General features: G+C 67.5%; 55 protein-coding genes and 1 pseudogene. 32 read left to right on the forward strand and 24 right to left on the reverse strand.

What is annotated here, in order from left to right:
• Nucleotides 1-488: pseudogene (locus RU01_RS23075) on the forward strand (DUF222 domain-containing protein); the annotation flags it as partial.
• Nucleotides 489-494: 6 nt separating this feature from the next.
• Here the strand turns inward: RU01_RS23075 and RU01_RS05805 are convergent.
• Complete coding sequence (locus tag RU01_RS05805) at nt 495-881, reverse strand: VOC family protein (protein ID WP_042573674.1); 387 nt, start codon at nt 879-881, stop codon at nt 495-497.
• 55 nt (nt 882-936) lie between these two features.
• On the opposite strand from RU01_RS05805, the gene RU01_RS05810 reads away from it, so the two are divergent.
• Complete coding sequence (locus RU01_RS05810) at nt 937-1,956, forward strand: LLM class flavin-dependent oxidoreductase (protein ID WP_042573588.1); 1,020 nt, start codon at nt 937-939, stop codon at nt 1,954-1,956.
• A gap of 90 nt (nt 1,957-2,046) precedes the next feature.
• Here RU01_RS05810 and RU01_RS05815 read toward each other — a convergent pair whose 3' ends face one another.
• The 3 genes from RU01_RS05815 to RU01_RS05825 all read right to left on the reverse strand — a co-directional run bounded on the left by RU01_RS05815 (nt 2,047) and on the right by RU01_RS05825 (nt 4,810).
• Nucleotides 2,047-3,063, reverse strand: coding sequence for a hypothetical protein (locus tag RU01_RS05815; protein ID WP_042573589.1), 1,017 nt, complete (start codon nt 3,061-3,063; stop codon nt 2,047-2,049).
• 174 nt (nt 3,064-3,237) lie between these two features.
• Nucleotides 3,238-4,317: a redox-regulated ATPase YchF gene (gene ychF / locus RU01_RS05820; protein WP_042573590.1), complete on the reverse strand. Its 1,080-nt coding sequence runs from the start codon at nt 4,315-4,317 to the stop codon at nt 3,238-3,240.
• A 55-nt stretch (nt 4,318-4,372) separates the two neighbouring features.
• Complete coding sequence (locus tag RU01_RS05825; RefSeq protein ID WP_231568607.1) at nt 4,373-4,810, reverse strand: CD225/dispanin family protein; 438 nt, start codon at nt 4,808-4,810, stop codon at nt 4,373-4,375.
• 200 nt (nt 4,811-5,010) lie between these two features.
• Here RU01_RS05825 and RU01_RS05830 point away from each other — a divergent pair, with 200 nt between their 5' ends.
• From RU01_RS05830 to RU01_RS05845, 4 genes are all read left to right on the forward strand, one after another.
• Nucleotides 5,011-7,284 carry a carbon starvation CstA family protein gene (locus tag RU01_RS05830; protein ID WP_042573676.1) on the forward strand — a complete coding sequence of 758 codons (2,274 nt, stop codon included), beginning with the start codon at nt 5,011-5,013 and terminating at the stop codon, nt 7,282-7,284.
• 1 nt (nt 7,285) lies between these two features.
• Nucleotides 7,286-7,477, forward strand: a complete 192-nt coding sequence (locus RU01_RS05835) for a YbdD/YjiX family protein (protein WP_082042926.1) — start codon at nt 7,286-7,288, stop codon at nt 7,475-7,477.
• A gap of 12 nt (nt 7,478-7,489) precedes the next feature.
• Nucleotides 7,490-8,386 (forward strand): DNA-3-methyladenine glycosylase family protein, encoded by an 897-nt coding sequence (locus tag RU01_RS05840; protein WP_156148809.1) that lies wholly within the window; start codon nt 7,490-7,492, stop codon nt 8,384-8,386.
• 165 nt (nt 8,387-8,551) lie between these two features.
• Nucleotides 8,552-9,733, forward strand: coding sequence for an AI-2E family transporter (locus RU01_RS05845; protein ID WP_082042938.1), 1,182 nt, complete (start codon nt 8,552-8,554; stop codon nt 9,731-9,733).
• A gap of 3 nt (nt 9,734-9,736) precedes the next feature.
• Here RU01_RS05845 and RU01_RS05850 read toward each other — a convergent pair whose 3' ends face one another.
• Together RU01_RS05850 and RU01_RS05855 are read right to left on the reverse strand one after the other, a co-directional pair.
• On the reverse strand, nt 9,737-12,718 hold the full coding sequence (locus RU01_RS05850; RefSeq protein ID WP_042573680.1) for an AAA family ATPase: 2,982 nt from the start codon (nt 12,716-12,718) through the stop codon (nt 9,737-9,739).
• Nucleotides 12,715-13,896, reverse strand: a complete 1,182-nt coding sequence (locus RU01_RS05855; protein WP_042573591.1) for an exonuclease SbcCD subunit D — start codon at nt 13,894-13,896, stop codon at nt 12,715-12,717. The genes RU01_RS05850 and RU01_RS05855 overlap by 4 nt, the downstream gene beginning before the upstream one ends.
• A gap of 79 nt (nt 13,897-13,975) precedes the next feature.
• Between RU01_RS05855 and RU01_RS05860 the strand changes: the two genes are divergently transcribed.
• Entirely contained in the window at nt 13,976-15,118 is a 1,143-nt protein-coding gene (locus RU01_RS05860; protein ID WP_042573592.1) for a DNA recombination protein RmuC, read from the forward strand.
• Between the two features lie 56 nt (nt 15,119-15,174).
• A complete protein-coding gene (locus RU01_RS05865; RefSeq protein ID WP_082042927.1) occupies nt 15,175-15,933 on the forward strand; it encodes a DUF6542 domain-containing protein in 759 nt (252 codons plus the stop codon).
• Nucleotides 15,934-15,936: 3 nt separating this feature from the next.
• Here RU01_RS05865 and RU01_RS05870 read toward each other — a convergent pair whose 3' ends face one another.
• Nucleotides 15,937-16,980, reverse strand: a complete 1,044-nt coding sequence (locus RU01_RS05870) for a 4-hydroxy-3-methylbut-2-enyl diphosphate reductase (RefSeq protein ID WP_042573594.1) — start codon at nt 16,978-16,980, stop codon at nt 15,937-15,939.
• Nucleotides 16,981-17,066: 86 nt separating this feature from the next.
• Here RU01_RS05870 and RU01_RS05875 point away from each other — a divergent pair, with 86 nt between their 5' ends.
• From RU01_RS05875 to RU01_RS05885, 3 genes are read left to right on the forward strand one after another with little or no spacing between them, the layout of a single operon-like run.
• Entirely contained in the window at nt 17,067-17,705 is a 639-nt protein-coding gene (locus RU01_RS05875) for a lipid droplet-associated protein (protein WP_042573595.1), read from the forward strand.
• Nucleotides 17,702-18,955, forward strand: a complete 1,254-nt coding sequence (gene xseA, locus RU01_RS05880; protein ID WP_042573596.1) for an exodeoxyribonuclease VII large subunit — start codon at nt 17,702-17,704, stop codon at nt 18,953-18,955. The genes RU01_RS05875 and xseA overlap by 4 nt, the downstream gene beginning before the upstream one ends.
• A 35-nt stretch (nt 18,956-18,990) precedes the next feature.
• Nucleotides 18,991-19,203: an exodeoxyribonuclease VII small subunit gene (locus RU01_RS05885; protein ID WP_042573681.1), complete on the forward strand. Its 213-nt coding sequence runs from the start codon at nt 18,991-18,993 to the stop codon at nt 19,201-19,203.
• Nucleotides 19,204-19,209: 6 nt separating this feature from the next.
• Here RU01_RS05885 and RU01_RS05890 read toward each other — a convergent pair whose 3' ends face one another.
• A complete protein-coding gene (locus tag RU01_RS05890) occupies nt 19,210-19,782 on the reverse strand; it encodes a DUF4245 domain-containing protein (RefSeq protein WP_042573597.1) in 573 nt (190 codons plus the stop codon).
• 192 nt (nt 19,783-19,974) lie between these two features.
• Here RU01_RS05890 and glpX point away from each other — a divergent pair, with 192 nt between their 5' ends.
• From glpX to RU01_RS05905, 3 genes are all read left to right on the forward strand, one after another.
• On the forward strand, nt 19,975-21,015 hold the full coding sequence (gene glpX / locus RU01_RS05895; protein ID WP_042573598.1) for a class II fructose-bisphosphatase: 1,041 nt from the start codon (nt 19,975-19,977) through the stop codon (nt 21,013-21,015).
• 47 nt (nt 21,016-21,062) lie between these two features.
• Nucleotides 21,063-22,463 carry a class II fumarate hydratase gene (locus tag RU01_RS05900; RefSeq protein ID WP_042573599.1) on the forward strand — a complete coding sequence of 467 codons (1,401 nt, stop codon included), beginning with the start codon at nt 21,063-21,065 and terminating at the stop codon, nt 22,461-22,463.
• 76 nt (nt 22,464-22,539) lie between these two features.
• The gene (locus RU01_RS05905) at nt 22,540-22,950 is read left to right on the forward strand and encodes a hypothetical protein (protein WP_042573600.1); all 411 of its coding nucleotides are present in this window, start codon (nt 22,540-22,542) and stop codon (nt 22,948-22,950) included.
• Here the strand turns inward: RU01_RS05905 and RU01_RS05910 are convergent, their stop codons facing one another.
• Nucleotides 22,951-23,814, reverse strand: coding sequence for an acyl-ACP desaturase (locus RU01_RS05910; protein WP_042573601.1), 864 nt, complete (start codon nt 23,812-23,814; stop codon nt 22,951-22,953).
• Nucleotides 23,815-23,961: 147 nt separating this feature from the next.
• A complete protein-coding gene (locus RU01_RS05915) occupies nt 23,962-25,278 on the reverse strand; it encodes a PhoH family protein (protein WP_042573602.1) in 1,317 nt (438 codons plus the stop codon).
• A gap of 254 nt (nt 25,279-25,532) precedes the next feature.
• Here RU01_RS05915 and RU01_RS05920 point away from each other — a divergent pair, with 254 nt between their 5' ends.
• Nucleotides 25,533-26,354, forward strand: coding sequence for an alpha/beta hydrolase (locus RU01_RS05920; RefSeq protein WP_042573603.1), 822 nt, complete (start codon nt 25,533-25,535; stop codon nt 26,352-26,354).
• On the opposite strand, the gene RU01_RS05925 is transcribed toward RU01_RS05920, so the two are convergent.
• The 3 genes from RU01_RS05925 to RU01_RS05935 are packed head-to-tail and all read right to left on the reverse strand — an operon-like array spanning nt 26,341 to nt 29,662.
• On the reverse strand, nt 26,341-27,144 hold the full coding sequence (locus RU01_RS05925) for a carbon-nitrogen hydrolase family protein (protein ID WP_231568608.1): 804 nt from the start codon (nt 27,142-27,144) through the stop codon (nt 26,341-26,343). The two genes, RU01_RS05920 and RU01_RS05925, sit on opposite strands and share 14 nt — an antisense overlap.
• Nucleotides 27,141-28,445 (reverse strand): serine hydroxymethyltransferase, encoded by a 1,305-nt coding sequence (gene glyA, locus RU01_RS05930; RefSeq protein ID WP_042573605.1) that lies wholly within the window; start codon nt 28,443-28,445, stop codon nt 27,141-27,143. The genes RU01_RS05925 and glyA overlap by 4 nt, the downstream gene beginning before the upstream one ends.
• A gap of 23 nt (nt 28,446-28,468) precedes the next feature.
• Nucleotides 28,469-29,662 (reverse strand): hypothetical protein, encoded by a 1,194-nt coding sequence (locus RU01_RS05935; RefSeq protein ID WP_042573606.1) that lies wholly within the window; start codon nt 29,660-29,662, stop codon nt 28,469-28,471.
• Nucleotides 29,663-29,740: 78 nt separating this feature from the next.
• Between RU01_RS05935 and coaA the strand changes: the two genes are divergently transcribed.
• Nucleotides 29,741-30,673, forward strand: coding sequence for a type I pantothenate kinase (coaA, locus tag RU01_RS05940; RefSeq protein ID WP_042573607.1), 933 nt, complete (start codon nt 29,741-29,743; stop codon nt 30,671-30,673).
• Between the two features lie 7 nt (nt 30,674-30,680).
• Here the strand turns inward: coaA and RU01_RS05945 are convergent, their stop codons facing one another.
• Nucleotides 30,681-31,448 (reverse strand): isoprenyl transferase, encoded by a 768-nt coding sequence (locus tag RU01_RS05945; protein ID WP_042573608.1) that lies wholly within the window; start codon nt 31,446-31,448, stop codon nt 30,681-30,683.
• Nucleotides 31,449-31,596: 148 nt separating this feature from the next.
• Here RU01_RS05945 and RU01_RS05950 point away from each other — a divergent pair, with 148 nt between their 5' ends.
• The 3 genes from RU01_RS05950 to trhA are packed head-to-tail and all read left to right on the forward strand — an operon-like array spanning nt 31,597 to nt 34,327.
• Complete coding sequence (locus RU01_RS05950) at nt 31,597-32,037, forward strand: SRPBCC family protein (RefSeq protein WP_042573609.1); 441 nt, start codon at nt 31,597-31,599, stop codon at nt 32,035-32,037.
• Nucleotides 32,034-33,635, forward strand: coding sequence for a phytoene desaturase family protein (locus RU01_RS05955; RefSeq protein ID WP_042573610.1), 1,602 nt, complete (start codon nt 32,034-32,036; stop codon nt 33,633-33,635). The genes RU01_RS05950 and RU01_RS05955 overlap by 4 nt, the downstream gene beginning before the upstream one ends.
• A gap of 23 nt (nt 33,636-33,658) precedes the next feature.
• Entirely contained in the window at nt 33,659-34,327 is a 669-nt protein-coding gene (gene trhA / locus RU01_RS05960; RefSeq protein WP_042573611.1) for a PAQR family membrane homeostasis protein TrhA, read from the forward strand.
• On the opposite strand, the gene RU01_RS05965 is transcribed toward trhA, so the two are convergent.
• The 3 genes from RU01_RS05965 to mca are packed head-to-tail and all read right to left on the reverse strand — an operon-like array spanning nt 34,314 to nt 37,468.
• Nucleotides 34,314-36,329, reverse strand: a complete 2,016-nt coding sequence (locus tag RU01_RS05965) for a thioredoxin domain-containing protein (protein WP_042573612.1) — start codon at nt 36,327-36,329, stop codon at nt 34,314-34,316. The two genes, trhA and RU01_RS05965, sit on opposite strands and share 14 nt — an antisense overlap.
• Before the next feature lie 32 nt (nt 36,330-36,361).
• On the reverse strand, nt 36,362-36,601 hold the full coding sequence (locus RU01_RS05970) for a hypothetical protein (RefSeq protein ID WP_042573613.1): 240 nt from the start codon (nt 36,599-36,601) through the stop codon (nt 36,362-36,364).
• Nucleotides 36,602-37,468: a mycothiol conjugate amidase Mca gene (gene mca, locus RU01_RS05975; protein ID WP_231568609.1), complete on the reverse strand. Its 867-nt coding sequence runs from the start codon at nt 37,466-37,468 to the stop codon at nt 36,602-36,604. It lies immediately after the preceding gene.
• 127 nt (nt 37,469-37,595) lie between these two features.
• On the opposite strand from mca, the gene RU01_RS05980 reads away from it, so the two are divergent.
• The 3 genes from RU01_RS05980 (at nt 37,596) to RU01_RS05990 (ending at nt 39,420) form a co-directional block, all read left to right on the forward strand.
• Nucleotides 37,596-38,027: a DUF4307 domain-containing protein gene (locus tag RU01_RS05980; RefSeq protein WP_042573614.1), complete on the forward strand. Its 432-nt coding sequence runs from the start codon at nt 37,596-37,598 to the stop codon at nt 38,025-38,027.
• Between the two features lie 302 nt (nt 38,028-38,329).
• Nucleotides 38,330-38,824, forward strand: coding sequence for a transcription elongation factor GreA (greA, locus tag RU01_RS05985; protein WP_042573683.1), 495 nt, complete (start codon nt 38,330-38,332; stop codon nt 38,822-38,824).
• 92 nt (nt 38,825-38,916) lie between these two features.
• Nucleotides 38,917-39,420 carry an FAD:protein FMN transferase gene (locus RU01_RS05990; RefSeq protein ID WP_156148810.1) on the forward strand — a complete coding sequence of 168 codons (504 nt, stop codon included), beginning with the start codon at nt 38,917-38,919 and terminating at the stop codon, nt 39,418-39,420.
• Here RU01_RS05990 and ilvA read toward each other — a convergent pair.
• From ilvA to RU01_RS06005, 3 genes are all read right to left on the reverse strand, one after another.
• Nucleotides 39,396-40,613 carry a threonine ammonia-lyase gene (gene ilvA / locus RU01_RS05995; RefSeq protein WP_042573616.1) on the reverse strand — a complete coding sequence of 406 codons (1,218 nt, stop codon included), beginning with the start codon at nt 40,611-40,613 and terminating at the stop codon, nt 39,396-39,398. The two genes, RU01_RS05990 and ilvA, sit on opposite strands and share 25 nt — an antisense overlap.
• A gap of 26 nt (nt 40,614-40,639) precedes the next feature.
• Entirely contained in the window at nt 40,640-41,812 is a 1,173-nt protein-coding gene (locus tag RU01_RS06000) for a cystathionine gamma-synthase (RefSeq protein WP_042573617.1), read from the reverse strand.
• A 63-nt stretch (nt 41,813-41,875) separates the two neighbouring features.
• Nucleotides 41,876-43,261: a cystathionine beta-synthase gene (locus RU01_RS06005; protein WP_042573618.1), complete on the reverse strand. Its 1,386-nt coding sequence runs from the start codon at nt 43,259-43,261 to the stop codon at nt 41,876-41,878.
• A gap of 95 nt (nt 43,262-43,356) precedes the next feature.
• On the opposite strand from RU01_RS06005, the gene RU01_RS06010 reads away from it, so the two are divergent.
• Together RU01_RS06010 and RU01_RS06015 are read left to right on the forward strand one after the other, a co-directional pair.
• A complete protein-coding gene (locus RU01_RS06010) occupies nt 43,357-44,325 on the forward strand; it encodes an SGNH/GDSL hydrolase family protein (RefSeq protein WP_042573684.1) in 969 nt (322 codons plus the stop codon).
• A 76-nt stretch (nt 44,326-44,401) separates the two neighbouring features.
• The gene (locus tag RU01_RS06015) at nt 44,402-45,619 is read left to right on the forward strand and encodes an acetyl-CoA C-acetyltransferase (protein WP_042573619.1); all 1,218 of its coding nucleotides are present in this window, start codon (nt 44,402-44,404) and stop codon (nt 45,617-45,619) included.
• A 246-nt stretch (nt 45,620-45,865) separates the two neighbouring features.
• On the opposite strand, the gene RU01_RS06020 is transcribed toward RU01_RS06015, so the two are convergent.
• On the reverse strand, nt 45,866-46,351 hold the full coding sequence (locus RU01_RS06020) for a hypothetical protein (protein WP_042573620.1): 486 nt from the start codon (nt 46,349-46,351) through the stop codon (nt 45,866-45,868).
• Nucleotides 46,352-46,357: 6 nt separating this feature from the next.
• On the reverse strand, nt 46,358-47,896 hold the full coding sequence (locus tag RU01_RS06025; protein WP_042573621.1) for an AlbA family DNA-binding domain-containing protein: 1,539 nt from the start codon (nt 47,894-47,896) through the stop codon (nt 46,358-46,360).
• 69 nt (nt 47,897-47,965) lie between these two features.
• Here RU01_RS06025 and RU01_RS22775 point away from each other — a divergent pair, with 69 nt between their 5' ends.
• On the forward strand, nt 47,966-48,208 hold the full coding sequence (locus tag RU01_RS22775) for a hypothetical protein (RefSeq protein ID WP_156148811.1): 243 nt from the start codon (nt 47,966-47,968) through the stop codon (nt 48,206-48,208).
• Between the two features lie 80 nt (nt 48,209-48,288).
• Here RU01_RS22775 and RU01_RS06030 read toward each other — a convergent pair whose 3' ends face one another.
• The gene (locus tag RU01_RS06030) at nt 48,289-49,137 is read right to left on the reverse strand and encodes a Bax inhibitor-1/YccA family protein (RefSeq protein WP_042573622.1); all 849 of its coding nucleotides are present in this window, start codon (nt 49,135-49,137) and stop codon (nt 48,289-48,291) included.
• 221 nt (nt 49,138-49,358) lie between these two features.
• Here RU01_RS06030 and RU01_RS06035 point away from each other — a divergent pair, with 221 nt between their 5' ends.
• Nucleotides 49,359-49,814: a hypothetical protein gene (locus tag RU01_RS06035; protein ID WP_042573685.1), complete on the forward strand. Its 456-nt coding sequence runs from the start codon at nt 49,359-49,361 to the stop codon at nt 49,812-49,814.
• 31 nt (nt 49,815-49,845) lie between these two features.
• Here the strand turns inward: RU01_RS06035 and RU01_RS06040 are convergent, their stop codons facing one another.
• A complete protein-coding gene (locus tag RU01_RS06040; RefSeq protein WP_042573623.1) occupies nt 49,846-50,967 on the reverse strand; it encodes a class I SAM-dependent methyltransferase in 1,122 nt (373 codons plus the stop codon).
• A gap of 82 nt (nt 50,968-51,049) precedes the next feature.
• Here RU01_RS06040 and RU01_RS06045 point away from each other — a divergent pair, with 82 nt between their 5' ends.
• From RU01_RS06045 to RU01_RS06070, 6 genes are all read left to right on the forward strand, one after another.
• Nucleotides 51,050-52,045 (forward strand): NAD-dependent epimerase/dehydratase family protein, encoded by a 996-nt coding sequence (locus tag RU01_RS06045; RefSeq protein ID WP_042573624.1) that lies wholly within the window; start codon nt 51,050-51,052, stop codon nt 52,043-52,045.
• Between the two features lie 97 nt (nt 52,046-52,142).
• Nucleotides 52,143-52,736 (forward strand): biotin transporter BioY, encoded by a 594-nt coding sequence (locus RU01_RS06050; RefSeq protein WP_042573625.1) that lies wholly within the window; start codon nt 52,143-52,145, stop codon nt 52,734-52,736.
• Nucleotides 52,736-53,854 (forward strand): thiolase family protein, encoded by a 1,119-nt coding sequence (locus RU01_RS06055; RefSeq protein WP_042573626.1) that lies wholly within the window; start codon nt 52,736-52,738, stop codon nt 53,852-53,854. The genes RU01_RS06050 and RU01_RS06055 overlap by 1 nt, the downstream gene beginning before the upstream one ends.
• Nucleotides 53,851-54,531 (forward strand): energy-coupling factor ABC transporter ATP-binding protein, encoded by a 681-nt coding sequence (locus RU01_RS06060; RefSeq protein ID WP_042573627.1) that lies wholly within the window; start codon nt 53,851-53,853, stop codon nt 54,529-54,531. The genes RU01_RS06055 and RU01_RS06060 overlap by 4 nt, the downstream gene beginning before the upstream one ends.
• On the forward strand, nt 54,528-55,151 hold the full coding sequence (locus RU01_RS06065; protein WP_042573628.1) for an energy-coupling factor transporter transmembrane component T family protein: 624 nt from the start codon (nt 54,528-54,530) through the stop codon (nt 55,149-55,151). Before RU01_RS06060 ends, RU01_RS06065 begins: the two co-directional genes overlap by 4 nt.
• Nucleotides 55,148-56,542, forward strand: a complete 1,395-nt coding sequence (locus RU01_RS06070) for a class I adenylate-forming enzyme family protein (RefSeq protein WP_042573629.1) — start codon at nt 55,148-55,150, stop codon at nt 56,540-56,542. Before RU01_RS06065 ends, RU01_RS06070 begins: the two co-directional genes overlap by 4 nt.
• The last annotated feature ends 111 nt before the right edge of the window (nt 56,543-56,653 follow it).

The raw sequence follows: 56,653 nt of genomic DNA on the forward strand, positions 1-56,653 counted from the left end.
CCTCCAGCGCCCTCGACACGTTCGTGCGCATCCGCGACCAGTACTGCACCTGGCCCGGCTGCAACCGTGGGGTGTGGACCGGCGATCTCGACCACATCGCGGAGTACGACCACGACGACCCCGACGGCGGCGGCCAGACCACCGACGTCAACCTCGGCGGCAAATGCAGGTTCCACCACAACCTGAAGACGTTCGGCGACTTCGTCGACGATCAGTACACCGACGACGACACCGGACGCGTCGTCTCCACCATCACCACACCCGAGGGACTCGTCGTCCCGGGGCCCGCGCACAACGGATACGACATCCACCCCGGACTCGCCGACGTCACCTTCGACACGCCCGATCCACCACCGAGTCCGCCCCGCACACCCCCCAGCAGACGCCGCACACGTCTGGCGGACAAACATGCCCGACGGAGAACCGAACGCAACCGCAACCGACGGGCCCGCGAATTCGCCGACACCGACGCCCCCCCACCCTTTTGAGGGCCGTCAGTCCAGGCAGAACTCGTTGCCCTCGACGTCCTGCATGACCATGCAGGACTCGTCACCGTCGCCCGCCGGCAGCAGCCGCACTCGCGTGGCACCGAGGTCGATCAACCGTGCGCATTCGGCGTCCAGTGCCGCCAGTCGTTCGTCCCCCACCAGACCCACACCGACTCGGACATCGAGGTGGACGCGGTTCTTGACGGTCTTCGCCTCGGGAACGCGTTGGAAGTACAGTCGCGGGCCCTTGCCGGTCGGATCGGTGCACGCCGCCCATGCGGAATCCTCCGGAACCGGCTCGGCCACGTACCCCAGGACGTCGCACCAGAACCTGGCGACGCGCGCGGGCACCGCACAGTCGATGGTGACCTGGAACTCTCGAACCTCTGCCATCGGCTCACGATAGCCAGACGGGAAGAATCCGGTGCCCGAGATCGTTGACGAGTCCATGAAGAACATCGGGTTCCTGTCGTTCGGGCACTGGTCGCCGTCACCGCACTCGCAGACGCGCTCCGCGTCGGATGTCCTGCTGCAGTCGATCGACCTCGCCGTCGCCGCCGAGGAGCTAGGTGGGGACGGCGCCTACTTCCGCGTTCACCACTTCGCGAACCAGCTCGCGTCGCCCTTCCCCCTGCTCGCTGCGGTCGGCGCGAAGACCAGTCGCATCGAGATCGGCACAGGCGTCATCGACATGCGCTACGAGAACCCGTTCTACATGGCAGAGGACGCAGGATCGGCGGACCTGATCTCCGGCGGCCGACTGCAGCTCGGCGTGAGCCGGGGATCGCCCGAGCAGGTCATCGACGGGTTCCGGTACTTCGGATACGCGCCGGCCGAGGGTTCGGACAGCGGCGACATGGCCCGCGACCACACCCGCATCTTCCTGGACCTGTTGGAGGGCAGAGGCTTCGCGGAGCCCAACCCGTCACCGATGTTCCCCAATCCGCCCGGCCTGCTGCGCCTCGAACCCCACTCGGAGGGTCTGCGCCAGCGGATCTGGTGGGGCGCAGGCACCAGGGCGACCGCCGAGTGGACGGCGCAGCAGGGCATGAACCTGATGAGCTCCACTCTGCTCAGCGAGGACACCGGCGTGCCGTTCCACGAGCTGCAGGCAGAACAGATCGAGCGCTTCCGTAAGACCTGGGCAGATTCCGGACACTCCTTCGAACCACGAGTGTCCGTCAGCCGCAGCATCTTCCCGATCGTCGACGACGTCGATCGCGCCTACTTCGGCCGTGAGGGCGGAAGCGGCGATCAGGTCGGCTACATCGACGGCGGCATCGCCCGCTTCGGCAAGACCTATGCGGGGACACCCGACAAGCTCATCGCGGAGCTGGCGAAGGACGAAGCCGTCGCGGCAGCCGACACGCTGCTCCTGACCGTGCCCAACCAGCTCGGCGTCGAGTACTGCGCCCACCTGATCGAGTCGGTTCTGACCCACGTGGCACCGGAGCTGGGCTGGCGGTAGCTTGCCACACTGCGGGAGGCAGAAAGGCTCGGCACGAAGCGCGCTAATCACGCAAAGCAGTAGGGCTATACCCTTCTCATCACCCCTTCTCTAGTCGAGCTTGGAAAAACTGGGCCGAGGGGCGATGACCGGCGTACGCTTTTCGTTCATATGGAGCCACGCTGGCGCCTCTACGGAGAGAAGCCGCTTATCGACTGTGATCAGATTCTGTTGAGCAGCATCATTTAAGGCTTCAATGAGTTCGACTACTTTGACGCTTTTGTACTTCTCAAGTTGCACTTGTATCTTCTGCGCTTTAGCGCTTGGTTTGTAATAGTAAGCATTTCTATCGTGCTTGCCGACCGTAATAATCGCTTCTGAAACCGCTTCGTAGGCATCGTTGAAAAGGCCCATGAACCCATCCGGATCTGGTAATACGACCATATGCAGAGACTTCCACCGTTGAATACCCGGCGCAAGGTCCACAGCTTGCGGCACTACTGCAACTCGAAGACCTGGACCATCTTCAAGGTGGTGCCAGTTGCTCTTAATCGTGGCAGCGGCGAATCGTAGCTTCTCCTTGCTGCTGAGAAAAATGTCAGTCTTCCAGACCTTTTTTATGCGACTAGCAAGCCGGGCTTCAGCCGCCACTCCACCCGCGGCAATCGGAACCCATGCTCCGAATTGAAAAGGTCGTCCCGACCCGTCCGGGAGAAGTACCGCATCGCCGCTAGCGTTGTCCACCACCGCCTCGGTGAACCCGAGGTGCCGCGCACGCTCGTGCCCGAACATCAGCGACGTAGCGCCATCCATTGAGGCATAAGACTTTGGACTCACCTTTTTAAGCGCGCCAGCAACCAAATCGGTCACACGCGGCTCGTTTCCGACTATTGCCTCATGAACGGCCCATTCGAATCCGTCACCGCGCGAGCCTTTGTCGCGATGCAAACGCGCCAACTTTGACAGTTGCCTGAAAGTAACATCCGGCTTGTCGCAGTTGAGATCTTCTAAGTCAGCCTGTGAGAGTTCGTCCAGATGCGCCCTCAACACCGACCGGCTGACCGCATACAACGCCCGACCGTACTCATCAATGGGCTCTGCCTGACTCAGAAAAGTGATGTCGGCCATCTAAATGGTTCCTATTGCGATCTGTGACAAGGCATTTGCGTCATCCTGCACGGACTCTTCGGTCCAGGCGATTCTCTCCATGTCACGAACTTAGCTCAGTCCTACGACACAGACGAAGGGCCGTGCAAACTTGCCGGCTAGCCCCGCTTCTTCGGAAGACTCTGGTCCGTCCAATCACACGTTGAAGCGGAACTCCACCACGTCGCCGTCGGCCATGACGTATTCCTTGCCCTCGATGCGGACCTTGCCGGCCGACTTGGCGGCGGCCATGGATCCGGCGGCGACGAGGTCGTCGTAGGACACGACCTCGGCCTTGATGAAGCCCTTCTCGAAGTCGGTGTGGATGACGCCGGCGGCCTGCGGTGCGGTGTCGCCCTGATGGATCGTCCACGCACGGGACTCCTTCGGGCCCGCGGTGAGGTATGTCTGCAGCCCGAGGGTGTGGAAGCCGGCGCGCGCCAGGGCGTGCAGGCCGGGCTCGGACTGGCCGATGCTCTCGAGCAGTTCCATCGCCGACTCGTCGTCGAGTTCGACGAGCTCGGACTCGATCTTCGCGTCGAGGAAGACGGCGTCGGCGGGAGCGACGGCAGCCTTCAACTCGGCAACCTTCGCGTCGTCGGTGAGTATCGACTCGTCGGCGTTGAATACGTAGAGGAACGGCTTCGTCGTGAGCAGGTTCAGCTCGCGCAGCGACGAGGCGTCGAAGGTGTTCTTGACCGAGTACAGGGTCTTGCCGCTGTCCAGGATGGTCTGCGCTTCCTTGGCCGCAGCGACCATCGGAGCGCGATCCTTCTGCGTGCGGACTTCCTTCTCGAGGCGCGGGATCGCCTTCTCGAGAGTCTGCATGTCCGCGATGATCAGCTCGGTCTCGATGACCTCGATGTCGGCGGCGGGATCGACACGACCGTCGACGTGGACCACGTCGTCGTCGGCGAACACCCGGACGACCTGGCAGATGGCATCGGCCTCGCGGATGTTGGCCAGGAACTTGTTGCCCAGACCGGCGCCCTCGGAGGCGCCCTTCACGATGCCGGCGATGTCGACGAAGGTGACGGGCGCGGGGAGGATCTTCTCGGAACCGAAGATCTTGGCCAACTCGTTCAGGCGCGGATCCGGCAACGCGACGACGCCCTCATTGGGCTCGATGGTGGCGAACGGGTAGTTCGCCGCCAGCACGTCGTTGTTGGTCAGCGCATTGAACAGGGTCGACTTACCGACGTTGGGCAGTCCGACGATTCCGAGGGTGAGGCTCACAGGAAGAAGAGTCTACGTGCCGCCCCCGACCGTCCCGTCGGCCCTGCCCTTGCCGTCAGTACGAGTAGTCGACGCTGCTGCTCGTCGACACCGCGAAGGCGATGAGCACGACGTAGAAGAGGATGAACAGCACGAACAACCCGATCGCGATGTACAGCGAGTACTTTCCCAGCTGCTTCGTGCGTTCCGACGCGTAATGGGCGCCCTGGTAGTCACCGAGGGACCAGCGAGGGAACACCGAACTCGAATGGTTGAACGCCGAGAATGCCAGCGGCCAGAAGAAGATCAGCGCGGCAGCAGCCCAGCCGGCGTTGGTGGGCGGCAGAGGCGGCGGCCCGTACTGCGGCTGCTGGGGCGGCTGCTGGGGCTGCTGCTGGGGATACGCCGGCGCACCGAAACTGCCGGTGTCCTGCTGTCCGGTGGTCGGCCCCTTGCTCAGGTCGGGCTCGTAGGACGGGTACTGGCCCGGGAAGTTCTGCGGTTGGTCTGACACACGAGCATCGTAGGCAACCTTCGGCCGCCGAGGGCTTCTCGTTGTCAGGTCGTGACGTTCGGCGACAGGTGGCGACCGCTCGTCGCAACGATCCGTACTCGCCGCGGTGACAACCGCACGAAATGTCGGTCGGTCTGCTTACAGTGACTGCGATCACACGATGATCGCCACATCTCCCTCGCATGCCAGGAGCCCTGCAGATGACTGCCGTGTCCGACAAGGGAAGCTCGCACGTCGAGTTTCTGAAGACCGACGACGACCTCCCACCCGTGGGCGTCGTCGACCGCTCCCCCATGACCGTGCCGAAGCGCGTGATCTTCGTGATCATCGGACTGCTCGGCGCGATCGCGTGGACGGTCATCGCGATCATCCGCGGCGAGCAGGTCAACGCCGTGTGGTTCGTCGTGGCGGCGGTCTGCACGTACATCTTCGCGTTCCGGTTCTACGCACGCCTCATCGAGAACCGCATCGTCCACCCGCGGGACGATCGGGCCACTCCCGCCGAGATCCTGGAGAACGGCAAGGACTACATGCCGACGGACCGTCGGGTGCTGTTCGGCCACCACTTCGCCGCCATCGCCGGCGCCGGTCCGCTCGTCGGACCCGTGCTCGCCGCGCAGATGGGCTACCTGCCCGGCACGATGTGGATCATCATCGGCGTCGTCTTCGCCGGTGCGGTGCAGGACTTCCTGGTGCTCTGGATCTCGACTCGCCGTCGCGGCCGCAGCCTCGGTCAGATGGCCCGCGAGGAGCTGGGCGTGGTCGGCGGCATCGCCGCCCTCATCGGCGTCTTCGTCATCATGATCATCATCATCGCGGTGCTCGCACTCGTCGTCGTGAACGCACTCGCCGAGAGCCCGTGGGGCGTGTTCTCGATCGCGCTCACCATTCCCATCGCACTGTTCATGGGCGTCTACCTGCGATACCTGCGCCCCGGCAAGGTGTCCGAGGTCTCGCTCATCGGCGTCGTCCTGCTGCTGCTCGCCATCATCTCGGGCGGCTGGGTCGCCGAGACGGAATGGGGCGCCGACTGGTTCACGCTGTCGAAGGTCACCGTCGCCTGGCTGCTGATCGCCTACGGTCTGGCCGCCTCGATCCTGCCCGTGTGGTTGCTGCTGGCCCCGCGCGACTACCTGTCGACGTTCATGAAGATCGGCACCATCGTGCTGCTGGCCGTCGGCATCCTCATCGCCCGCCCGGTCCTGCAGATGCCCGACGTCACGTCGTTCGCGAGTGAGGGCAACGGACCCGCCTTCTCCGGATCACTGTTCCCGTTCCTGTTCATCACCATCGCGTGCGGTGCGCTGTCCGGTTTCCACGCGCTGATCTCCTCGGGCACCACGCCGAAGCTTCTCGAGAAGGAGAAGCAGATGCGCATGATCGGGTACGGCGGCATGCTCACCGAATCCTTCGTCGCCATCATGGCTCTGGTCACCGCCTGCATCCTCGACCAGCACATCTACTTCGCGCTCAACGCGCCCACCGCACTCACCGGCGGCACCCCCGAGACAGCGGCGACCTACGTCAACGGACTCGGACTCTCCGGCGGAGACGTCAGCGCGGCCGAGTTGGCGCAGGCTGCCACGGACGTCGGCGAGGAATCGATCATCTCCCGCACCGGCGGTGCCCCCACTCTGGCGTTCGGCATGTCGGAGGTGCTGCACCAGGTCTTCGGCGGCGAGAGCCTCAAGTCGTTCTGGTACCACTTCGCCATCATGTTCGAGGCGCTGTTCATCCTCACCACGGTCGATGCCGGTACCCGCGTCGCGCGCTTCATGCTGTCCGACTCGCTGGGCAACCTCGGCGGCGGCGCGAAGAAGTTCCGCGACCCGTCGTGGCGCGTCGGTGCCTGGATCTGCTCGGTCATCGTCGTCGCCGCGTGGGGCGCCATCCTGCTCATGGGTGTGACCGATCCGCTGGGCGGCATCAACACGCTCTTCCCGCTCTTCGGCATCGCGAACCAGTTGCTCGCTGCCATCGCGCTGACAGTCGTCCTGACCGTCGTCGTCAAGAAGGGTCTGCTGAAGTGGGCGTGGATCCCCGCCCTCCCGTTGGTATTCGACCTCGTCGTCACCATGACGGCGTCGTACCAGAAGATCTTCTCCGACGTTCCGGCCATCGGCTACTGGGCTCAGCACAGCGACTTCACGGAAGCGAAGTCGCAGGGCCTCACCGAGTTCCGCTCGGCGGCAACACCGGAGGCCATCGACGCCGTCATCCGCAACACGTTCATCCAGGGCACGCTGTCCATCGTGTTCGCGGTACTCGTGCTCATCGTCGCACTGGCCGGATTCGCCGTCTGCATCAAGGCGATCCGCGCCGGTGGACTGCCCAGCAGCGAGGAGGAGGACGTGCCGTCGAAGCTGTTCGCGCCCAGCGGTTTCCTCCCCACCGAGGCGGAGAAGTCGGTGCAGGCGGAGTGGGACGTCCTCATCGCGGACGGCACGGTCCGTCGGCCGGGAACGGGCCACTGACATGAACGCCGTCCTGAAGTCCGTTCGCGCCGCGACGTGGTGGATCACGTCCGTCATGGGTGATCACGACTACGAGCGTTTCGTCGAGCATCAGAACCGGGTCCATCCCGGACAGCCGGTGCCCACCGAGCGCGAGTACTGGAAGGCACGCCACGCGGAGGCGGACGCCAATCCCGGTGCGCGGTGTTGCTGACACCATGACGGGGTGACATCACCGCGTTGGTCCGCCGAGACGACCCGACTGCCGCTCCCTGCGCCCTACGACGTGGCGTGGATGCGGTGGTTCCTGGCGGGCCACGCGGTGCCGGGTATGGAGACCTTCGTCGACGGCGTCTACCGGCGATCGTTACGACTCGACCACGGGCCGGCGGTGGTGTCCTGCCGCTTCGAGGACACCGCCGTGGAAGTGCACACCCGAGCGTCGGACTCACGCGACGTCCCGACCGCGCTCGACAAGGTACGACGTGTGTTGGCCCTCGATGTCGACGCGACAGCAGTCGACGCGGTGCTCGCAGCGGATCCCGCGCTGCGCCCGTCCGTCGAGGATGCGCCGGGTATCCGTGTGCCGGGCGCCTTCGATGCGTCGGAGGTGCTGCTCCGCACCATGATCGGACAGCAGATATCCCTGGGTGCCGCCGCGACACACACCGCCCGGCTCGTCGCCGCACTCGGTGACCCGGTGGGTGACGACGACGGGCAGGACGACCACGGCATCACCCGACTGTTTCCCACCCCCGCAGCGATCGCCGCGCGCGGGGCCGACATCCTCACCGGTCCCCGGCGACGAGTGACCTCGATCGCCGCGGCCGCCGGCGAACTGTCGTCCGGCACCTTGGACATCGCCCACGGCAACGTCGGCGCAGATCAGGAACGCGCCCTGCTCGCGCTTCCCGGAGTCGGACCGTGGACCGCGCGCTACGTGTCGATGCGGCTCCTCGGGGACGCCGACGTCCTGCTCGACACGGACCTCGTCGTCCGGCAGGGGGCTGCGCTCCTCGACATCGATCTGTCGGACACCGCACGATGGGCTCCGTGGCGGTCCTACGCCTCCCTGCACCTATGGCGCACAGCATTGCTCGCGCGCGGACTGACCATCGGGTAGCCGGGGCCCTCGCTCGGCTTGACGACGCACCGTCCCGGGTACAGTCACAGCGCGTGACGGCTCTTTCGGTCGCGTAACCACCATGACGAGAGGACTCACGTGAGCGAGAACGCGTCCACCTCGGCAACCGGGCGAGACAGAAGCGCACTGTTCGGATCAGGCGGGATGTGGCTGGCCAAATGGTCGGTCGTGATCGTGGTCCTGGCCGGGGCGTTGTGGATCGGCGGCTGGGTGGTCGGTCAGCTGTGGGTCATCGTGCTCCCGGTGCTGCTCGCCCTGGTGGTCGCCACCGTCCTGTGGCCGCCCACGCGGCTCCTGCGACACGTGGGCTTCCCCCCGGCGCTCGCGGCGACGACGTCGCTGCTGGGATTCCTCGCGGTTCTCGCGGGCGTCATCGCCTTCATCGTTCCGTCCGTTGCCAGTCAGGCGCCCGAATTGGCGGACAGCGCCACGCTCGGCGTCGCCCAGGTGCAGGACTGGCTCGAGGGTCCGCCGGTCAATCTGGACGATCAGCAGATCGACAACGCGGTGCAAGCCATCGGAACCCGACTGCAGGAGAGCGGGACCGCGATCGCGTCGGGTGTGTTCGCCGGAGTCGCCACAGCCGGGTCCATCCTCGTCACCCTCGGCCTCGTCCTGGTTCTGAGTTTCTTCTTCATCAAGGACGGACCGCGGTTCCTCCCCTGGCTGCACGGACTGGCCGGCCGCAAGGCGGGCGGTCACATCGCCGAGGTCCTCAGCCGCGTCTGGGACACCCTGGGCGGTTTCATTCGCACCCAGGCGATCGTGAGCGCCATCGACGCCGTCTTCATCGGCATCGGCCTGCTGATCCTGGGTGTGCCGCTGGCGCCGGTCTTGATGACACTGACGTTCATCGGTGGCTTCATCCCGATCATCGGCGCGTTCGTCGCCGGCGCGCTGGCCGTCCTCGTCGCACTGGTCGCCAACGGACTGACGACTGCGATCATCGTCCTGGTCATCATCCTCGCGGTGCAGCAGATCGAAGGCAATGTGCTGCAACCGATCCTGCAGAGCAAGTCGATGAATCTGCACGCCGCCGTGGTGCTGCTGGCCGTCACGGCCGGTGGGTCGATCTTCGGCATCATCGGGGCGTTCCTCGCCGTACCGGTCGCCGCCGCTACCGCCGTGCTGCTGCGCTACATCAACGAGCAGATCGAGCTGCGGTCGGACGAGGATCCCGGCGCCAACGACATCGCGAAACTCGTTCACGACGACCTGGACGCCGACAAGGGCGACCCTCCCGTCGTGGTGCACGACGAGACGACCCGGTACGCCCCGGACCCGACACCGCACGACGACGACAAGGCCGAACCGACGAAGGACTGACTGTCACACTGCCGCGTGCACCCGCACCGATGACCCGTGACGTTCGCGGATGACCTCGAGGCGAGAGGGCACCCGGTCGCGGATCTCGTCGACGTGGCTGACGATGCCCACCGTGCGACCCCCGGACCTCAGCTCGTCGAGCACTCCCATCACCGCGTCCAACGACCCCGCGTCGAGGCTGCCGAATCCCTCGTCGATGAACATCGTGTCGAGGGTGACTCCGCCCGCCTCGGCGGCGACGACATCGGCGAGACCCAGCGCCAACGACAGTGACGCGCAGAACGCTTCCCCTCCGGACAGCGTGCCCGCCGACCGCACCACGCCGGTGTAGTCGTCGCGCACGTCCAGCCCGAGTCCGCCCCGCGTACCGCGCGGACCCACCTCGTCGGAATGCACGAACTCGTATCGGCCTTCCGACATCCGTCGGAACCTCACCGACGCCGCCGTGGCGACGTCCTCGAGTCGAGCGGCCAGGACGTAGGACCGCAACGACATCTTTCGCGAGTTCTGGCCTCGCCCGGCGACCACGTCGGCCAGGTTCTCCAGTTCGCGATGCTCGAGTCGCAACGGTCCGAGCACGTCGGAGGCCGCCCACAGCTCGGTGACCAGGCCTTGCAGCGTGCGGCGCCGTCCTTCCGCGTCACTGTCGGCCGCGACGGCCGCGTCGACACGTGCACGCGACTCCTCCTCGGCGCGGTCGACGGGTGCCACATCGACGGGATCCCCCGACATCGCCTCGACCACCACGGGTTCGAGCAGGACGGCGGCCTGAGCCGACCTCTCCCGGTCGGCCTCCTGCAACGCCTTCTCGAGAGCAGTGCACCGCGCTGCGTCACGTACCGCGGCCAGCGCCTCGGCGGCGCTTCCGAAACCCTGTCGTTCCGCCACGATCGCGACATCCGCGTCGGCGGAGGAGGCGCTGCGGTGCGCGGCGTCCGCGTCGCGACGAGCATCTCGGAGCGTCTTCGTCGCGGCGATCGCGGCGTCGACGGCCGTGCGTCGTGCGACCGCGCTGCCGGACTCGCCCACCGCCGATGCGATGCGCGCCGTCGTCTCCGCGATCCGACGGTCGAGCGATGCGATCCGCTCCCCCGCCGCGGCCAGTTCTGCCGACGCCGTTCCGATGCGCGCATGGAGCGCGTGTACTTCCGTGTCGAGAGCATCACGCGCGGCATCGAGGCGCGCGAGACGACCCGCCGATCGACGCGCTGATTCCACGGCCGTCGTCGCCTCGTCCAGATCCGCCGTCAACTCCGCCGCGGACCTGTCGGCACACCGTGCCGCCACCTCGTCCTTCTCCCGCCGCAGCCGGTGCACGACGCTCTCGGCCGCGACCCTGTGCGACTCGACCTCGTCGGCCCGTCGGAGCGCACGGTCTTCGTCGGTCTTGCTGACCTGGTCCGGACCGCTGCTGGTGGGCGCCGGGTGCTCTGTCGCCCCGCACACCCCGCACGGCTGTCCGTCCACCAACTCACCGGCCAACTCGGCGGCGATGCCGTCGAGACGACGCTCGCGAAGGGCGAGCCAGGCAGTTCTGAGCTCCGCGTGGCTCTCGCGCAGGCGGTCGAACTCGGTGACCGCGGCCGCGAGACGATCCGTGCAGCGCACGAGTTCGACATGGGCGGTCGCCGCGTCGACAGCGCTTCGATGACGAGCCTCGAGGCTCTCCAGCGACGCGGCGGCCGCGACGCTCTCCCGATGCTCTGCGTCGAGGGTCAGGCGCTCCGCCGGTACGGCGGCCACGCGAGCACGAAGGCGTTCCAGCTCGTCCGTGAGGGTATCGACGAGCGCCACGGCTCGGCCTCGATCACGCTGCGCTGCAGCACGATCAGCCTCGTCCGCCGCGACACTGTCGAGTACCGCGCACTCGCCGCTCCACCGGTGGACCGCGGCGTCGAGCGTCTCCGGGTCCGTCGGCGCCGGGGGCCATGACAACACCTGGAGCAACGATGCGGCATCGGTGCGAGAGGCAGCGCTTTCCGCTCGCGTGAGAGCGGTGGCCGCGAGATCGGCACGGTGACGCTCGCGCTCCGCCGTCTCCGCGTGCCGGCGCACGTCGTCGGCGCGCCGAGCGTGGTCGAGTTCAGCGGCCATCGCCACTCGCTCGGCCGCCGAGGCGTCGAGGGCCGCCAGCCGAGCCTGCGCGGCAACCCCACGATCCCGTGCGTCCCGACGGCGATGCGCATCCCTCGCTGCCTGGCGACGTACCTCGTGATCGGCACGGGCTTCCCGTAACTCCTCCGACCGTGTCGACGCGTCCTTCCGGGCGACGTCGAGCAGGTCCGTCGCCCACTCGACGACATCGGTACCGACGAACAACGGCTCCCCCGCAGCACTCGCAATCTGCGCAGCGATCCTGTCCAACGACGCGGACTTGCCCGCCAGACGTTCGGCACTCTCGCGTCGTCGCTCCTGGAACCAGGTCTCGATGTCTCGGAAGCGGTCGGTGTCGAACAACTGCTCGAGCAGCGCCCCTCGGTCCTCGTTCTTCGCGCGCAGGAACCGCGCGAAGTCGCCCTGCGGCAACAGGACGACCTGGAAGAACTGATCCACGCGCATGCCGAGGAGGCGCTCCACTTCCAGGGCGATCTCGTCGATTCGCGACAGATTCTCGCTGCGGCCGTCGTGCCACGTCAGCGTCGCCTTCGCGTTCTGCTTCGTCGTCCCGACTCCGCGTAGCTTGGGGCGCAGGTACTCCGGGTGCCGGACGAGGGTGAGCCTGCGGCCCCCGAGGGTGGCCTCGAGCTCCACGCGCGGGACCACCCCGGGTGCAGCGTGGTCGGACAGCAACCTCTTGTTCTCACGTCGGGAACCCGGAAGCACGCCGTAGAGCGCGAACGCGACGGCATCGAGAACGGACGTCTTCCCCGCACCCGTGGGACCGTGCAGCAGGAACAATCCGTCGGCGCCGAGCTGGTCGAAGTCCACCTCCACGGTGCCGCCGAACGGACCGAATGCGGTGACGGACAACGAGTGCAGTCTCATGCCGATCTCATCCACTCGACGTCCGGCGCCGCGGTCGACGAATCATCCTGCGCAGACACCGATTCGACGGCACTGCCGAGAAGTGCCGCTTCGGTCGGTGTCGGCTCGCTGCGCACATCGGACAGGAAGCTGGTCAGGACGGCACCGTCCGAACGCCCGACCACCTTGTCCCGGTACCGGCCGGAGTCGACTCCCGGGGGCCGCTTCCATTCCAGGTGTACCGCATGGGGGAATCGGCCCTGGAGACGACGCATCGCGTCCACGGGCCGCACCGCGTCGGTCAGTACAGCCGAGATGTACTGACCCACGTGCGATTCGAACTCCTCGGATTCGCACAGCTCGTCGAGGGTGCCCTCGAGGACGGCGAGGCCGCGGACGATCGGAAGCTCCATCCGCGTGACGACGCGGTGTCCCTCCCCGTCGATGTCGATCATCCACGCGGCCTTGCGATGTGAGCGCTCCCCGAACGAGTAGGGCAGCGGCGACCCCGAGTACCGGATGTGCTCGTCGATGGTCTGCGGGGAATGGAGGTGGCCCAGCGCCACGTAGTCGACTCCGGAGAAGGTGGACGCCGGCACCGTCTCGACGCCGCCGACGGAGATCGACCTCTCGGAACCCGTACCCTCGCCGCCGATCACGAAGGCATGGGCGAGCACGACCGACCGGGTTCCCGCGTCACGCGTGGCGAGGTCCGCATCGATGCGACCCATGGCCGCCGCGAGAACCGCGGCGTGCGAACGCGCGTCGGGAACTCCGAGCTGGGTCCGCGTGGCATCCGGTTCCAGGTAGGGAATTCCGTAGAACGCGACCTCTCCGTGCTCGTCGGAGAGCACGACGGGCCGATCGACGGCATCGACGGTGGTGAACAGATGCAGTCCACCGGCCGCGGCGAACGCGGAGCCCGCCCCGAGGCGCGCCGGGGAATCGTGGTTGCCCGACGTCGCGACGATGACGGCGCCCGCGTCACGGATTGCCTCGAACGCCCTGTTGCACAACCGAACGGCGTCGGCGCTGGGAACGGCACGGTCGTAGATGTCTCCGGGAATCACGACGACGTCCACCTGATTCTCCGCGACGATGGAGGCGACGGCCTCGAGCGCACGCCGCTGATCGGCCAGCAGGTCGACACCGTGGAAGGTGCGCCCGATGTGCCAGTCCGAGGTGTGCAGGATTCTCATGTCGCCGACGCTAACGGAGGCCTACGACAAAGTTGCTCGGCGCGAAGGTGTGTCGGTGCCTCGGTTCATAGTGAGCCCCATGACCGCCATCACTGCCGTGACAGTCCTCGTCACCCTTCTCCTCGGCATCGCGCTGGGCTGGTGGCTACGCGCCGCCCGGGGCGAGGTGGAGCTCGCCCGCGCCGGTGAGCGCCTCGCCGTCTCCGCGGACAACGAGGAGACGTTGCGGCGTTCCCTGTCGCTGCTGAACGAGGACTCGGCGCGTCGGCACTCGGGCGCCATCGGCCAGCAGGTCTCGCATCTGGTGGAACCTCTCCGCGATGCGGTCGACTCGCTGGAGGAGCACGTGAGGGTCGTCGAGCGCGATCGGGTGCATGCCTATGCCGGTCTGTCCGAGCAGGTGGCCGGCATGCACCGCGCCTCGCGGCAGTTGGCGTCGCAGACCGATCAGCTGGTCACCGCACTGCGTGCGCCGCAGATCCGCGGTCGATGGGGTGAGATCCAGCTCGAACGGGTGGTCGAGTTGGCAGGGATGACACGACACTGCGACTTCGACACGCAGGTGTCCGCCGACGGTGTCCGTCCCGACCTCGTCGTCAGGCTGGCCGGCGGCAAGAGCATCGTGGTCGACGCGAAGGTGCCGCTCGTGGCGTTCCTCGACGCCAGCGCGGAACAGGACCCGGAGACCATCGATCGACACCTCGAGCGTCATGCGAAGCACCTGCGGACCCACGTCGATCAGTTGGCCGACAAGAGGTACTGGCGGTCCTTCGACCCGTCTCCCGAGTTCGTCGTCCTTTTCGTCCCCGGCGATCCGTTCCTCGATGCCGCGCTCACCCGCGACCGCGGGCTTCTCGAGCACGCGTTCTCCCGCAATGTGGTCCTGGCCACGCCGACCACGTTGATCGCCCTGCTGCGCACCGTCGCCTTCACGTGGAAACAGGATGCCCTCGCGGAGGACGCGGCGCGGGTGCGCGTGCTGGGACGCGAGCTCTACGAACGACTGGGAACGGTCGGAGCGCACGTCGATCGCCTCGGTTCCCAGTTGGGAAAGGCCGTCGACTCGTTCAATGCGGCGGCCGGTTCCCTGGACACCCGCGTGTTCGTGACCGCGCGCAAACTGCACGAGATGTCGCTGTTCGAGGGGGAACCACCGCACGTCACCCCGGTCGATCAGCGTCCGCGCACCATGTCCACGACCGCGACGGGGATCACTCCGTAGTGGTGTCGCGGGCATGCCGACGACGCAACGGCGTGAATCAACGCTAATCTCGCAGTGTGTCCACTAGTCAACGCGCACGATCGGGAGTGCCTCTCGACCAACGCTCCGCGTTGCCCTCGGTACCCGGCATCCCCGCATGGGGCGCCGTCGCGGTCGCGGTAGGAGCAGTTGTCCTCGGCTTCCTCGTCGACGCCATGCGCGTCGGCGAACTCTCGTCCACCTTCGCTGTGCTCTACGTTCTCGGGTCGCTCATCGCCGTCGTCGTGGTCCGCCATCGCGGCCTGTTCACGGCCATGGTGCAACCGCCGATCATCATGTTCCTCGGCGTACCCCTCGCGTACCAGCTCACCACCGAGGATGCGGGAACGTCCATCAAGGACGTCGTACTGAACGTGGCGGTCCCGTTGGTGGACCGTTTCCCGCTGATGCTGCTGACCACACTGCTGGTGCTGGGAGTCGGCGGGGCGCGACTCGCACTCGATCGTCGGCCGAGCCCCATCTCGAAGCCCGCACCGCGGTCCCGCCCGGCAGCGGCCAAGTCCGCGGCCAAGGCTCGGCCCACGACCGATCAGCGCGCAGCAACGCCGCGCAACGAGAGCCCGCGCACCCGATCCGGCGAACGGCGTCGGGCTCGCCCGGAGGTCAGGGACACCGCGAGCGAACCCCGTCACGATCGCACTCGGCGCGAACGGCCCCAGTCTCCCCGTGAAGATCCCGGGTACACCCGGCCGACCGGCTACGAACCGCGACGCACGGGTGCGGAGAATCTGTCTCCGTACCCCGCGCCGCAGGTGCGGTACCGCGACCGGGACTGAGTTCTAGACCCGGCTACTGGTCCGCAGCTCGCGGGGCAGCGAGAAGACCAACGTCTCGTTGGCGGTGGTCACCGACTTCACGTCCGTGTACTCGTGCTTCTCCAGCAGGTCCAGCACACCGCGCACCAGCACCTCGGGAACCGACGCGCCGGACGTGATGCCGACGGTGCGGACACCGTCGAGCCACGACAGGTCGACGTCCTTCGCGTAGTCGACCAGGTAGCTCGCGCGCGCGCCGGCAGCCAGGGCGACCTCGACGAGGCGGACCGAGTTCGAGGAGTTGGTGGAACCCACGACGATCACCAGGTCGCACTCGGGCGCCATAGCCTTGACCGCCACCTGCCGGTTCTGGGTGGCGTAGCAGATGTCATCGCTGGGCGGATCCTGCAGGTTGGGGAACTTCTCCCGGAGTCGCGCGACGGTGGTCATGGTCTCGTCGACGCTGAGCGTGGTCTGGGAGAGCCAGATGACCTTGTTCTCGTCGCGCACGGTGACGGCGTCCACGGAGTCCGGACCGTCGACGACCTGCACGTGCTGGGGTGCCTCACCTGCAGTGCCCTCGACCTCCTCGTGCCCCTCGTGGCCGATGAGGAGGATGTCGAAGTCGTCGCGGGCGAACCGCTTCGCTTCCTGGTGCACCTTGGTCACCAGCGGGCACGTCGCGTCGATGGTGCGCAGGTTCTTGGCGGCAGCGGATTCGTGGACCGCCGGTGAGACACCGTGCGCGGAGAACACGAGGAGCGCACCGTCCGGCACCTCGTCGGTCTCGTCGACGAAGATCACTCCCTGGTCGGACAGCGTGTCGACGACGTGGCGGTTGTGCACGATCTCCTTGCGCACGTAGATCGGCGCACCGTGCTTCTCCAGTGCCTTCTCCACGGTCTCGACGGCGCGGTCCACGCCTGCGCAGTAGCCGCGCGGCTCGGCGAGCAGGACCCGCTTGGGGCCGTCGTACGCCTTCCCGGGAACGGTCGGACGCGCGATTCCCAGGTCGAGGGGGATCGCCGAGGACGCGGTGGCAGAGGACGAGGGAACAGCCGAAGACATATCACGAGGATACGTGGTGCGGAGTGGCCGGCGCTTCCCGCGCACGTCGACTGGGAAAAAGCCGCGCCGTGGGGCACTCTGGGACCATGATTCGTCCTCCGTTCGCAGCCCGCGTCGCGCTCGGGATCGCCGTGACCGTCGTCGAAGAAGCGCGACGTCTGCCCACCACGGCCATCTCCCTGCCCATGACGGCGGTCAGCGAAGTCCTGCAGACCGCGATGCGGCTCCAGCAGACGGTGACCGAGCTGGCCATCAAGGGCGACCAGGTGTTCTCGCTGATCGGAGCTCGCCCGGAGGAGACGGCGTCCTGGGCGACGTTCGACGAGGACGACGACGGGCTTCCCGGCCGCTACACCGACGTGCCGCTGAGGTCCGAACCGCTCTCGACCGAACCGGAGCCGGTCGGAGACATGGCGGGCGAGATCGACGTGCCCGACCCCGGTGCCCCCGCGGGACGCTTCGCGCTGTACTCGACTCCCCCGTCCGAGATCGAGTCGGTCGACGCCGGGCCTGGCCCCGTGCTGTCCACCGCGCCGGCGGAGGCGCCCGAGATCGTGGAATACCTCGACTACGACGCGCTGACGCTGGCGCAGCTGCGTGCCCGGCTGCGGACGTTGTCCGTGGAGGATCTGTCGTCGCTCCTCGACTACGAGGTCTCCTCGGCCGACCGCGCTCCGTACCGCACGATGCTCGAGAATCGCATCACCACCGCCCGCGCCAAGTGACCTCTTCCCCGTCCGCCGCCCCCTCGAGTACGGCCGAGAACCCCCTACCGGTTCGCACGGTGGCCACGAAGGTCGCCGGATGGATCGACCGGCTGGGAAGCGTGTGGGTCGAGGGCCAGATCACGCAGATCTCGGTGCGCCAAGGGACTCGAACTGCGTTCCTGACTCTGCGGGATCCGTCGGCGGACATGTCGCTGTCGGTCACCTGTTCGCCGATGCTGATCCAGAATTCCCCCGTGCAGCTGGTCGAGGGCGCGCGCGTGATCATGTACGGCAAGCTGTCGTTCTTCACCGGTCGCGGGACATTGTCGTTGCGCGCCACGGAGATTCGCGCAGTCGGCGTCGGTGAACTGCTTGCACGCATCGAACGGCTCCGAGCCCTCCTCGCCGCCGAAGGCCTCTTCGATCCGCGTCTGAAGCGCCCCCTCCCCTTCCTGCCCCGGACCGTCGGCCTCATCACCGCACGGGCGAGCGCAGCCGAACGCGACGTGCTGAGCGTGGCGCAGCGCCGATGGCCCGCCGTGACGTTCGAGGTTCGCAACACGCCTGTGCAGGGGCCGTCCGCGGTGCCCGGCATCGTGCGAGCGCTGGCCGAACTGGACAAGGACCCCGCGGTCGACGTCATCGTGCTCGCCCGCGGCGGCGGCAGCGTCGAGGACCTGCTGCCGTTCTCCGACGAGGCTCTGTGTCGGGCCATCTCTGTGGCGACCACACCCGTGGTGAGCGCCGTGGGACACGAGCCGGACAGCCCCCTCAGCGACTACGTCGCCGATCTGCGCGCCGCGACTCCCACCGACGCCGCCAAGCTGGTGGTTCCCGACGCCGTCGCGGAACTGGAGCTGATCGGCGAACTGCGGAGTCGCAGCGCCGCCGCGCTACGGAGTTGGGTGCAACGCGAGACGCGGGCACTCGACGCGATGCGGCAACGTCCCGTCCTCGCCGATCCCCTGTCCGCGATCGACCGTCGGCACGCGGAGATCTCCGAGATGCGCCGCGTCGTCCGCCGGGACGTCGATCGGGCGGTGGCCGGGGAGAGCACGGCCGTCGGACACATGCGGGCCCGGCTGACGACGCTCGGACCGGCCGCGACCTTGGCTCGCGGGTACTCGGTCGTGCAGCGGGTCGTCGCCGGATCGGATCCCGAGGTGGTGCGGTCCGTCGAGGAGGTGGCGCCGGGCACTCAACTGCGCATCCGTGTCGCGGACGGCGCCGTCACCGCCGTGGCCATGGGTCGTAGCGGCTCCACCTGACGAGTCTGTCGGGGCGGTCGGGAACAATGGGTCTCATGAGCGAGACGACGTCGGTCACCGACCTGGGATACGAAGACGCGCGGGACGAACTGGTCGACGTGGTCAAGTTGCTCGAGCAGGGCGGCCTCGACCTCGACGCGTCCTTGGCGCTGTGGGAGCGCGGCGAGGCGCTCGCGACCCGCTGCGAGGAGCACTTGGCCGGCGCGCGCACCCGCATCGAGAAGGCGCTGGCGCGCGACGAGGACTGACCGCGCTCAGCGGGGAGCGAGAACTTTCGCCGACGCGACAGCTGTGGCCAGCGCGACGAACTCGTCCTGCGATCCCGATCCGGTCACCAGCACGCGCGCATCGCCCAGATCCGCGACCCAGTACGGCTCGGTCGCGTCGTTTCCGTACACGACCCAGTTGACGTTCGCGATGGTCTCGGCGCCGCCGGCGGACACCTGCGAGCTGCCGGCCTTGAAACGCACCAACTCGTCCTCCGTGGCGTCGCTCTGCGTGAGCGAAAGGTAGCTGCCCGCCCCGGTGACGTACCCGACGGTGCTCGCGTCGGACCCCGACCCGGTGACGGGGGGCCTGCTCGCGGAGTTCGGAATCCACTCCGCGGGTACCTGCGGTTGACGGATGGGGAACGGCAACGCGTTCGCGTCGGCTTGCAGGGATGCTCCGACATCGATGCGAGGAACCTCACCCGCTTCCGGGCCGCCGACACGCAGCGAACACTGTCCGGCGATGGCCGCGATCACCAGGCACGCGAGAAGCAGCGGGATCAGGGACCAAGCCATGTCCTTGTTGTTCTGCAGAATCCTGGGTTTCTTGTCGGCCACGACTCCAGTATCGCACCGCGTGCGGCGGTGCCCGCCATCCCTGCAGTTCGGCGGCTCACCCGAGAGTCCGCAGCCATGCCGCTAGTGCGACAATCACGACGAGTCTTTTCGCCCGAGTCGATGTTCATCCGGTGCGGACGACGCCCCGACACGGGCTGCGGACCGCGCCACGCGCCAGGAGGCAGCAGTCACATGACGGCCAGCACAGACAGTCCCACGCACATGGCGCCAGATCGCAACCTGGCTCTCGAGCTCGTCCGCGTCACCGAGGCCGGGGCGCTCGCGTCCGGTCGCTGGGTGGGTCGCGGCGACAAGGAAGGCGGCGACGGCGCTGCGGTCGACGCGATGCGTCAGCTGGTCAGCTCGGTCTCCATGCGCGGAGTCGTCGTCATCGGTGAGGGCGAGAAGGACGAAGCGCCCATGCTCTACAACGGCGAGCAGGTGGGCAACGGCAACGGTCCGGAGGTCGACTTCGCCGTCGATCCCGTGGACGGCACCACGCTGATGGCCAAGGGCATGCCCAATGCCATCTCCGTTCTGGCAGTGGCCGAGCGCGGCGCCATGTTCGACCCGTCCGCCGTGTTCTACATGGAGAAGATCGCCGTCGGCCCCGACTACGCCGACGCCATCGACATCACCGCTCCCGTGGCCGAGAACATCGCGCGCATCGCCAAGATCAAGAAGGGGTCGTCCTCGGACGTCACCGTGTGTGTGCTCGATCGGCCCCGCCACCTCGAGCTGATGCAGCAGATCCGCGACACGGGTGCACGCATCCGCCTCATCTCCGACGGTGACGTCGCCGGCGCCATCGCAGCCGCTCGTCCCGATTCGGGCACCGACATCCTGATCGGCACCGGTGGCACCCCCGAGGGCATCATCGCCGCGGCAGCCATGCGCTGCATGGGTGGAGCACTTCAGGGCCGCCTCGCACCCACCGACGACGCGGAACGCCAGAAGGCCGTCGATGCCGGCCACGACCTCGATCGCATCCTCAACACCACCGACCTCGTGTCGGGCGAGAACGTCTTCTTCACCGCGACGGGCGTCACCGACGGCGACCTGCTGCGCGGAGTCCGCTACTCCGGCGGCGGCGCGTACACGCAGTCCATCGTCATGCGCTCCAAGTCCGGCACCGTGCGCATGATCGACGCGTACCACCAGCTGAACAAGTTGCGGGAGTATTCCTCCGTGGACTTCGACGGCGACACCTCCGGCGCCGTCCCGTCCTTCTGACGCGCGCACTCCCGAATTTCCCACCACCGACTCGAGGCACGAGGTACATGACAGACAACGATCAGCAGTTCCGCATCGAGCACGACACCATGGGTGAGGTCCGCGTCCCGATCGACGCGCTCTGGCGTGCGCAGACCCAGCGCGCCGTGGAGAACTTCCCCATCTCGGGCCGCCCGCTCGAGCGCACCCAGATCCGTGCGATGGGCCTGCTCAAGGCAGCGTGCGCCCAGGTGAACAAGGACCTCGGGCTCCTCGACGCGGACAAGGCCGACGCCATCATCGCGGCGGCCGGCGAGATCGCCGACGGCAAGCACGACGACCAGTTCCCGATCGACGTGTTCCAGACCGGGTCGGGCACCAGCTCGAACATGAACGCCAACGAGGTCATCGCGAGCATCGCGAAGAACGCCGGCGTCGACGTGCACCCCAACGACCACGTCAACATGTCGCAGTCGTCCAACGACACCTTCCCCACCGCGACGCACGTGGCCGCCACCGAAGCCGCCGTCACCAGCCTGATCCCCGCGCTGGAGTACCTGCACGCTGCACTCGCGGCCAAGGCCACCGAGTGGAAGACCGTCGTTAAGTCCGGTCGCACCCATCTCATGGACGCTGTGCCCGTCACCCTCGGACAGGAGTTCGGCGGTTACGCGCGGCAGATCGAAGCCGGCATCGAGCGAGTCGAGGCCACCCTGCCCCGTCTCGGTGAACTGCCCATCGGCGGCACCGCTGTCGGTACCGGTCTGAACGCACCCGACGGTTTCGGACCGAAGGTCGTGGCCGAGCTGGTCAAGTCGACCGGTGTCGATGCCCTGACACCCGCCAAGAATTCGTTCGAGGCACAGGCCGCTCGTGACGGTCTGGTCGAGGCGTCCGGTTCGCTGCGCACCATCGCCGTGTCGCTGACCAAGATCGCCAACGACATCCGCTGGATGGGATCGGGCCCGCTGACCGGTCTCGGCGAGATCAGTCTCCCCGACCTGCAGCCCGGCAGTTCGATCATGCCCGGCAAGGTCAACCCGGTGCTGCCGGAAGCCGCGACGCAGGTCGCCGCGCAGATCATCGGCAACGACGCCGCCATCGCCTGGGGCGGTGCAGCCGGCGCCTTCGAGCTCAACGTCTACATCCCGATGATGGCGCGCAACCTGCTCGAGTCGTACACGCTCCTCGCCAACGTCTCGCGTCTGTTCGTCGACAAGTGCGTCGACGGTCTGGTCGCCAACGAGGAGCACCTCAAGCAGTTGGCCGAGTCCTCGCCGTCCATCGTCACCCCGCTCAACAGTGCGATCGGGTACGAGGAGGCGGCAGCCGTCGCCAAGCAGGCACTCAAGGACAAGAAGACCATCCGCGAGGTCGTCCTCGAACGCGGTCTGGTTCCCGAGAAGTTGTCCGAGGCCGAGCTGGACAAGCGCCTCGACGTTCTCGCCATGGCGAAGGTCCAGGACTGATCCGACTCCCCCGATTTCCCCCTACTGCGCGCGAAATGCGCGTGGTAGGGGCTTCGGAGGAGGATCGTCTCGGCTCATGAGACGAACTGCAGGAGCAATCATCGGCGCCACCGCTGCGGTCGGCGCAGCACTGGCCGCACCGACCCTCGCGTCGGCCGGGCCCGTTCCGGACGGTGTCTACATCGGCACGACATCGCAGGGCGCGCCCGTTCCGCTCTGGGACGGCAAGACCATCACCGGCGACACCACCGTGAACCGGTTGCTGGGCGTGAACGCGATTCCGGGTGACGTCTACCGTGCGCCGAGCATCGCGGGCGGCGGCGACGTGGTCCACGTCGACTACTCCCGGCTGTCCCCCGCCTTCGGCGCCGTGTTCCACGACGAGATGACGCAGGACGCGGTGAACCCGAACCGGTGGAACGGCACCGTGTACTTCGTCGGGGCCGGTCAGCCCATCGAGGTGGGGGCTTTCGCCATCACCAGGTGATCAGGATGCGGTGCTGAGCGCCGCGTTCAATTCGGCGCGGGCAGCGAGTCCGTCCTCACCCAAGCCTTCGAGTCCGAAGACGTTCCATGCTTCGAGCAGAGGGGCGACGACCTGGTCGCGCTGCACCGTGCTGTCGTACAGCCCTGCCTCGGCGAGCAGTTCGGTGCTGTTGCCACGGCCCGGAAGTTCGACGGACGGCAGTGCGAACGACGCGACGGTGTCGGCGATGGCACGGATCGCGCCGTCGGCGTCGACGCGGATGGCGGCATTCACCAGGTCGACGAACAGCGTGGTCTGCAGGTCGTCGTCCTGGGCGATGCGATCGAAGATGCTCGAGAGCAGCGGATCCTGCGCCACCGACGCCGACATGCGATGACGGACGGTCGCAGCACGCTCGTCCAGGGCGAACTTGGCCAGGATGTGCAGGACGTGCAGCGACGGTGCCGAGTATCCGGACGTCATGTGCTCGATTCGCACGCGCTCGAGTTCGACGGGGTCCACCGCTCGCGTCGTCATCAGGTAGTTCCGCAGGACGATGGCGTGCCGGAACTCCTCAGCGGTCCAGCGTCCGAGGAGCTTCCACCACGTGTCGTTGCTGCGCAGGGCGAACGCGAGATCGCGGTGGTACTCGGGCAGGTTGTCCGCGAGCAACACCCCGACGGTGGCGCCGAGCACGTCGACGTCGCCGAGGGTGACCTGGTCCGCGGACCAGTCCTCGCCGCCGAGGAACGCGAAGTTCCTGCCCGAGTCCCACGGCACGTACTCGTGAGGCTGCCAGTCCTGCGCGGCGTCGATGTGCTTCTGCAGCGCCTGCGCGGCGTCGACTTCGAGCTCACTCAACAGGTCCTGGTCACTCTTCGGCATCACAGCAGCATAACGGCACGTGACGGGGTCACCGAACGATCCGACCTGCTCGGGACCGATTCCAGTGATCGTCCCGACACTCCCCGGCGGAATCAGGGACGCGTCACATGAGCTACCCCGTCACCTACCTCGACTACCTACCTCGAATCACGCGGGCCCGAACTCCTCCAACATCTCCGTGACCAGTGCAGCGATCGGCGAACGCTCGGACCGTGTGAGCGTGATGTGGGCGAACAGGGGGTGGCCCTTGAGCTTCTCGATCACGGCGGCGACACCGTCGTGGCGACCCACCCGCAGGTTGTCGCGCTGCGCCACGTCGTGGGTCAGCACCACGCGAGAACCCGTACCCAGGCGGGAGAGCACCGTGAGCAGCACGTTCCGCTCCAGCGACTGCGCCTCGTCGACGATGACGAACGAGTCGTGCAGCGACCGTCCGCGGATGTGCGTCAACGGGAGCACTTCGAGCATGCCGCGTGCGGTGACCTCCTCGATGACCTCGGGGCTCGCCAGACCGTCGAGGGTGTCGAACACCGCCTGCGCCCACGGGCCCATCTTGTCGCTCTCGCTGCCGGGCAGGTATCCCAGTTCCTGACCGCCCACCGCGTACAGCGGCCGGAACACGACGACCTTGCGGTGGGTGCGGCGTTCCAGAACGGCGTCGAGGCCGGCCGTCAACGCGAGTGCGGACTTGCCCGTTCCCGCCTTGCCGCCCAGCGACACGATGCCGATGCTCTCGTCGAGCAACAGATCGAGCGCGACGCGCTGTTCCGCGGAGCGTCCGTGCAGGCCGAAGGCCTCCCGTTCGCCGCGCACCACCTGGATCTGCTTGTCCGCCGTCACCCGTCCCAGCGCACTCGACGTTCCGCCGAGGAGTCGGACACCGGTGTGGCACGGCAGTTCCCGTGCCTCGTCGAGGTCGATGACACCCTCGGCGAACAACCTGTCGATGGTCGCGCGCGACGCCTCGAGCTCGGTCATGCCGGTCCAGCCGGACGGCACGACGTCGTGAGCCTTGTACTCGTCGGCGGGCAGACCGACGGCGCCGGCCTTGACGCGCAGCGGAATGTCCTTGCTGACCAGGACGACGTCCTTGCCCTCGGCGGCGAGGTTCAGGGCGCACGCCAAGATTCGTGAGTCGTTGGTGTCCGTCCGGAAGCCGACCGGAAGAACGGCCGGGTCCGTGTGATTGAGCTCTACCTGCAAGGTCCCGTTCTCGGTTCCGATGGGCACGGGCTGATCGAGCCGCCCGTACTGCACCCGCAGGTCGTCGAGCATCCGCAACGATTCGCGGGCGAACCAGCCGAGTTCGTGATGATGACGCTTGCCCTCCAGCTCGCTGATGACGACGAGCGGAAGGACGATCGCGTGCTCGGCGAACCGAGACACCGCCCACGGATCCGAGAGCAGAACCGAGGTGTCCAGCACGTAGGTGCGGACGGGGGAACCTGAGCGAGCTGCAGTCACGAGGGGCTCCTAGGAACGCGCGGTCACCGCGCATCCGTCGATCGCTGGACCGGTCGATCCCGACACTGCAGGGACCGGGGCCGGCCCCTCCCGACCGAATGAATCAGTCATGTGTGAGGACCTCCCGTACGGACGGCTTCCCCGCCACCCGCACTGCTGACGCTAGACCGAAAGACGCTCCGCGGCCTGCCGACACGAGTGGGCGTGTCGGTGAACAGCCTGTTACATGCGCGCCACAGTGTTAACTTCGGCCGATGCAGAATGCGCAGGAAATGCAGCAGCTCAGGGGAACCCACGGCACCGTCGCCTACCGTTCCTGGCCGTCCACCACTCCGGGATTCATCGCCCTCGTCGCTCACGGATACGGAGAGCACTCGGGCCGGTACGGCCACCTGGCGTCGACACTGACCGCTGCCGGCGGTGCGGTGTACGCCCCCGACCACCACGGTCACGGCCGATCCGACGGCGAACCGGCCGAGGTGTCCGACGTCGACGGCATCGTCGCCGACCTGCACACCATCGCGGACACCGCCCGCACCGAGCACCCGGGGCTGCCCGTCGTCCTGATCGGCCACTCGATGGGCGGTCTGATCGCCACACGCTTCGCGCAGACGTACCCCGGCGAACTGGCGGCCCTCGTCCTGTCGGGCCCGCTGGTCGGTACGAACCCGGCGTTCGCGATGCTCCTGTCGATGGACGAGATTCCCGAGATTCCGATCGACCCGTCGGTGCTGTCCCGCGATCCGGCCGTGGGTGAGGCCTACGGGAGCGACCCGCTGGTCTATCACGGTCCGTTCGCGCGCATCACCCTCGAGACCTTCACTGCCGCCGTCGAGAAGGTGGCGGCGTCGGGCACCCTCGGCAATCAGCCGACTCTGTGGTTGCACGGCGGGGACGATCAGTTGGTGCCGCTCGATCCCACGACCGAGGCGATGCGCACGCTACGCGGCCCGAACTTCGGTGAGAAGGTATATCCCGGTGCGCGGCACGAGATCCTGAACGAGACGAACCGGGACGAGGTCGAGTCGGACATCGTCGAGTTCCTGGCGACGGCCGTGCCGGTCACCCGGGACTGACGACGCGGGCGATGCCCGCATAGAGGTCGGGGCGCCGGTCGACGAGGTAGGGATTGTCCCGGTGCGCCGCCTCGACCACGTCGGTGTCGACGACCCCGAGCACCAGTCCGGTCCCGTCCTCGAGTCGGTCGATCACCTCGGCGTCGGGACCGACGATGCTGCTGCGCCCCACGTAGGTGGTTTCGCGTTCGGTGCCGACATGGTTGATGTACGCGACGAACATCTGGTTCTCCCAGGCGCGCGTGCGGATCACCACGTCGGCGACGAACGTGAACGGGACCATCTGAGCGGTCGGCACCAGGAGCGCATGCGCCCCGAGAAGTGCTGCGGCGCGGACGTTCTCGGGGAACTCGACGTCGTAACAAATCATCAGGCCCAGTCGTACTCCGCGAAAGTCCACCACGGTCACCGCGTCGTCACCCTCGGTGTAGTAGGCACGGTCCAGGTCGCCGTAGAGATGCGACTTGCGGTGCTGCGCGACGACGGTGCCGTCGGCGTCGATCAGAGCGACGGTGTTGTAGACGGCCTCCCCCACCTGTTCGGGGAGCCCGACGAGCAGCGCGATGCCGCGGCGGCGTGCCACCGCGGCCGCCTCGGACACGAGATCCTGCGGCGACAGCTGGTGCAACTGCTCACCGATGTCGTATCCGGTGAGGAACATCTCGGGCGTGATCAGCAGGTCGGCACCGCGGGTGAGCGCGTCACCGGCAGCCTCGTCGAGCTCGGCGAGGTTGGCAGCGACGTCCCCGGGCGTACCGACCGTCTGTAGACCCGCGACGGTCAGTCTCACCCCAGCAGTCCCCATCCTTCGAGTCCCTCGTACAGCGGGAAGTTCTGGGCCAGGGTCGACACGCGCGACCGCAGAGCGTCGTTTGCCTCGCCCGTCGCGAGCGCGGTCGCGATGATGTCGGCCACCTCGGTGAACTCGGTCTCGCCGAAGCCGCGGGTCGCGAGGGCGGCGGTACCGATACGCAGGCCCGACGTCACCATGGGCGGGCGAGGATCGAACGGCACGGCGTTGCGGTTGACCGTGATGCCGACCTCGTGGAGGAGGTCCTCGGCCTGCTGGCCGTCGAGCTGGGAGTTGCGCAGATCGACGAGCGCGAGGTGCACGTCGGTACCGCCGGTCAGCACGGAGACACCCTTGTCGGCGACGTCCGCGCCGGTGAGGCGCTCGGCGAGCAGCGAGGCACCGAGCAGTGTGCGCTCCTGTCGCTCACGGAACTCGGGAGTACCGGCGATCTTGAACGCCACGGCCTTCGCTGCGATGGCGTGCATCAACGGCCCGCCCTGCTGGCCGGGGAACACGGCAGAGTTGAGCTTCTTCGCCCACTCCTTCTTGGCCAGGATGATGCCGGAGCGGGGTCCGCCGAGGGTCTTGTGAACGGTCGAGGACACGACGTCCGCGTACGGCACGGGCGACGGGTGCACGCCGGCGGCGACCAGTCCGGCGAAGTGCGCCATGTCGACCCACAGCAGCGCACCGACCTCGTCGGCGATGGACCGGAACGCGGCGAAGTCCTGGTGGCGGGGGTACGCGGACCACCCGGCGATGAGCACCTGGGGACGGGCATGGAGTGCCTGCTTGCGCACCTCGTCCATGTCGATGCGGTGGTCTTCCTTGCTGACGCCGTAGGACTCGACCTCGTACAGCTTGCCCGAGAAATTGAGCTTCATCCCGTGCGTGAGGTGCCCGCCGTGCGCCAGGTCCAGGCCCATGATCTTGTCGCCCGGGTTGATCAGAGCCATCAGGACCGCGGCGTTGGCCTGCGCACCGGCGTGCGGCTGCACGTTGGCGAACTCCGCACCGAACAGTTCCTTCGCACGGGTGCGCGCCAGGTCCTCCACGACGTCGACGTGCTCGCAGCCGCCGTAGTAGCGGCGGCCGGGGTATCCCTCGGCGTACTTGTTGGTAAGCACACTGCCCTGGGCCTGGAGCACCGCGCGGGGCACGAAGTTCTCCGACGCGATCATCTCGAGGGTGTCGCGCTGGCGACCCAGCTCTCCCGCCATGGCCGCAGCGACCTCGGGGTCCACCTCGGCCAGCGAGGCGGTGTCGATGTTGGTGGCGGAGACAGGCGCAGCAGTCATGGCCACGAGTCTAATGCTCGTGGTCAGCGCAGTCGTGACGGGATGAGAGGTTCGTCCAGCAGACGTTCGAACCGATCACTCCGCGCGTCGTCGGAGTCGGCCTGGTGCAGCCATCCGCGCAGCAGCCGGTAGCCCTCGACGTAGGTGCTCGTGTACGCGCGCCACAGCGGCGAGGACAGGAACCGCAGCATCTGCCGCGCGCGCTCCGGGGTCGCCAGGGACCACTGCGACAGGAACGCCGCGACGTCGTCCTGGCTGCGGTGACCGTCGTGCAACATCAGGGCGGCGTCCTGCCGCACCCCCAGGAGCTTTGCCGACGCCGTCTGCAACGCTTCCGCGCGCTCGCCGTCGAAACGCAGCCCGAGGTCCGCGTAGATCTCCTGCGCCCACACGCCCCAGCCCGGTCCGACGACGGATTCTAGGGCCAGGTCCGCCAGCCCCTCGGCCATGAGGCACTGAGGGGTGTTGACGACGAACAGAGTCTGCTCGGCCTGACCGGCGCCCCGCACCAGACCGGCCTCCTTGCGGCAGTGCTCGGTGTGGTGGCCCGGGTAGGACTCGTGCGCGATCAGGTGCGGAAGATGCGCCATGTGCTGCTTGAGGTCCGAGTTGATCGCGACCGTCGAGCGGTAGTCACCGAGGTAGTAGTTGAAGCCGGACCACGGCTTGTCGCCCACCACCTCGTAGGTCACCTGCTCGGTGTCAGGGAGGGGGTAGCGGGCGCGGACCTTGTCCCGCAGGGCACTGGAGAACGCGTCGACGCAGTCGGCGAGTCGTTCGGGCGGGATCTCGTCGGTGGCGCGGTGCGCGCGCACGCGGTCCGCCAGGGGGCCGGCGCCCGCGAGCACCTGATCCATGAGCCGGTGCGCCTCGCGGTAGTCGTCCGGATCGCCCGGCTCGATGGACACGTCGAAGTAGGCCGCGACCTCGTCGACGAAGCCGATCTCGTCGCCGGCCAGCTTGCGCGCCGACGTCTCGAGCGCGCGCAGGTGCACGTCCAGGAACGCCGAGCGCTCGGTGTCCAGACCGGACGACGGAAGCTCCGTGCGCAGGTTCGCCGCCCGCCGGGCCAGCTCGCGCGGGTCCGGAGGCGGTGCGTTCTCCACCTGTCGTCGCAGCTCGGGGTCGCCCGTGTAGGCGTCGACGAACCCCTCTTCGAGACGATCGAAGGACAAGCCCAGCAGCAGGTAGTCGTGGACCAATGTGTCGGCGTGCATGACCCACGACTCTAGCCACGTCCGCCCCGGGTGGCGGTTCGTCGGAGCCACCCAGCACAATTCAGGCATGGAGGCAGCGTGTCCCGAGTGAACGAGTCGAGTCCGTACGTCGAATTCGACCGTCGACAGTGGCGCACTCTCCGCAACGCGACCCCGTTGGTGCTCACCGAGGACGAGCTCCGCGGCCTCCGCGGCCTCGGTGAACAGATCGACCTCGACGAGGTCGCCGAGGTGTACCTCCCCCTCGCCCGCCTCATCCATCTCCAGGTGGCCGCGCGGCAGCGTCTGTTCGCCGCGACCGCGACATTCCTCGGGGAGAAGACCCCCGACCGGCAGGTGCCGTTCGTCATCGGGATAGCCGGCAGCGTGGCCGTCGGGAAATCGACGACGGCGCGCGTGCTGCAGGCCCTGCTCGCCCGGTGGGAACATCACCCACGCGTCGACCTCGTGACGACCGACGGCTTCCTCTACCCCTCGGCCGAGCTGGTGCGCCGGAACATCATGCATCGCAAGGGTTTTCCCGAGAGCTACGACCGACGCAAACTTCTCCGCTTCGTCACCGAGGTCAAGTCCGGATCCGAATCCGTACGCGCGCCGGTGTACTCCCACGTCTCCTACGACATCGTTCCGGGCAAGTACACCGAGGTGAACCAACCCGACATCCTGATCATCGAAGGCCTCAACGTCCTGCAGACCGGTCCGCGACTCATGGTCTCGGACCTGTTCGACTTCTCCATCTACGTCGACGCCCGCATCGAGGACATCGAGAAGTGGTACGTGGACCGGTTCCTCGCGCTGCGGTCGACATCGTTCGCCGATCCCGCGTCACACTTCCACCACTACTCGGGGCTGTCCGACGAGCACGCCCGCATCGCCGCGGCGGAGATCTGGCAGTCGATCAACCGCCCGAACCTGGTGGAGAACATCCTCCCCAGCCGGCCGCGCGCGACGCTGGTGCTGCGCAAGGACGCCGACCACACCATCAACCGGCTGCGCCTGCGGAAGCTGTAGCTCTCGCTCAGGTACCGAATCTCCGGTGACGCGCTGCGAAATCTCGGAGCGCGCGCAGGAAGTCGACGCGGCGGAATTCCGGCCAGTAGGCCTCGGTGAACCAGATCTCCGAGTAGGCGCTCTGCCACAGCAGGAACCCGGACAACCGCTGCTCACCCGACGTGCGGATGACGAGGTCGGGGTCCGGCTGACCGGACGTGTAGAGGTGGGCGTCGATCGCGTCCACGGTGACGGCCCGGACCAGGTCGTTCCCGGCCGTACCCTCGGCCAGCCGATCCTTGAGCAGCGACTGCACGGCGTCGGCGATCTCCTGGCGACCGCCGTATCCGACCGCGACGTTGACATGCGTCCCCGACCGTCCCGCGGTACCGGCAGCAGCCTGTTCCAGACGCCGAGCCGACTCGGCGGGAAGCAGATCCATCGTCCCGACGATCTTGACGCTCCAGTTCTTGCCCGGACCGCTGATCTCCTCCACGACGTCGGTGATGATCTCGAGCAGCGACTCGAGCTCGTCGTGTTCGCGGCGGAGGTTCTCGGTGGACAGCAGGTAGATCGTCGCCATCTCGACCTCCGCCATGTCGCACCACGTGAGCAGTTCGGCGATCTTGAGGGCGCCCATGCGGTGGCCGTGACTGACGTCGGTGAAACCGTTCTCACGGGCCCAGCGGCGGTTCCCGTCGCACATGACCGCGACGTGTCGTGGACGCTGGGCGCCGTCGAGCTCCCGCAACAAACGCCTCTCGTACAGCGTGTACAGCAGACCTCGAGCCTTCACTCAGCTCCCCACATCGACATTGTTTCTCGGCAGGCAATCACCCTACGCCGCACGGCGTGACCTACTCGTCACACGCCATGCCGATGTTCTCCGCCCGGACGGGGTACAGACAATGGCAATACGCACCACCGAGAGTAAAGGACGCACCATGACCGTTGTCCGAGACACCACGGCCGGAGCTGCGGACGTGTGGAACGTCCTGTCCGACGGCTGGAGCTACGCCACCTGGGTCGTGGGTGCGTCGCGCATTCGCGCGGTCGATCCTCACTTTCCCGCCCCCGGATCCGAGATCCACCATTCCGTCGGCCTGTGGCCCGCCGTCCTGAACGACGTGACCCGTGTCCTGGCGATGACGGAGGGACGCAAGCTGGTCCTCGAAGCGCGCGGGATGCCCGCAGGGAAGGCGACGATCGTCCTGCGCGTCACGCCGCGGGGTACCGGCAGCCGCATCGAGATGATCGAGCATGCGCGGACCCTGCCCTTCTCGCTGGTTCCCGAGACCGTCCAGCACGCCATGGTCTATCCCCGCAACCGTGAAGCCACGCGACGTCTGGCTCTCCTCGCCGAGCGTGCCGCGGTGCCCCAGTGACCACGACGACCGTCGACGCCGTCGTGATCGGCGCGGGCCACAACGGCCTCGTCGCCGCGTCCGCCCTCGCCGACGCCGGGTGGGACGTGGTGGTTCTCGAGTCCGCACCCGAACCCGGTGGCGCAGTTCGCAGCGCGGAACTGACGCCCGGATACGTCAGCGACCTGTTCAGCGCCTTCTACCCTCTCGGCATCTCGTCCCCGGCGTTCACGGCGCTGGAACTGGACCGGCATGGCCTGCGCTGGACCCACTCTCCCGTCGTCTACGGCCATGCCCGCTCGCCGCTGGACGAGGACGCGCCGGTGGTGCACCACGATCCCGCGGATACCGCGGCGATGCTCGCGGAGCACGACCCGCGCGACGGCGATGCGTGGATGTACGTCGTCGATCAGTGGAACCGGATCCGTGATCCATTGTTGCAGTCGCTCTTCGGCAGCTCGTTCCCGCCGGTGAAGGGCGCCGCGACATTGTTCCGACGTCTCGGGACGGCGGAGACGATCCGCTTCCTGCGGTTCGCCGTGCTCCCTGCGCGGGTGATGGCGCACGAGTTGTTCCGGAGCGAGGCCGCGCGCTGTCTGCTGCTCGGCAATGCCATGCATGCGGACGTGCCGACCGACGCGCCCGCCAGCGGCGTGATGGGCTACCTGTTGATGATGCTGGCCCAGGACGTCGGCTTCCCCGTTCCGGTCGGCGGCGCATCGGAGCTCACCGCCTCGCTCGTACGCCGCGCCGAGAGTGCCGGCGCCCGCGTGGTGTGCGGCACGAAGGTCACGTCCATCGACGTGTCGGGCGGTGTCGCACGAGGCGTCCGCACAGCCGGAGGCGACACCTACATCGCCCGGCGCGCCGTGGTCGCCGACGTCTCGGCGCCGGCCCTGTACGGATCGCTTCTGCCGCGGGACGCCGTGCCCGCCCGGGTCCACAGCGATCTGGAGAAGTTCGAGTGGGACACCCCGGTGGTCAAGGTCAACTACGCGCTCGACGCGCCGATCCCGTGGCGGTCGAAGAGCTTGACGGACGCCGGCACGGTGCACCTCGGTGCCGACGACGACGGCCTCGTGCGGTGGAACGCCGATCTGGTGACCGGCACCATTCCCGAGCGCCCCTTCATGCTGTTCGGCCAGATGACGACGGCCGACCCGACGCGGTCTCCGGCAGGTACGGAGAGTGCCTGGGCGTACACGCACCTGCCGCGAGGTGTCACCGACGACGAGTCCGCGGACCTCCTCGCCGAGCGTGTCGACACCGTCCTCGAGGAGCATGCACCCGGATTCGCCTCGTCGATCGTCGGCAAGCACGTCCAGCGTCCGAGTGACCTGACAGCGGACGACGCCAATCTGTTCGGCGGAGCGGTGAGCGGCGGCACGTCGCAGCTGCAGCAGCAGTTGATCTTCCGGCCGACCCCGGGGCTCGGCCGCGCGGAGACGCCGGTGGGCAGGCTGTACCTCGGCAGCGCGTCGGCTCACCCCGGCGGAGGCGTGCACGGCGCACCCGGGCTGACGGCGGCACGGGCAGCGCTGGCCGGCGACGGTCCGACGGGGTGGCTGCGCCGCAAGGCGATCAGCGCGCTGATGGATCTCACACTCGGCGACCGATGACCTAGTTACGGTACCGTAGGTTCGTGACTGTATTCGGACTCGGCGAACTACCGGTCAAGCCGCGCATGCGCGGGTGGATCCACCTCTACGCCTTCTACGTGTCCGTGGTCTGCGGCATCGTCCTGGTCGCGTCGGCGTACTCCCTGGTGTCCGCGAAAGCGGGTCTCGCCGTCACCGTCTACGCCGTCGCGACGTGCGGGCTCTTCGGGGTCAGCGCCACGTATCACCGCGTGCACTGGAACACCGTGCAGAGTCGGACGTGGATGAAACGGGCCGATCACTCGATGATCTTCCTGTTCATCGCCGGCAGTTACACACCCTTCGCCGTGCTCGGCATTCCGAGCGGCACGGTGATCCTCGTGGTCGTCTGGATCGGCGCACTTGCCGGCGTGACACTGAAGATGTTGTGGCCCACGGCTCCTCGTTGGCTGGGCGTGCCCCTCTACCTCATCCTGGGATGGGCAGTCGTGCCCGTCGCCGGCGAGTTGATGCGCACCGTCGGCGTCGCGCCCATGGTGCTTCTCGTCGCCGGCGGTGTCTTCTACAGCGTCGGCGCGATCCTCTACGCGACCAAGTGGCCGAACCCGTGGCCGACCACGTTCGGCCATCACGAGTTCTTCCACGCCGCGACGGTCATCGCCGCCCTGTGCCACTACATCGCAGTGTGGCTGGTGCTCTTCAGCCAGTCGTGAGCAGGTCGGTCAACTCGTCGGCCGTCGTGACCGGCCGATCGCACACGTAACCCCGGCACACGTACGCCGCGGAACGCCCGTCGACCAGAGGACGGTCGGCCAACAACGGCGTCGAGTCCGGTGCACCGGACACCACGATCGTTCCGCCTGCTGCCACACGTCGGGCGAGTCGGACCAGCTCGTCGTCGGCGTGCTCCGACGCGACGGCCACCTGCACCGGCCCGGCCACCGCGGCTTCCGCCACCACCAACCAGTGGCCCGCCGAGCGTGGGGCGCGATCGAGGAGGATCGAGGCGCGAGCCAGTGATCGCGCAGCGATGTCCGCGTACCGCGTCGCCTCAACTCCTGCCACCGCCCCCAGAGTCAGGGCCGCCTCGGTGACCAGGGAGGCACCCGACGGCGTCGCGTTGTCCAGCGGATCCCTCGGCCGAGTCACCAGAGTCTCCGCATCGTCCGCGGTGTCGAACCACCCTCCGGGCTGCTCCGGGTCGGCGAAATGATCGAGGGCCACCTCGAGGATTCCCGCGGCGGCCGTGGCCCACCTGAGTTCCCCGGTCGCCTGGTGCAAGGCCGCAAGCGCGACAGCCAGCGCGCCGTGGTCCTCGAGGATGCCGGCAGCGTCGCCGACCACTCCACCCAGCGACGCTCGACGCAGCCGTCCGTCGATCAGGTGCGCGTCGAGAAGGCGGTCGGCGCAGCGCGCAGCGGCATCGACCCACGAGGTCTCCCCCAGCGCCGCACCACCTTCCGCCAGGGCGGTGACGGCGAACGCGTTCCAGGCGGTCACCACCTTGTCGTCACGCCCTGGTTGTGGACGGCTGGCGCGTGCGGCGGCGAGCCGGGATCGCACGCTCTCGAACCGTGCCTGATCGGTCGGCTCCGCCCGCAGCTGCAGGACAGAGGTACCGCCTTCGAACGTTCCGGCGGCGGTCACCCCGAACAACTCGGCCGCCCACTCGCCGTCCTCGGCGCCCAGAACGTCCACCAGCTGACCCGGAGTCCAGGCGTACGTCAGGCCTTCCTCGCCCTCGGTGTCCGCGTCCAGGGCCGCGGCGAAACACCCGTCCTCGGTACCCAGGTCCTCCATCAGGAACCGCGCGGTGTCCGTCGCGACGCGGCGCGCCACGGCGTCGCCGCGGCGAGCGAGGTGCGCGTAGAAGCGCAGCAGAAGTGCGTTGTCGTACAACATCTTCTCGAAGTGCGGGACGATCCAGTCCGCATCCACCGAGTACCGCGCGAATCCACCCGCGAGCTGGTCGTACATGCCGCCGCGCGCCATCGCATCCGCTGTCCGCGCCACCGCCGCACGAGCAGCGTCGGAGCCGGTGCGCTCGACGTGCCGCAGCAAGCCTTCGACCAGGGAGGACGGCGGGAACTTGGGTGCGCCGCCGAAGCCGCCCCGCGCCGTGTCCTCGCTCTGCAGAACGGCCGCCACCGCGTCGTCCAGAAGCGCGGCGTCCACTGCGCGGTCACCTTCCGGAATGCCGGCGGCTCCGCGTCGGAGCTCCGCCACCACGGACGCCGACGCCTGGTCCACCTCGTCGCGGCGGGTGGACCAGGTGTTCGCGATGGCCTCGAGCAACTGCGTGAACGACGGCATGCCCTGGCGCGGCGACGGCGGGAAGTACGTTCCGCAGTAGAACGGTTCACCGTCCGGGGTGAGGAACGCCGTCATCGGCCACCCACCCTGACCCGTCATCGCGACCGTGGCGTTCATGTAGACCGCGTCGATGTCGGGCCGCTCCTCGCGGTCGACCTTGATGCAGACGAAGTCCCGATTCATCAGTTCGGCCACCGCGTCGCTCTCGAACGACTCGTGCGCCATGACATGGCACCAGTGGCAGGCCGAGTAGCCGACGGAGAGCAGAATCGGCACGTCGCGCTCGCGTGCCCACGCCGCGGCGTCGTCACCCCACTGCTGCCAGTGCACGGGGTTGTCCGCGTGCTGCCTCAGGTACGGGCTCGTCGACTCCGACAGGGTGTTGCGTTCACGGGGATCCACAGTCCCAGTGTCCCCCGTTCCCCGGTACGCAATCACGCGTCGGGGCGGATACCTCCGCGGTCGGTGCCCTCGTCGACCGCTTGATCCGGCGTCGGATCCGTGGGTTCGAAGGATGCGGGAAGCTTCTTGAAGTGCCCGTTCATCGAACGGACCAGCAGCGCGGTGCCGATCAGGAGCAGCACGATGATGACCAGGCCGAGCGGCGACGCCTTGCCGAACTCGGGGCCCGTGCTGTTCTGTGCCAGCAGGAGCGCGGTGTTCACCGAGATCATCTACTCACCGATTCCGGCGAAGAGGTCGGTCTCGGGAAGCGACGTCCGCACCCTCGTCCTGGCCAGCTCGTATTCCTCGGTGGGCCACAGCTTCTTCTGCACGTCGACCGGGACGGCGAAGAAGCGGCCGTTGGGATCGATCTGCGTGCGGTGCGCACGGAGCGCGTCGTCACGTGCCTGGAAGAACTCCGCGCACTCGACCTGCGTCGTCACCCGCTCCATGATCTCGCCGCGGTCCTTCGGCCACTGCGCGAGCCACTCGGAGTACGGGCCTTCCTTGCCGGCGGCGATCATCTCGTCGTCGAACAACTGCATGCGCTGGCGGATGAAACCGTGCGAGTAGTAGAGCTTGGACACCTCCCACGCCTCGCCGGTGCCGGGGAACTGCTCGGGATCGCCGGCTGCCTCGTATGCCGCGACCGACACCTCGTGGCAGCGGATGTGATCGGGGTGCGGGTAGCCACCCTTCTCGTCGTACGTCGTCATCACGTGGGGGCGGAAGTCGCGGATCACCTTCACCAGCGCCTCGGTGGACTCTTCGAGGGGAACCAGGGCGAAGCAGCCCTCGGGAAGCGGTGGGAGCGGATCGCCCTCCGGCAGACCCGAGTCGACGAAGCCGAGCCACGTCTGCTGCACTCCGAGGATGGCGGCCGCCGCGGCCATCTCTTCCTTGCGGACGTCCGACATGCGCTCCCGGATTCCGGGGATGTCCATGGCCGGGTTGAGGATGTCGCCGCGTTCACCGCCGGTGAGGGTCACCACCAGCACCTCGTGACCCTCGGAGGCGTACCGGGCCATCGTCGCGGCGCCCTTGGAGGATTCGTCGTCGGGATGGGCGTGCACTGCCATCAGTCGCAGTCCGCTCACGTGTGCCTCACTTCTCGAAACTCGCTCAGTACTCGGACACGTCGATTCCCGTGCCAGGACTCCATGATCCCACTTCACCGAGTGCCCCGGCGAAGCGGGACCGCGTCCGCGGGTAAGTTCGATGCCGATGTCCACCACAGCGCAGAACCTCCCCGAGGGTCGGTATCCCACCAGTCGCGGGATCGCCCCGTCCCGGATTCTCGCCGTGGTGCTCGGACTGATGGTCGTCGCACTCGGCGTCGGCGTCGCGTATCTCGGGTACACCAAGTTCACGACACCGGACGTCGACGGCACGCTCGTCTCGTTCGACATCGTCGGGCCGGACCGTGTCGACGTCCGCCTGAACGTCACCCGCGACGATCCGTCGGAGCCCGCCGTGTGCATCGTGCGCTCCCGCTCACGGGACGGATCCGAGACGGGCCGCCGCGAAGTGGTCATTCCTGCCTCCGACAACGGCACCGAGGACGTGCGGAGCTTCATCGTCACCTCGGCCGATCCGGGGCTCGCCGACCTGTACGGATGCAGTCTGAACGTGCCGGCACATCTCATGTCCCGGTGACCGGCACGTGCAAGGCAGGGAACCAGGAAGTCGTTCCGTGGTAAAATCTTTTCGTACACGGCTCACCCAGTGGGGCCGTGTATTGCTGCATTGAGGTATCGCTGCTGTCGACGGGCGAGACGCGGACACTCGAGCCAAGGGCTGTTCGCATCGACCGCATCTCATGTCGACGAGTTGCCCTACTCGTGACCGAGCTCGCGCCCAGCGCGGGCTTATTTCACGTGCGGGCTCCTCTGTCACACGGCAAGCGACTACGAATACCGGAGCCGAACGGCTCTGAAGAACACGAGGGAGTGATCGAGATGACCGAGACCCAGGTGACCTGGCTGACCCAGGAGTCGCACGACAGACTCAAGGGCGAACTCGACCAACTCATCGCCAACCGGCCTGTCATCGCGGCCGAGATCAACGAGCGACGCGAAGAGGGCGACCTCAAGGAGAACGGCGGCTACCACGCAGCGCGCGAGGAGCAGGGCCAGCAGGAAGCTCGCATCCGCCAGCTCCAGGAACTGCTGAACAACGCGAAGGTCGGCGAAGCCCCCACGCAGTCGGGCGTCGCGCTTCCCGGATCCGTCGTCAAGGTCTACTACGACGGCGACGAGTCCGACACCGAGACCTTCCTGATCGCCACTCGTGAGGAAGGCGCTCGCGACGGCAAGCTCGAGGTCTACTCCCCCAACTCGCCGCTCGGCGGTGCCCTGATCGACGCGAAGGTCGGCGACACCCGCGAGTACCGGCTGCCCAACGACAAGACCATGAAGGTCACGCTCGTCAGCGCGGAGCCTTACCACAACTGATTTCCCGCACGATGTCACAGATCGGCCCCGCACCCGGTGCGGGGCCGAACTGCGTTGTGTAACAGGTGTCGCCCGTGTGCGATGTTCCCGGCATGAGTCTTGCCTCGAAAGCGTTCGCCGGTTTCGACGTCGACGGTCGGCACATCCGCATCGTGATCACCGACGCGGCACGCATCGTCGAGGCCACCGCACTCGCCCGGCGTGAACTCGACTCGGCCTTCGACGTCTTCTCCGCGACGCGGCTGCAGTCCGAACTGCAGAAGCTCAACCGTTCGTTCGGACGCACGATGCGGGTCTCGCCGGCGATGGCCGAGCACCTGCGCCGCGCCCTCGCCGCGGCCGAGAGCTCCGGCGGCGCCGTCGATCCGCTGGGCGCCGGATCAGGCTCCTACCAGGACATCGACTTCGACGGGACGTCCGTGCGACTCCCGCAGTGGGGCACTCTCGACCTCGACGGCACCGCCCCGGAAGCCGCCGCGCGGCGCGTCGAAGCGTCGATCGCGAGGCGCTTCGGGTGCGACGTCGTGATCACCGTGTCCGGCGCCCGACGCGACGACGGCCGCAGCCCGCGTCACTCCTGGATCTCGGCCTCGTAACCTGCTGCGGCCAGCGCGGACAGCACGGCCGCGCGATGATCCGGGCCACGGGTCTCGAGAGTCATGAGAATCTCGACCTCGTCCATCGCCAGGCGTCCGGCCGTCCGCGCGTGGACCACGTCGACGACGCTTGCCGCGGAATCCCGGGCGACGCCGAGCACGCCCACCAGACCACCCGGACGGTCGGGGATGACGATGCGCACGGTCAGGTACCGTCCCGCCGCGCGGAGTCCGTGCGCGACGACGTGCGTGAGCAGTAGCGGGTCGATGTTGCCACCCGACAGCACGGCCACGACGGGTCCGTCGCCGGCGAATTTCTCCGGGTAGTCCATCAAGGCGGCGACGGCAGCGGCGCCCGCAGCTTCGACGATGAGTTTCGCGCGCTCCATGCACAGCAGCAGTGCCCGTGACAGCGCATCTTCGCTGACGGTGATGACGCTGTCCACCATCTCGGTCACATGAGCGAACGGCACTGCACCGGGACGCCCCACCGCGATGCCGTCGGCCATGGTCGTCATCCGTTCGGCGGATATCGGCATGCCCGCCTCCAGCGAACCCGGCCACGCGGCGGCCTGTTCGGCCTGCACGCCCACGATGCGAATATCCTTGCCGCTCAACGCCACCGCGGCTGCGACGCCGGCGACCAACCCGCCTCCGCCGGTCGGCACCACGATGGTGCCCACGTCCGGCATCTGGTCGAGGATCTCGACTCCCACCGTCGCCTGCCCCGCCACCACGTCGATGTGATCGAAGGGGTGGATCAGGATAGCGCCCGTCTCCTCGGCGTATGCCATCGCGGCGATCAACGCCTCGTCGATGGTGCTGCCCACCTGATGGATGGTGGCGCCGTACGCCTTGGTGGCCACCAACTTCGGCAGCGGCGCACCGGTGGGCATGAACACCGTCGACGTGGCACCCAGCTCGGACGCGGCCCATGCCACACCCTGCGCATGATTGCCCGCACTGGCCGCGACGACGCCGCGCGCACGTTCCTCGTCCGTCAACCCCGCGATGCGGTTGTACGCACCGCGGGGCTTGAACGACCCTGTGCGCTGAAGGTTCTCGCACTTGAGCCACACCTGGCGGCCGGTGCGGTCGGACAGGACACGGGACGCCACGAGGGGTGTGCGGCGCATGACGGGGGCCAGCAGCGCGGTGGCGCGGTCCAGCCGGTCGGCGGTGAGGAGATCCATGGCTGGAACCCTAAACCCGAATGCAGCTAGGCGAGCGCCTGTTCGATGTCGCCGACCAGGTCTGCGGCATCCTCGATACCGACCGACAGACGCACCAGGTCGTCCGGCACCTCGAGAAGCGATCCGGCGGTGGACGCGTGAGTCATGGCGCCGGGATGCTCGATCAACGACTCGACTCCGCCCAACGACTCGGCGAGAGTGAAGATCTCGGTCCGCGCGCACAGGTCGAGCGCAGCCTGACGGCCGCCCTTCAACCGCACCGACACCATGCCGCCGAAGCGCCGCATCTGCTTGGCCGCGACGGCATGCGACGGGTGGCTCTCGGACCCGGGGTAGATGACCGACGAGACAGCCGCGTGGCCCGTCAGCAGCTCGACGATCTTCTCCGCGTTGTCGCTGTGGCGCTCCATGCGCAGGGCGAGGGTCTTGATGCCGCGCAAGGTGAGGAACGCGTCGAACGGTCCCGGCACACCACCCGCACCGTTCTGCAGGAACGCGAACGCCGCGTCGAGCTCCTCGTCGTTGCACACCAGCGCGCCACCGACGACGTCCGAGTGTCCGCCGATGTACTTCGTGGTCGAGTGCAGGACGACGTCGGCACCGAGAGTCAGCGGCTGCTGCAGGTAGGGCGACGCGAACGTGTTGTCGACGACGATCTTGGCGCCGCCCTCGTGCGCGACGGCCGACAGTGCCTCGATGTCACCGACATTGAGAAGCGGGTTGGTCGGGGTCTCGACCCACACCAGCTTCGTGTTCGGGCGCATCGCATCGCGCACGGCGTCGACGTCCGACACCGCGGCGACCGAGTACTCGATGCCCCACTGTGTGAACACCTTGTCGATCAGCCTGAACGTGCCGCCGTACGCGTCGTTCGGGATGACCAGGTGGTCACCCGGGCGCAGCGCGGAGCGCAGCAGGCAGTCGGTCGCCGCCATGCCCGAGGAGAACGCGCGTCCGTAGTGGCCCTGCTCGAGTGCCGCCAGGTTGGCCTCGAGGGGACGACGCGTCGGGTTGCCGGTGCGTGCGTACTCGAAGCCGCTGCGCATGCCGCCGACGCCGTCCTGCGCGAAGGTCGAACTCGCGTAGATCGGAACGTTGACCGCACCCGTGAGCGGATCGGGCTCGTACCCGGCGTGCACCGCGCGAGTGGAGAACCCCTGCCAGGACGTCGTGTCGGACTTGCTGCGCTGCTCACTCATGCACACCAGCCTAACGAGCGGGCAGGCCGGCGGCCGGTCGGGCTGGGTCAGTAGTTCCGTGTGTCAGGAAGCGGTGGTGACGAACCCGAGGAGATCGTGGCGGGTGATGACACCGACCGGCTTACCGTCGTCGACGACCATCACCGCGTCCGTGTCCCCGAGCGACTTCGTCGCCGCCGAGACCGGCTCGCCTGCGCCGATGAGCGGGAACGGTGCACTCATGTGCGTCTTCACCGCGTCGGACAGGTTGGCGCGGCCCTCGAAGACCGCGCTGAGCAGGTCGCGCTCGCTGACACTGCCGGCGACCTCGCCCGCCATGACCGGAGGCTCCGCGCCGACGACGGGCATCTGGGAGACGCCGTACTCGCGGAGGATCTCGATGGCGTCGCGCAGCGTCTCGGACGGGTGAGTGTGCACCAGGTCGGGCAGGGCGCCGGACTTGCCGCGCAGCACGTCGCCGACGGTGGGTTCGGCGGTCGCGCCGTCGAGCCGGGTGCGCAGGAAGCCGTAGGAGCTCATCCACTTGTCGTTGAAGATCTTGCCGAGGTAGCCGCGCCCACCGTCGGGAAGCAGGACGACGACCAGGGCGTCGGGTCCTTCGCGCTCGGCGACTTCGAGAGCTGCCACCATCGCCATGCCGCAGGATCCGCCGACGAGGAGGCCCTCTTCGCGGGCGAGGCGGCGCGTCATCTCGAAGGAGTCGGCGTCGGACACCGCGATGATCTCGTCCGGGATGGACGGGTCGTACGCACTCGGCCAGAAGTCTTCACCGACACCCTCGACGAGGTACGGGCGACCGGTTCCGCCGGAGTACACCGAACCCTCGGGGTCGGCGCCGATGATCTTGACCTTGCCGCCCGACATCTCCTTGAGATAGCGGCCGGTGCCGGTGATGGTGCCGCCGGTGCCGACGCCGGCGACGAAGTGCGTGATCTTGCCGTCGGTGTCGTTCCAGATCTCGGGGCCCGTGGTCTCGTAGTGGCTCTGCGGGCCGCCCGGGTTGGCGTACTGGTTGGGCTTCCACGCCCCGTCGATCTCGCGCACGAGGCGGTCGGAGACGCTGTAGTAGCTGTCCGGATCTTCCGGTGCGACAGCCGTGGGGCACACGACGACCTGGGCGCCGTACGCGCGGAGCACGTTGCGCTTGTCCTCGCCCACCTTGTCGGGGCAGACGAAGACGCACTTGTACCCGCGCTGCTGTGCGACGAGAGCGAGACCGACGCCCGTGTTGCCCGACGTGGGCTCGACGATCGTGCCGCCGGGCTTCAACTCACCGGATGCTTCCGCGGCGTCGATCATCTTGACGGCGATGCGGTCCTTGGAGCTTCCACCGGGATTGAAGTACTCCACCTTGGCGGCGAGCAGGGCAGATCCGGGAGCCACGACGGTGTTCAGCTTCACCAGCGGGGTGTTGCCGATCAGGTCGACGACGCTGTTTGCAATGCGCATGCTCCCATCCTCCCAGACGATCGCCTCGGCACCCCCATCAGTTCGACCGCACCCTGTCTCACGCACCTAGAATCGGACAGGTGAACGGGCGGGAGTTGCAGCAGACCGGCGGTGGCCACGGCGGATGGCGTCAGGCAGCCGTCGCGGGCGCTGCCACGGTCGTGGCGGGATCCGGGGCGGGAACGCTGTCCTGGGCGGCGTACAAGCATCTGCTGTCCCAAGCTGCCGCCGCCCGCACGGTCATCGGCCGCAGTACCGATCGGCCACCCGAGGCCGACGGCGTCTACGAGCCCGGCGCACGAACTCCTCTGCGATGGCGTCCGGGCGTCGAGTTCGACCTCCACCTGATGATCTTCGGCGACTCCACTGCCGCGGGGATGGGGTGCGTCGTCGCGGACGAGGTGCCGGGCGTGCTCGTCGCGCGAGGACTCGCCGACGAGACCGGTAAGCGGATCCGGTTGAGCACCAAGGCCATTCCGGGTGCGACGTCGAAGGGCCTCGAAGGTCAGGTCGACGCGATGCTCGTCGCCGGCCGCACACGTCCGGATGCTGCCGTCATCTTCATCGGCGCGAACGACGTGACCAAGAAGCACGCCGTCGCCGCGTCCGCGCAACGATTGGGCACCGCGGTGCGCCGACTACGCGCGGAAGGCACCGTGGTCGTCGTCGGCACATGTCCCGACCTCGGGGTGGTCACCGCGATACCTCAACCCCTGCGCGCCGTCGTCCGGACCTGGGGACACCGCCTGGCCAAGGCTCAGACGTCGGCGACGCTCGCCGCGGGCGGACATCCCGTCGCCCTCGCCGACCTGCTTGCCCCGGAATTCCTCGCGGCACCGGAGCGCATGTTCTCCGCGGACCGCTTCCACCCGTCGGCCGCCGGGTACGAGCTGGCGGCCCGGCAGATCCTGCCGGTCCTCGCCGCGGCACTGGGCGAGTGGTCGGGAGGTCCGTTGCCGACGCTGCCCACCGTCTCCGACGTAGCGGAGCAGCGCAGGCTGGTCGCGCGGCTCACGGCGTCGGCGAACAGGCATGTCTCGCGCCTGAGATCGCGGACGTCCTAGTCCCGTAGGTCGGAGGTCCCCGGGCCCGGGGTTACTCTCCAGTCACATCTTCGCCCACTATTCGAGGAGTCATTCCATGCCAGAGGCAGTGATCGTTTCCGTCGCCCGTTCGCCCATCGGACGCGCCATGAAGGGCTCGCTCGTCAGCATGCGCCCCGACGACCTCGCCGCGCAGATGGTCAAGGCCGCCCTGGACAAGGTGCCCGCCCTCGACCCCACCATGATCGACGACCTCCTCATGGGCTGCGGACTCCCCGGCGGCGAGCAGGGCTTCAACATCGGCCGCAACGTCGCCATCCAGCTCGGCTACGACTTCCTGCCCGGCACCACCATCACCCGCTACTGCTCCTCGTCGCTGCAGACCACCCGCATGGCGCTGCACGCCATCAAGGCCGGCGAAGGCGACGTGTTCATCTCCGCCGGCGTCGAGACCGTCTCCCGCTTCGTCAAGGGCAACTCCGACTCCTACCCGGACACCCAGAACCCCATCTACGCCGACGCGCAGGCCCGCACCGAGAAGATCGCCCAGGGCGGTCAGACGTGGGTCGACCCCCGCGAAGAGGGCAACCTCCCCGACGCCTACATCGCGATGGGCCAGACCGCGGAGAACGTCGCCCAGCTCACCGGCATCAGCCGCGAGGAGCAGGACCACTGGGGCGTCCGCAGCCAGAACCGCGCCGAGGAAGCCATCGCCAAGGGCCACTTCGAGAACGAGATCACCCCGGTCACCCTGCCCGACGGCAGCGTCGTCAGCACCGACGACGGCCCTCGCGCCGGCACCACCTACGAGAAGATCTCGCAGCTCAAGCCGGTCTTCCGCCCCGACGGCACCATCACCGCCGGTAACGCCTGCCCGCTGAACGACGGCGCCGCAGCCCTGGTGATCATGTCCGACACCAAGGCCAAGGAGCTCGGGCTGACCCCGCTCGCCCGCGTCGTGTCCACCGGCGTCTCGGGCCTCTCGCCCGAGATCATGGGCCTCGGCCCCATCGAGGCATCGAAGAAGGCACTCGCGCTCGCCGGGAAGACCATCGGCGACATCGACCTCGTCGAGATCAACGAGGCCTTCGCCGTCCAGGTCATCGGCTCCGCCCGTGAGCTGAACATCCCCGAGGACAAGCTGAACGTCTCCGGTGGCGCCATCGCCCTCGGACACCCCTTCGGCATGACCGGTGCCCGCATCACCGCCACCCTGCTCAACAACCTGCGCGCCCACGACAAGCAGTTCGGTCTCGAGACCATGTGTGTCGGCGGCGGACAGGGCATGGCCATGGTGCTCGAGCGGCTCAGCTGATCGATCCCGCCACGGAAGCCGGTTCCCCTTGTCGGGAACCGGCTTTCGGCGTATCGAGGTGAGACGTAGCTGGAACCGGAAGGCCCCTGCGGTGAGGATGTTCGACGATCGCGAGACGGTCATGACGGCTCGGTGGACGCACGAGTCGGGATTGACCGTCGACACGTGCGACCTTCCCGCAAACGTGACTAAAATTGAACATTTCGTGACTGCCCGCTTTCAGTCAATCTGCCGCGGGCTAAGCGGCTATAGCGGATTCAGAAGCGGCTTGCCGACAGTCAACGCCCCCCGTTGCACGGCGCGTTCCAGCTCGAAGGCTGCTGCGCCGTTATCGAGCGTCACGTACCGGTACGCGAGGTTGTTGTGAATGTATTTCCTGGTGAGGGCATCTAACGACAAGACGCCCTCACCGATTTGGGTCTGCTGTTCACTCGTCAGCGCGGGCACGACGAACCGGTCGCAGACGTACACGCAGAACTGATCACCGCTTCGCCTGCCTGATGCGTGTGAATTTAGGCGGGTCCAGAGGCCCTTCGCCTTGGTCGGTTCATCCGTTGCGACTACATCGTTGGTCACCATTCCACGGCCTGACATGCCGACGTAGATGAATCGTTGCTTATCCCAAATCGTGTAAACGCCAGCGGTTATCCTCGGCACCGGCGTGTTGCGCCAGTCTGCAAAGCGTCGATAGGAAACAGTTTCAAGTGCTTCTAGCACTTCATCGGCAGACATGCGCTGCTACTCCGGCCGCAGGGTTTGGTTGACCCATTGGTCGACGCTTTGCGGCATTGACCACCAACGGCCACCGAAGTTGTCGGCCGACTCACGGATCGCAATCGCGTACATGTCGGCTATTGCCTCCGCGATTCCAGTATCGCCGACACCTGGCAGCAATCGTTGCCGGATGCCCGCATCGGCGACGATTCGCTGCACCATCGGCTTCACGCGCTCTTCATCGAAAGCCACCGACGATGGGTACGCCGAACCGTGGCCGGTGCCCATGGCGGCGACGACGATACAATACGCGATATCGAACTCACACAACGAATTCAGGGCTGCATCAGTCCCCGTGATCTCGTCGGCTGGCACCTGAATATCGGCTAGGTCAGGCCGCATCGCCGCGTGTTCGACCATTAGGTCGCGTGCCGCCGAAAGGATGAACCCGGCGCGTCTCTGCTGAGTCGGATCGTCAGAATTTAGGTCGAGGTTAGCTCTGGCAACAGACACGGTTGCGTTGCGAATCCACGACGAGTACACATAGTCGGGATAGCTGGTGCTGCTCGGAACTGGCTGCAACGAAAGATATGTCACGGTCCCCCAGGCTTCCTGGCGCACGGCGAGAGAGCCAAGCACATAGATGCGGATCACTATTGCGAAGCGCTTACGTATCGCAATTTCATCTTCACCAAACGTCTCGAAGACGCCGCGCAGTTTGTCAATCGCTTCGTCAACAAGATCGCGCCGATCGAAGTAAAGTACTTGAGCACAGAATACTGTCCACTTGTCGAGCGCGGCGGTGAAGTCGGCGAGACTGGCGGCCGGTCCGGTCGTGGCGGTGAGAGATTTGATGAACTGGCGGAGGCGCACGTCGTTGCCCGACTCGAGCAGCGAAACCGTCGCGGCGGCGAAAGTGGCGTTGTCCATGCTTGTTGAAAGTGGTACGTCAGGTGCGACGCCTGCGGACTGCTGTCGTGCGGCGAAGACCTCGCTCAACAAGCCCTGTGCGGCAGCGCTAGCTTCACCACGAATTTTGTCGGCATATACCGATAGCAGGTCTTGCCAGTGCGCGTATCTGATCGGCACGTTCTCGGCACCTTCGCGAACGAAAATTTCGCCTCTTCGGAACACCGTCACAGGCTTGCCGTCGTCGCCTTGGAATTGGCCGTCTTTGTTGAACGGCACCGGCAACCCATCGCGGTTCTGCTGCACGTAGACCATGACAATTTCGTAGTCATCGACGTCGTGAATCTGAACGAGAACGTGTACCTCGCCCTCGATGTAGCTGCGTATCAACGCACCGATGCGTGAGCCGTCGAATCGGCTTCGGTCGGTGATTGTGCCGACCGGCATGCAGCGCTTGCCGTCGTCGTCTACGCCAATGAGGATGTAGCCGCCCGGTGGCCTCTGAGACATTGTCACGGCGTCTTTGACGAACTTCAGCTTGTCTTCGGCGACGGTCAGGTCGACCTTGGCCTTGAGGTCTAGGTGCGTCTCCTCAGGATTGCCGAGAACTTCGTCCAGCTTCTCGGGGTCGGTACGCCCGTCAGGAACGATCATCGTTTGGTTTCTCCGCGGCAGGTCTGGGTTTGGTGGTTCTCTCCGGCGCGGCCAGGTTAACCGGCGGGGGTGACACACAGCGCATCAAAAGTACGTCCTTCGGCCATTCGCAATCACGATGGACTCAAGACCCGCGGCCAATGGACCTACCGCGCACTGGAACACGGCATCATCCACATCCGCGATCCGCGCGGTCGCGACTACTTCACCGCGCCCGAACTGCCCGTGCGCGCACACAGTCATTTCGTGGAAGAGATAGCGCCGGCTCCACCGGAAGACGGGCCGGAAGACACCTTGCGGTGGAGCGCGTGAGATCGTTCCCGGCCCGGAACAGCGAACAGCCCCCGTCCTCCGAAGAGGACGAGGGCTGTCGGTGATGACGACCGGTCGTACTAGTCGTTGTTGAAGTAGCTCAGCAGTCGCAGGATCTCGACGTACAGCCAGACCAGGGTGATGGTCAGTCCGAGGGCCACGCCCCAGGCTGCCTTCTCCGGAGCCTGAGCCCGGATGAGCTGATCGGCGGCGTCGAAGTCGAGCAGGAAGCTGAACGCGGCGATGCCGATGCAGACGAGGCTGAAGATGATGGCGACGGTTCCGCCGTCACGCAGGCCCAGTCCGCCGGGGGTGAAGAAGCTGGCGACCAGGTTGCCGAGCATCAGCACCACGACGCCGATGAGGGCGCCGACGACCATGCGGGTCAATCGGGGGGTGACGCGGATGGCGCCCGTCTTGTAGACGACCAGCATGCCGAAGAAGACACCGAACGTACCGAGCACGGCCTGCGCGATAAGGGCGCTACCGCCGACACCACCGAATTCGATGGACGTGAACATGAGCGACAGGGCTCCGAGGAACACGCCCTCGAAGGCCGCGTACGCGAGGACCAGCGGCGCGCTGTCCATCTTGCGGCCGAAGGTGGCCACCATGACGAGGACGAAGCCGATCAGTCCACCGCCGATGACGAACATCGGAGCGAGGTCGGGGTTGTTGCTCGCGAGGACGTAGCTGACGATCGCGGCGACGGTGAGGACACCGAGAGTCGTGGCCGTCTTGGTGACGACGTCGTCGATGGTCATCGCACGCTGCTGCGGACCGGTCTGGTACGGCTGCGGCTGGCCCTGCGGAGATCCGTACTGCTGGGTGACCGCACCGGCGCCGGCGGCGGCCGAACCGAACGACGCGTACCCGCCCCCCGACTGCTTGGGCAGATTGCGGAACACCGGGTTGCTGGAAGTGCGCACCGTGTCTCATCCCTTTCGTGTGGTGGAGCCTGTGAACAGAACAACGTTCGGCGACGACGGAAAAGTTCCCATCGGACAAAACGGACTCTACCGGCCGTGATCCGGACCGGACGAGACGGAGGTCGTGCGCGGACGAACACCTGGAGTACACACCACCGGGTTGCGGCCCGCGACCGCTGCCACACGTTTGTGGCCGCAGCGTTACGGGCACCATGGACAGCATGAGCATCGAAGACGGACCCGGAGACACGCTGGACCAGAGTGAGAGCCTCGACTCGGACGAGATCCGGGGCACGGACGACGTCGACGACGTGGTGACCCCGCCGGACTCGTGGACCGAGGCCGACAAGTTCGGCACCACCGAGCGCGAGGCACGGGAGGGTGAGAGCCTCGACCAGAAGCTGGCCGAGGAAGTTCCCGACGTCCCGCTCGAGGAGGAGCTCGACGTTCCGGTCGCGGCGACACCCGACGACGATCTGACCGAGGAGCTCGTCGACCGCATCATCGACAGCGACGACGAGAACGACTACATCGCGGACGCCACCGAGGACGACGGCACCGACGGCGCCGCCGTGAAGGACGCGGACGTGGTGGACGGGGTCGTGGTGGAGAATTCCGCGACGCACCGCGGCCAGGTCGACGGGACCCCCGAGGACGCGGGCTCGTTCTACGAGTGAGCTCCGAGCAACCGAACAGCTGAATTCACCGTCACCGTATCGACTTGGTGACGGTGAATTTTGCATTCCGCCCCATGACCTCGGTCGGTCCCACCATGCGCCCGAGCATGGGGTTGAAGCGCAGATGGGAGTTGTGCACGGTCCACAGTTCTCCGCCGGGTCGCAGAACCTTGCGTGCGGCAGCGAACAATTTCTCCGCACCTCCGGTGTGTACGGCGGCGTTCTCGTGGAACGGCGGATTGCACAGCACGACGTCGGCGCTCGCGGCGGGTTCCGACGCCATCGCGTCGTCACGCCGGACGGTCAGGGAGACACCCGACGCCTCTGCGGTCGCGAGGGCGGACGCCACCGCTGCGGCCGACCTGTCCGTGGCGACGATCTCCGCGTCGGGACGCAACCGAGCGGCGAGAACGGCGAGAATTCCTGTGCCGCACCCGAGATCGACGATACGGCGAGCGTCGGGTGCGGTCCGGTCGAGGAAGGAACACAGGAACCGGGTGCCGATGTCCAGGCGATCCCCGGAGAACACGGCCCCGTGCGCGACCACGGTCATGTCGAGATCGGCAACGGTGGTCCGCACCGGATAGGTGAACGACTCGACGGGCGTCGGGTCGGAGGCGACGAGGCCGCGGGACTTCTGCGACGCGCGTGTCGCGGTGACCGTGCCGAAGCTCGCCGCCAGGACGTCGTTCATCGAGCGGCTCATGTGCTTGAGCCGGCCCGCGGAGAAGACCCGCACCGACGGATCCGCCCACCGCGCGATCGCCTGCGCGATCTCGGTGAGCTCGGCCAGCGCGCGAGGGAGCTGCATCAGGACCACCGAGGCGCCGTCCAGCAGTCGTCGGTCGAGTGCGTGGTTCGTGTAGACGGCAGCCATTCCCAGCGCATCGGCGTTGCGGGCCAGCGCCACTTCGGATGTCAGAGGGTCCTGGTGCACCCGTATGCCGGTCAGGCCGTGGGCCGCCGCCGCGCCCAGTGTCAGCGCGCCATATCGGTCGCCGATCACGACGACCGCGCCCGGCGTCGCGGCCGACAGCGCGTCGGCGGCCTCGGACAGGACGAGTCTGTCGGAAGCGTCGACGGCGGTGAGGTTGGGCGCCTCCACGTCGGGCGCCCTGCCGAGTGAGTCCAGAACGTCCGCGAGATCCTGCATCGCTGCAGTCTGTCACCCGTGAGGACGGACCGCGGAATCCGTTCCGTGCATGGATCACCGCCTCTGCGGGCATCCTCGGCACATGGGAATCACAGTGGCGGTGACCGGACCGACAGGCGAGATCGGGATGTCTGCAGTCGATGCACTCGAGAAGGATCCGGCGGTCGACCGCATCCTGGGTATGGCGCGGCGGCCCTTCGACACCTCGGCACACGGGTGGACGAAGACGGAGTATCGGCAGGGCGACATCCTCGACCGTGATGCGGTGGAGGCGTTCGTCGCCGACGCCGACGTCGTGGTCCACCTGGCATTTCTGATCATGGGTTCGCGGGCAGAGAGTTCGCGCATCAACCTCGCCGGTACCCGCAACGTGTTCGAGGCGACCGTCGCGGCAGCGAAGCCGAGCCGTTTGGTCTACACGTCGTCCGTCGCCGCGTACGGGTATCACTCGGACAACCGGGTGCCGATCACCGAGGACACACCGACCAGGGGCTCGAAGGAGCACTACTACTCCGAGCAGAAGGCAGAACTCGAGTCGGTGCTGACGGAGGTCACGTCGGGCTCGGACCTCGACGTCTTCGTTCTGCGACCCTGCATCGTCGCGGGCCCGAAAGCGCCGGCGCTGGCCGACTCGATGCCGTGGCGGTCGTTCGCCTCCAAGCTCCCCCAGCCTGTTGCCGCTGCACTCGGCGCGGTGCCCCTGATCCGACCACTGTTCCCCGATCCTGGACATCCGCTGCAGCTCGTGCACCACGACGACGTCGCCGCGGCGATCGCGGCCGCCGTCACGACGGACGGCGCACCGGGGGCGTTCAACATCGCCGGGGACGGCGTCGTGTCGCTGTCCGAGGTCGCCTCCGCCCTCGGTGCCCAGCCGATCCGGGTGCCGTCGATTCTCGGCTCGGCAGCGTCGGCGGTCATCCGGACGCTGCCCGTCGTGCCGTCGATGGTCGAGTGGGTGCATGTCGGCCGGACCTCGGTGGTCATGGACACCTCCAAGGCCAAGCGCGAACTGGGATGGCACCCGAGATACAGCAGTGCCGCCACACTCGACGCACTCGTGTCGTCACTGTCCTGACCGGGCGGGACTTGCACGAGAAGCAGGCGCGAGGCTAGCTTGACCATCGCACTTGAACACCGTTCAAGTCTCGTCCCCGGCCTCAGGAGTTCGCACGGTGTCCACCACACGTTTCTCGGCTCGAGACCTCGCGCAGGTCGCCGTCTTCGCCGCGCTCATCGCAGCCCTCGGACTTCCCGGATCGATCACCGTCGGGATCAGCGGCGTGCCCATCACCCTGCAGACTCTCGGCGTCATCGCGGCCGGCGCCGTTCTCGGAGCACGAAAAGGCGCTGCCGCGGTGCTCGTCCTGCTCGCGCTCGTGGCCATCGGCCTGCCGCTTCTCGCGGGCGGTCGCGGCGGTCTCGGAGTCTTCGCGGCACCCAGCGTCGGATACCTCGTCGGCTGGGTCGTGGGAGCCTTCGTGATCGGCGCGCTCACCCGCCTCATCGTGCCCGCGTACCCACTGTGGGCCGGTCTGCTGGTCAATGCCGTGGGCGGCATCGCCGTCATCTACGTGTTCGGCATCCTCGGACTACTCGTGCGCACCGACCTCGGAATCGGGGCGGCCATCGCCTCCACCGGCGCCTACGTTCCCGGAGATGCGCTGAAGGTCGTCGTGGCCACCATCGTCGCGAAAGGCGTCCACCGGGCATACCCGGGTCTGATCGCACCGCGTCGCCGAGTGGCGGCTCGGACGTCCACCGTGTGATGGTCTCGCAGCCCGTCATCGTCGTCGCCCGACGCACCGCGGTGGGAACCGCCGGCCACGCCTTCGCCACCTGCACGGCCGCCGACCTGGCCGCGACCGTGCTGGCCGACGTCGCCCGTCGGGTCGCGCACCTCGGTCCGGTCGACGACGTCGTCCTCGGCAACTGCCTCGGACCCGGCGGCGACATCGCCCGCGTCAGCGCACTGCAGGCGGGACTCGGTCACGGCGTCCCCGGCGTGACCGTCGATCGCCAGTGCGGATCGGGACTCGATGCGGTCGCCCTGGCGTCGTCACGCATCCGAGCCGGCGACGATTCCTTGCTGCTCGCAGGGGGCGTCGAGTCCGCGAGCACCGCGCCGTGGCGCTACTTCCCGCCGTCCGGCGGACAGGACCCGGTTCGCTACACCCGCGCGCCGTTCACCCCAGCAGGAACACCGGACCCCGACATGGGCGTCGCGGCGGACGACCTGGCGCGTCACCTCGGTATCGACAGAGCCCGCCAGGACCTGTACGCCGAGCGGTCGCACAAGCTGGCATCGACCACCGACTTCTCGGGCGAGATCGTGCCCGTCGCCGGGGTCACCGCGGACGAACGCGTTCGTTCCGGCCTCACCGCGGCGCGGCTCGGACGGTTGCGGCCGGCCTTCTCCGCCGACGGCACCGCGACGGCCGGGAACTCGTGCGGCATCTCCGACGGTGCGGCGGTCGTCGCCGTCACCACTGCCGACCGCGCCGACGGGCCGGCGCTCCGCATCCTCGGATGGTCGGTCGCCGGAACCGACCCGGCGCTACCGGGGCTCGCGCCGATCCCCGCGATCGAGGCCGTGTTGTCGCGCTGCGGGGTCGCACCGACGGACGTCGGCATCGTCGAGATCACCGAGGCGTTCGCGACCGTCGCGCTCGCAGTCGTCGATCGCCTCGGCTTCGATCCGGACATCGTCTGTCCGGGCGGCGGCGCCATCGCTCTGGGCCACCCGTGGGGCGCCTCCGGTGCCCTTCTGCTCGTCCGGTTGGCTACACAGATGGCATCGACAACCTCGCCCGCGCTGGGCCTCGCCGCATGCGCCATCGGAGGCGGTCAGGGAATCGCGATGCTCGTCGAGCGGGTCGACCGGTGAGCGTCATCCGCTTCGAGCACGTCTCGCACGGCTACGGTCAGCGAAGCGTGCTGCAGGACATCGACCTCGAACTGACCGAGTCCCGCATCGGCATCGTCGGCTCCAACGGGTCGGGGAAGTCCACTCTGGCGCGCATGATCAACGGCCTCGTCTCCCCGAACGAGGGCACCGTCACGGTCGACGGTCTCAACGTCGCCCGCAAGGGTGGACAGGTCCGGCGCAAGGTCGGCTTCGTCTTCACCGACCCCGACAACCAGATCGTCATGCCCACCGTCGCCGAGGATCTCGCGTTCTCGTTGCGACGGACCGGCGCCGGCAAGGACGACGTGCGCGACCGTGTGTCGGAGATGCTCGACAGGTTCGGCCTGGCCGGCCACGCCGACCACCCCGCGCACCTGCTCTCCGGTGGCCAGAAGCAGATGCTGGCGATCGGTGCGGTGCTGATCCGCCGACCCGAGGTCCTCGTGGCGGACGAGCCGACCACGCTCCTCGACCTGCGCAACGCCCGCAAGGTGGGACGCGTCTTCGACACCCTGGATCAGCAGGTCGTCGTCGTCACGCACCATCTCGATCTGTTGACGAACTTCGACCGCGTCATCGTCATCCACGACGCGCGCGTGGCCTACGACGGACGTCCCGCGGACGCCCTGCCCGCCTACGAGGCGTTGCTCGAATGATCGGCCTCTATCAACCGGGTCGATCACTGCTGCACCGACTTCCGGCAGGCACCAAGCTTCTGCTGCTGATGGTCGCGGTCGTCGCCGTGATCGCCCTGGTGCGCAGACCCGTCGATGTCGCCGTGGCCGCCGCCCTGGTGTGCGGAGCGTTCGCGGTGGGAGGCATCGGTCCCCGTGTCGCCCTCGCACAGATCCGCCCACTGTTCTGGATGGTCGCTCTCATCGCGGTGTTCCAGGTCGTCTTCACCACCCCGGCCCGAGCAGTGGTGGTGTGCGGCGTCCTGGTGGTCACCGTCGCGGCCGCGAGCCTGGTCACTCTGACCACCCGCGTCACCGAGATGCTGGACGTCTGCGACCGCCTCCTGCAGCCTTTCCGGAGATTCGGTGTGGATCCCGACCGGGTCGGTCTGCTTCTCGCACTGACCATCCGGCTCGTTCCGGTCCTGACGGGGATTGTCCACGAGGTATCGGACGCCCGCAAAGCCCGCGGGCTGCAATGGTCGATGACGGCGCTGGCGACACCCGTCGTCGTCCGTGCACTCCGTACCGCGGACGCGCTGGGAGACAGCCTCGTCGCGCGGGGTGTCGACGATCCGGCGACAGACCAGGACGACTCGTGATCGCCGGGCGGATCGAACGGTGGGCGCGGGGCACCCCGGACTCCTGCGCGGTGACCGCGGCGGACGGATCGCTGAGCTATCGGGAGCTGTGGGATCACTCGGGTCGCGTCGCCGCGCGCGTCGCCGGAATGCCTCGTGTCGCAGTGCTTCCGGCGTCCGATCTCGGCTCGGTGGTCACTCTGATCGGCGCGATACGCGCGGGTTCCTCGTTGGTCCTTCTGCATCGCCATCTCCTGCCCGACCATCTCGCATCCGTGCTCGACATCAGCCGACCGGGGGCTGTCGTCGCGTCGACACGCGGCAGGGACCGTCTCCGACGACTCGGCTACGACGGGCCCCTCGAGTCGCCGACGGATCTCACGGCAGCGCCGGCGACGCCTGTCGCCGATCCCGACGAGTCCGCCGAACTGTTGGCGGGGCTGACCTCCGGAACGTCGGGGAAACCCAAGCTGTTCGTGCGCTCCCGCCGATCCTGGACTCGCACTCTCGATCGCTCGGACGAGGAGTTCACCGTCGACGAGCACTCCCGCGTCGCCGCGCCGGGCGTCCTGGACCACACCCATTTCCTGTACGGACTTGTGCATGCCTTGACGCGAGGTGCCTCGGTGGATCTGCGACCGGTCGACTCGTGGGCCGCGAGCGGCGCTGATCCGACGCACATCTACACCGTTCCCACCATCGCGCACGACATCGCTCGACGCGTCGACCTCACCCCGGGAAGCATCCGAGAAGTGTTGTCCTCCGGTGCCTTCTGGCCCGAATCCGGGCGGCGCCAACTGTCGGATCGCCTACCCGGGGCCACCCTCGTGCACTTCTACGGAGCGTCGGAACTGAGCCTCGTCGCCGTGTCATCCTCCGCCGAACCGGTTCCACCAGGCTCCGCCGGGCGACTGGTGTCCGGGGTGCAGGCGCGGGTGGTCGACGGTCTGGTCGAGGTACACAGCGACATGAACTTCGACGGCTATATGACCTCGCCGGACGACGCGGCACCGACGGGTGGTCCGGTCGACGGGTGGATGGGTGTCGGCGATAGGGGTGAGGTGCACGAGGGCTGGCTGTTCCTCACCGGTCGCAGCAGCGACACCATCGTGCGCGGCGGCCTGAAGGTCGAACCGATCGACGTGGAGCGAGCGCTGCGAGAGTTTCCCGGCATCGTCGACGCTGCGTGTGTCGGAGCTCCGCATGTGCGGATGGGACACGTGCCGGTAGCGGCAATCGTCGTCGACGACCCGGTCGATCCCGCTGCGTTACGACGCCATCTCCGGCGCCGTCTGGAGGCCCCCGCGCTCCCCGCCGCCGTGGTCACGGTGAGCTCTCTCCCCCGCACTCCGCGTGGAAAGCTCGACCGCACTGCCGTTCTCGCCGCGGTGCAGGCCGAGGCGCGCACCTGACACACCCGCACCGCTGCGGACGTATTGTCTGGACAAACTATTGACAATGCTTGTGATGTGGATTACACATATCTCCGGGTCGCGACCTCATGATCACGACCTCGTATCCAG

The organism is Rhodococcus sp. MEB064, assembly GCF_000834565.1.
Lineage (GTDB): Bacteria > Actinomycetota > Actinomycetes > Mycobacteriales > Mycobacteriaceae > Rhodococcoides.

Excerpts from the sequence above, each read along its gene's own strand:
- RU01_RS05950 (WP_042573609.1), top strand. The coding sequence starts at position 31,597 with ATGACCGTTGTCCGAGACACCACGGCCGGAGCTGCGGACGTGTGGAAC.
- RU01_RS05810 (WP_042573588.1), top strand. The coding sequence starts at position 937 with ATGAAGAACATCGGGTTCCTGTCGTTCGGGCACTGGTCGCCGTCACCG.
- glpX (WP_042573598.1), top strand. The coding sequence starts at position 19,975 with ATGACGGCCAGCACAGACAGTCCCACGCACATGGCGCCAGATCGCAAC.
- RU01_RS05845 (WP_082042938.1), top strand. The coding sequence starts at position 8,552 with ATGTGGCTGGCCAAATGGTCGGTCGTGATCGTGGTCCTGGCCGGGGCG.
- RU01_RS05855 (WP_042573591.1), bottom strand. The coding sequence starts at position 13,896 with ATGAGAATCCTGCACACCTCGGACTGGCACATCGGGCGCACCTTCCAC.
- RU01_RS05905 (WP_042573600.1), top strand. The coding sequence starts at position 22,540 with ATGAGACGAACTGCAGGAGCAATCATCGGCGCCACCGCTGCGGTCGGC.
- RU01_RS06025 (WP_042573621.1), bottom strand. The coding sequence starts at position 47,896 with ATGATCGTTCCTGACGGGCGTACCGACCCCGAGAAGCTGGACGAAGTT.
- RU01_RS05805 (WP_042573674.1), bottom strand. The coding sequence starts at position 881 with ATGGCAGAGGTTCGAGAGTTCCAGGTCACCATCGACTGTGCGGTGCCC.
- ilvA (WP_042573616.1), bottom strand. The coding sequence starts at position 40,613 with ATGGATCTCCTCACCGCCGACCGGCTGGACCGCGCCACCGCGCTGCTG.
- RU01_RS05875 (WP_042573595.1), top strand. The coding sequence starts at position 17,067 with ATGATTCGTCCTCCGTTCGCAGCCCGCGTCGCGCTCGGGATCGCCGTG.
- RU01_RS06035 (WP_042573685.1), top strand. The coding sequence starts at position 49,359 with ATGAGCATCGAAGACGGACCCGGAGACACGCTGGACCAGAGTGAGAGC.
- RU01_RS06005 (WP_042573618.1), bottom strand. The coding sequence starts at position 43,261 with ATGCGCATTGCAAACAGCGTCGTCGACCTGATCGGCAACACCCCGCTG.
- RU01_RS05885 (WP_042573681.1), top strand. The coding sequence starts at position 18,991 with ATGAGCGAGACGACGTCGGTCACCGACCTGGGATACGAAGACGCGCGG.
- RU01_RS05980 (WP_042573614.1), top strand. The coding sequence starts at position 37,596 with ATGTCCACCACAGCGCAGAACCTCCCCGAGGGTCGGTATCCCACCAGT.
- RU01_RS05920 (WP_042573603.1), top strand. The coding sequence starts at position 25,533 with ATGCAGAATGCGCAGGAAATGCAGCAGCTCAGGGGAACCCACGGCACC.
- RU01_RS05815 (WP_042573589.1), bottom strand. The coding sequence starts at position 3,063 with ATGGCCGACATCACTTTTCTGAGTCAGGCAGAGCCCATTGATGAGTAC.
- RU01_RS05830 (WP_042573676.1), top strand. The coding sequence starts at position 5,011 with ATGACTGCCGTGTCCGACAAGGGAAGCTCGCACGTCGAGTTTCTGAAG.
- RU01_RS06020 (WP_042573620.1), bottom strand. The coding sequence starts at position 46,351 with ATGTCTGCCGATGAAGTGCTAGAAGCACTTGAAACTGTTTCCTATCGA.
- RU01_RS05870 (WP_042573594.1), bottom strand. The coding sequence starts at position 16,980 with ATGTCTTCGGCTGTTCCCTCGTCCTCTGCCACCGCGTCCTCGGCGATC.
- greA (WP_042573683.1), top strand. The coding sequence starts at position 38,330 with ATGACCGAGACCCAGGTGACCTGGCTGACCCAGGAGTCGCACGACAGA.
- RU01_RS05835 (WP_082042926.1), top strand. The coding sequence starts at position 7,286 with ATGAACGCCGTCCTGAAGTCCGTTCGCGCCGCGACGTGGTGGATCACG.
- RU01_RS05850 (WP_042573680.1), bottom strand. The coding sequence starts at position 12,718 with ATGAGACTGCACTCGTTGTCCGTCACCGCATTCGGTCCGTTCGGCGGC.
- RU01_RS06045 (WP_042573624.1), top strand. The coding sequence starts at position 51,050 with ATGGGAATCACAGTGGCGGTGACCGGACCGACAGGCGAGATCGGGATG.
- RU01_RS06065 (WP_042573628.1), top strand. The coding sequence starts at position 54,528 with ATGATCGGCCTCTATCAACCGGGTCGATCACTGCTGCACCGACTTCCG.
- RU01_RS06015 (WP_042573619.1), top strand. The coding sequence starts at position 44,402 with ATGCCAGAGGCAGTGATCGTTTCCGTCGCCCGTTCGCCCATCGGACGC.
- RU01_RS06055 (WP_042573626.1), top strand. The coding sequence starts at position 52,736 with ATGGTCTCGCAGCCCGTCATCGTCGTCGCCCGACGCACCGCGGTGGGA.
- RU01_RS05900 (WP_042573599.1), top strand. The coding sequence starts at position 21,063 with ATGACAGACAACGATCAGCAGTTCCGCATCGAGCACGACACCATGGGT.
- RU01_RS05935 (WP_042573606.1), bottom strand. The coding sequence starts at position 29,662 with ATGCACGCCGACACATTGGTCCACGACTACCTGCTGCTGGGCTTGTCC.
- RU01_RS05970 (WP_042573613.1), bottom strand. The coding sequence starts at position 36,601 with ATGATCTCGGTGAACACCGCGCTCCTGCTGGCACAGAACAGCACGGGC.
- RU01_RS06040 (WP_042573623.1), bottom strand. The coding sequence starts at position 50,967 with ATGCAGGATCTCGCGGACGTTCTGGACTCACTCGGCAGGGCGCCCGAC.
- RU01_RS05990 (WP_156148810.1), top strand. The coding sequence starts at position 38,917 with ATGAGTCTTGCCTCGAAAGCGTTCGCCGGTTTCGACGTCGACGGTCGG.
- glyA (WP_042573605.1), bottom strand. The coding sequence starts at position 28,445 with ATGACTGCTGCGCCTGTCTCCGCCACCAACATCGACACCGCCTCGCTG.
- RU01_RS05860 (WP_042573592.1), top strand. The coding sequence starts at position 13,976 with ATGACCGCCATCACTGCCGTGACAGTCCTCGTCACCCTTCTCCTCGGC.
- RU01_RS05910 (WP_042573601.1), bottom strand. The coding sequence starts at position 23,814 with ATGCCGAAGAGTGACCAGGACCTGTTGAGTGAGCTCGAAGTCGACGCC.
- RU01_RS06000 (WP_042573617.1), bottom strand. The coding sequence starts at position 41,812 with ATGAGTGAGCAGCGCAGCAAGTCCGACACGACGTCCTGGCAGGGGTTC.